Source organism: Bradyrhizobium sp. MOS001 (assembly GCF_004634465.1).
Classification (GTDB): domain Bacteria; phylum Pseudomonadota; class Alphaproteobacteria; order Rhizobiales; family Xanthobacteraceae; genus Bradyrhizobium; species Bradyrhizobium barranii.
This window is the reverse complement of record NZ_SPVJ01000013.1, coordinates 113,370-159,527: the sequence shown is the minus strand read 5'-3', so window position 1 is coordinate 159,527 and position 46,158 is coordinate 113,370. Positions and strand designations below refer to the sequence as shown.

General features: G+C 63.9%; 48 protein-coding genes (1 of these 48 cut by a window edge). 24 read left to right on the top strand and 24 right to left on the bottom strand.

Annotated features, from left to right (window positions below; all coding sequences use genetic code 11):
- Positions 1-171: 171 nt before the first annotated feature.
- The 6 genes from CT676_RS19095 to CT676_RS19070 form a co-directional block, all read right to left on the bottom strand.
- On the bottom strand, positions 172-471 hold the full coding sequence (locus tag CT676_RS19095) for a copper-binding protein (RefSeq protein ID WP_063981995.1): 300 nt from the start codon (positions 469-471) through the stop codon (positions 172-174).
- 136 nt (positions 472-607) lie between these two features.
- Positions 608-1,216 (bottom strand): hypothetical protein, encoded by a 609-nt coding sequence (locus CT676_RS19090; protein ID WP_063981996.1) that lies wholly within the window; start codon positions 1,214-1,216, stop codon positions 608-610.
- Entirely contained in the window at positions 1,213-2,061 is an 849-nt protein-coding gene (locus CT676_RS19085; protein ID WP_085405679.1) for an ABC transporter permease, read from the bottom strand. Before CT676_RS19085 ends, CT676_RS19090 begins: the two co-directional genes overlap by 4 nt.
- Positions 2,058-2,864, bottom strand: coding sequence for an ABC transporter ATP-binding protein (locus CT676_RS19080; RefSeq protein ID WP_135215176.1), 807 nt, complete (start codon positions 2,862-2,864; stop codon positions 2,058-2,060). The genes CT676_RS19085 and CT676_RS19080 overlap by 4 nt, the downstream gene beginning before the upstream one ends.
- Entirely contained in the window at positions 2,861-3,829 is a 969-nt protein-coding gene (locus CT676_RS19075) for a YVTN family beta-propeller repeat protein (RefSeq protein ID WP_167768091.1), read from the bottom strand. Before CT676_RS19075 ends, CT676_RS19080 begins: the two co-directional genes overlap by 4 nt.
- 8 nt (positions 3,830-3,837) lie before the next feature.
- Positions 3,838-5,019: an ABC transporter substrate-binding protein gene (locus tag CT676_RS19070; protein ID WP_135215174.1), complete on the bottom strand. Its 1,182-nt coding sequence runs from the start codon at positions 5,017-5,019 to the stop codon at positions 3,838-3,840.
- A gap of 59 nt (positions 5,020-5,078) precedes the next feature.
- On the opposite strand from CT676_RS19070, the gene CT676_RS19065 reads away from it, so the two are divergent.
- Positions 5,079-5,651: a DUF3280 domain-containing protein gene (locus tag CT676_RS19065; protein WP_135215173.1), complete on the top strand. Its 573-nt coding sequence runs from the start codon at positions 5,079-5,081 to the stop codon at positions 5,649-5,651.
- A 172-nt stretch (positions 5,652-5,823) separates the two neighbouring features.
- On the opposite strand, the gene fghA is transcribed toward CT676_RS19065, so the two are convergent.
- Positions 5,824-6,669, bottom strand: coding sequence for an S-formylglutathione hydrolase (gene fghA, locus CT676_RS19060; RefSeq protein ID WP_135215172.1), 846 nt, complete (start codon positions 6,667-6,669; stop codon positions 5,824-5,826).
- A 74-nt stretch (positions 6,670-6,743) separates the two neighbouring features.
- Positions 6,744-7,364: a response regulator transcription factor gene (locus CT676_RS19055; protein WP_014493646.1), complete on the bottom strand. Its 621-nt coding sequence runs from the start codon at positions 7,362-7,364 to the stop codon at positions 6,744-6,746.
- 192 nt (positions 7,365-7,556) lie between these two features.
- Here CT676_RS19055 and CT676_RS19050 point away from each other — a divergent pair, with 192 nt between their 5' ends.
- Positions 7,557-8,906 (top strand): histidine kinase, encoded by a 1,350-nt coding sequence (locus CT676_RS19050; protein ID WP_063982002.1) that lies wholly within the window; start codon positions 7,557-7,559, stop codon positions 8,904-8,906.
- Positions 8,907-9,059: 153 nt separating this feature from the next.
- Positions 9,060-11,522: a TonB-dependent receptor gene (locus CT676_RS19045; protein ID WP_193560896.1), complete on the top strand. Its 2,463-nt coding sequence runs from the start codon at positions 9,060-9,062 to the stop codon at positions 11,520-11,522.
- 51 nt (positions 11,523-11,573) lie between these two features.
- Here the strand turns inward: CT676_RS19045 and CT676_RS19040 are convergent, their stop codons facing one another.
- Complete coding sequence (locus CT676_RS19040; protein WP_244623200.1) at positions 11,574-12,161, bottom strand: nuclear transport factor 2 family protein; 588 nt, start codon at positions 12,159-12,161, stop codon at positions 11,574-11,576.
- Positions 12,162-12,240: 79 nt separating this feature from the next.
- Here CT676_RS19040 and CT676_RS19035 point away from each other — a divergent pair, with 79 nt between their 5' ends.
- Positions 12,241-13,203, top strand: a complete 963-nt coding sequence (locus CT676_RS19035) for a LysR family transcriptional regulator (protein ID WP_135215170.1) — start codon at positions 12,241-12,243, stop codon at positions 13,201-13,203.
- 9 nt (positions 13,204-13,212) lie between these two features.
- Here CT676_RS19035 and CT676_RS19030 read toward each other — a convergent pair whose 3' ends face one another.
- The gene (locus CT676_RS19030) at positions 13,213-13,776 is read right to left on the bottom strand and encodes a DinB family protein (RefSeq protein ID WP_135215169.1); all 564 of its coding nucleotides are present in this window, start codon (positions 13,774-13,776) and stop codon (positions 13,213-13,215) included.
- A gap of 124 nt (positions 13,777-13,900) precedes the next feature.
- On the opposite strand from CT676_RS19030, the gene CT676_RS44095 reads away from it, so the two are divergent.
- From CT676_RS44095 to CT676_RS19005, 6 genes are all read left to right on the top strand, one after another.
- Positions 13,901-14,068 carry a hypothetical protein gene (locus tag CT676_RS44095; protein WP_166343176.1) on the top strand — a complete coding sequence of 56 codons (168 nt, stop codon included), beginning with the start codon at positions 13,901-13,903 and terminating at the stop codon, positions 14,066-14,068.
- 61 nt (positions 14,069-14,129) lie between these two features.
- Entirely contained in the window at positions 14,130-14,537 is a 408-nt protein-coding gene (locus CT676_RS19025) for a hypothetical protein (protein ID WP_014493654.1), read from the top strand.
- Between the two features lie 149 nt (positions 14,538-14,686).
- Positions 14,687-14,899 carry a hypothetical protein gene (locus tag CT676_RS19020; protein WP_135215167.1) on the top strand — a complete coding sequence of 71 codons (213 nt, stop codon included), beginning with the start codon at positions 14,687-14,689 and terminating at the stop codon, positions 14,897-14,899.
- A gap of 113 nt (positions 14,900-15,012) precedes the next feature.
- Positions 15,013-16,476, top strand: a complete 1,464-nt coding sequence (locus tag CT676_RS19015; protein ID WP_135215166.1) for a GH1 family beta-glucosidase — start codon at positions 15,013-15,015, stop codon at positions 16,474-16,476.
- Between the two features lie 276 nt (positions 16,477-16,752).
- On the top strand, positions 16,753-17,985 hold the full coding sequence (locus CT676_RS19010; RefSeq protein WP_135215165.1) for an acetyl-CoA C-acetyltransferase: 1,233 nt from the start codon (positions 16,753-16,755) through the stop codon (positions 17,983-17,985).
- Positions 17,986-18,266: 281 nt separating this feature from the next.
- Positions 18,267-18,569: an HU family DNA-binding protein gene (locus tag CT676_RS19005; RefSeq protein WP_014493658.1), complete on the top strand. Its 303-nt coding sequence runs from the start codon at positions 18,267-18,269 to the stop codon at positions 18,567-18,569.
- Positions 18,570-18,641: 72 nt separating this feature from the next.
- On the opposite strand, the gene CT676_RS44090 is transcribed toward CT676_RS19005, so the two are convergent.
- The 4 genes from CT676_RS44090 to CT676_RS18990 form a co-directional block, all read right to left on the bottom strand.
- Positions 18,642-18,797, bottom strand: coding sequence for a hypothetical protein (locus CT676_RS44090; RefSeq protein WP_167768089.1), 156 nt, complete (start codon positions 18,795-18,797; stop codon positions 18,642-18,644).
- A 5-nt stretch (positions 18,798-18,802) separates the two neighbouring features.
- Positions 18,803-21,196: an endopeptidase La gene (lon, locus tag CT676_RS19000; protein WP_135215164.1), complete on the bottom strand. Its 2,394-nt coding sequence runs from the start codon at positions 21,194-21,196 to the stop codon at positions 18,803-18,805.
- Positions 21,197-21,204: 8 nt separating this feature from the next.
- Entirely contained in the window at positions 21,205-21,588 is a 384-nt protein-coding gene (locus CT676_RS18995; protein WP_014493661.1) for an Hsp20/alpha crystallin family protein, read from the bottom strand.
- Between the two features lie 187 nt (positions 21,589-21,775).
- Positions 21,776-22,345: a ferritin-like domain-containing protein gene (locus CT676_RS18990; protein ID WP_063982009.1), complete on the bottom strand. Its 570-nt coding sequence runs from the start codon at positions 22,343-22,345 to the stop codon at positions 21,776-21,778.
- A gap of 145 nt (positions 22,346-22,490) precedes the next feature.
- Here CT676_RS18990 and CT676_RS18985 point away from each other — a divergent pair, with 145 nt between their 5' ends.
- From CT676_RS18985 to CT676_RS18975, 3 genes are all read left to right on the top strand, one after another.
- On the top strand, positions 22,491-23,114 hold the full coding sequence (locus tag CT676_RS18985; RefSeq protein ID WP_135215163.1) for a MarC family protein: 624 nt from the start codon (positions 22,491-22,493) through the stop codon (positions 23,112-23,114).
- Positions 23,115-23,284: 170 nt separating this feature from the next.
- A complete protein-coding gene (locus CT676_RS18980) occupies positions 23,285-23,938 on the top strand; it encodes an L-fuculose-phosphate aldolase (RefSeq protein WP_193560895.1) in 654 nt (217 codons plus the stop codon).
- Positions 23,939-23,951: 13 nt separating this feature from the next.
- Positions 23,952-25,739: a chloride channel protein gene (locus tag CT676_RS18975; RefSeq protein ID WP_135215162.1), complete on the top strand. Its 1,788-nt coding sequence runs from the start codon at positions 23,952-23,954 to the stop codon at positions 25,737-25,739.
- A 66-nt stretch (positions 25,740-25,805) separates the two neighbouring features.
- Here CT676_RS18975 and CT676_RS18970 read toward each other — a convergent pair whose 3' ends face one another.
- The gene (locus CT676_RS18970) at positions 25,806-26,063 is read right to left on the bottom strand and encodes a DUF2798 domain-containing protein (protein ID WP_014493668.1); all 258 of its coding nucleotides are present in this window, start codon (positions 26,061-26,063) and stop codon (positions 25,806-25,808) included.
- Between the two features lie 289 nt (positions 26,064-26,352).
- Between CT676_RS18970 and CT676_RS18965 the strand changes: the two genes are divergently transcribed.
- From CT676_RS18965 to CT676_RS18955, 4 genes are all read left to right on the top strand, one after another.
- Positions 26,353-26,748, top strand: a complete 396-nt coding sequence (locus tag CT676_RS18965) for a hypothetical protein (RefSeq protein WP_135215161.1) — start codon at positions 26,353-26,355, stop codon at positions 26,746-26,748.
- Positions 26,749-27,020: 272 nt separating this feature from the next.
- Positions 27,021-28,178 (top strand): AI-2E family transporter, encoded by a 1,158-nt coding sequence (locus CT676_RS45280; RefSeq protein WP_244623199.1) that lies wholly within the window; start codon positions 27,021-27,023, stop codon positions 28,176-28,178.
- A 26-nt stretch (positions 28,179-28,204) separates the two neighbouring features.
- Positions 28,205-28,942, top strand: a complete 738-nt coding sequence (locus tag CT676_RS45275) for a hypothetical protein (RefSeq protein ID WP_244623198.1) — start codon at positions 28,205-28,207, stop codon at positions 28,940-28,942.
- Positions 28,943-29,379: 437 nt separating this feature from the next.
- Positions 29,380-29,880, top strand: coding sequence for a hypothetical protein (locus tag CT676_RS18955; RefSeq protein WP_071911727.1), 501 nt, complete (start codon positions 29,380-29,382; stop codon positions 29,878-29,880).
- A gap of 532 nt (positions 29,881-30,412) precedes the next feature.
- Here CT676_RS18955 and CT676_RS18950 read toward each other — a convergent pair.
- On the bottom strand, positions 30,413-30,628 hold the full coding sequence (locus CT676_RS18950) for a hypothetical protein (protein WP_085405705.1): 216 nt from the start codon (positions 30,626-30,628) through the stop codon (positions 30,413-30,415).
- Between CT676_RS18950 and CT676_RS18945 the strand changes: the two genes are divergently transcribed.
- The 5 genes from CT676_RS18945 (at position 30,609) to uraD (ending at position 33,501) form a co-directional block, all read left to right on the top strand.
- Positions 30,609-30,854 carry a hypothetical protein gene (locus tag CT676_RS18945; protein ID WP_135215160.1) on the top strand — a complete coding sequence of 82 codons (246 nt, stop codon included), beginning with the start codon at positions 30,609-30,611 and terminating at the stop codon, positions 30,852-30,854. The genes CT676_RS18950 and CT676_RS18945 overlap by 20 nt on opposite strands.
- A 27-nt stretch (positions 30,855-30,881) precedes the next feature.
- Positions 30,882-31,169: a hypothetical protein gene (locus CT676_RS18940; protein ID WP_085405707.1), complete on the top strand. Its 288-nt coding sequence runs from the start codon at positions 30,882-30,884 to the stop codon at positions 31,167-31,169.
- Positions 31,170-31,258: 89 nt separating this feature from the next.
- The gene (locus CT676_RS18935) at positions 31,259-31,672 is read left to right on the top strand and encodes a DUF3830 family protein (protein ID WP_014493672.1); all 414 of its coding nucleotides are present in this window, start codon (positions 31,259-31,261) and stop codon (positions 31,670-31,672) included.
- On the top strand, positions 31,673-32,608 hold the full coding sequence (gene puuE, locus CT676_RS18930) for an allantoinase PuuE (RefSeq protein WP_085405709.1): 936 nt from the start codon (positions 31,673-31,675) through the stop codon (positions 32,606-32,608).
- A gap of 5 nt (positions 32,609-32,613) precedes the next feature.
- On the top strand, positions 32,614-33,501 hold the full coding sequence (gene uraD / locus CT676_RS18925) for a 2-oxo-4-hydroxy-4-carboxy-5-ureidoimidazoline decarboxylase (protein WP_135215159.1): 888 nt from the start codon (positions 32,614-32,616) through the stop codon (positions 33,499-33,501).
- Here uraD and CT676_RS18920 read toward each other — a convergent pair.
- Together CT676_RS18920 and CT676_RS18915 are read right to left on the bottom strand one after the other, a co-directional pair.
- Positions 33,498-36,224: a molybdopterin cofactor-binding domain-containing protein gene (locus tag CT676_RS18920; RefSeq protein ID WP_135215158.1), complete on the bottom strand. Its 2,727-nt coding sequence runs from the start codon at positions 36,222-36,224 to the stop codon at positions 33,498-33,500. The genes uraD and CT676_RS18920 overlap by 4 nt on opposite strands.
- Positions 36,221-37,048, bottom strand: a complete 828-nt coding sequence (locus CT676_RS18915) for an FAD binding domain-containing protein (RefSeq protein WP_135215157.1) — start codon at positions 37,046-37,048, stop codon at positions 36,221-36,223. The genes CT676_RS18920 and CT676_RS18915 overlap by 4 nt, the downstream gene beginning before the upstream one ends.
- Positions 37,049-37,199: 151 nt before the next feature.
- Between CT676_RS18915 and CT676_RS18910 the strand changes: the two genes are divergently transcribed.
- Positions 37,200-38,549, top strand: coding sequence for an 8-oxoguanine deaminase (locus tag CT676_RS18910; protein WP_135215156.1), 1,350 nt, complete (start codon positions 37,200-37,202; stop codon positions 38,547-38,549).
- A 108-nt stretch (positions 38,550-38,657) separates the two neighbouring features.
- Here CT676_RS18910 and CT676_RS18905 read toward each other — a convergent pair whose 3' ends face one another.
- From CT676_RS18905 to CT676_RS18890, 4 genes are all read right to left on the bottom strand, one after another.
- Positions 38,658-39,734 carry a BMP family ABC transporter substrate-binding protein gene (locus CT676_RS18905; RefSeq protein ID WP_038957603.1) on the bottom strand — a complete coding sequence of 359 codons (1,077 nt, stop codon included), beginning with the start codon at positions 39,732-39,734 and terminating at the stop codon, positions 38,658-38,660.
- A gap of 78 nt (positions 39,735-39,812) precedes the next feature.
- A complete protein-coding gene (locus CT676_RS18900; protein ID WP_135215155.1) occupies positions 39,813-40,730 on the bottom strand; it encodes an ABC transporter permease in 918 nt (305 codons plus the stop codon).
- Positions 40,717-41,808: an ABC transporter permease gene (locus CT676_RS18895; protein ID WP_135215154.1), complete on the bottom strand. Its 1,092-nt coding sequence runs from the start codon at positions 41,806-41,808 to the stop codon at positions 40,717-40,719. Before CT676_RS18895 ends, CT676_RS18900 begins: the two co-directional genes overlap by 14 nt.
- The gene (locus tag CT676_RS18890) at positions 41,792-43,363 is read right to left on the bottom strand and encodes an ABC transporter ATP-binding protein (protein ID WP_135215153.1); all 1,572 of its coding nucleotides are present in this window, start codon (positions 43,361-43,363) and stop codon (positions 41,792-41,794) included. The genes CT676_RS18895 and CT676_RS18890 overlap by 17 nt, the downstream gene beginning before the upstream one ends.
- Before the next feature lie 575 nt (positions 43,364-43,938).
- Here CT676_RS18890 and CT676_RS18885 point away from each other — a divergent pair.
- Positions 43,939-45,048 carry a hypothetical protein gene (locus tag CT676_RS18885; protein WP_135215152.1) on the top strand — a complete coding sequence of 370 codons (1,110 nt, stop codon included), beginning with the start codon at positions 43,939-43,941 and terminating at the stop codon, positions 45,046-45,048.
- 180 nt (positions 45,049-45,228) lie between these two features.
- Here the strand turns inward: CT676_RS18885 and CT676_RS18880 are convergent, their stop codons facing one another.
- A complete protein-coding gene (locus tag CT676_RS18880) occupies positions 45,229-45,714 on the bottom strand; it encodes a nucleoside deaminase (RefSeq protein ID WP_135215151.1) in 486 nt (161 codons plus the stop codon).
- Positions 45,715-45,727: 13 nt separating this feature from the next.
- Positions 45,728-46,158, bottom strand: partial view of an ABC transporter ATP-binding protein gene (locus CT676_RS18875; RefSeq protein ID WP_135215150.1) — the 3' end only. It continues 1,102 nt past the right edge of the window; only the last 431 of its 1,533 coding nucleotides appear in the window; the start codon falls outside the window, past its right edge; its stop codon occupies positions 45,728-45,730.

Below are 46,158 nucleotides of genomic sequence, written 5' to 3'. Positions count from 1 at the left end.
ATGGCTCGCAGAGCTCTTGCGTGTCATCATCCGAGCCTTCTTCGAGACCGTCCCGGCTCGAAACACCGCTTGAGCCGGGCGCCGCCGCCAGTTCTTCACTAACGACTGGATGGCCTGGACAAGCCCGGCCATGACGCCGTGCCGCGCGCGGGGACAGGTGAAGATGCAGGGTTACTGCTTCTGCAGCTTGGTCAGCGTGCCCGTACCGTTATTGTCGGTCGCCGAGTACGTCACCCTGTCGCCGGCATGGACGGCATCCAGCATTGCGGCGTCCTTGGCCTTGTACTCCTGAAGCGTGCCGGCGCCGCCTGCGCTGCCGCCGACCGTGCCCTTCTGTGTCTGCTGGATCGAGATCGTGCTGTTGAGCCGGTCGATTCTGGTGACCATCCCGGTCATGTCGTCAGCAAAAGCAGGGGACGCAAGCGTGCTGATGGCTGCAGCGCATGCGAAGATGAATTTTGTTGTTCCCATCGAGGCCTCCCGACGTCTTGGAGTTCACGTCGACAAGCCATCCTAGAGCGATTTGGTTCCGGCTGATAGCGCGGCAAAGGGTAACGATGGCGCTGATATCGCGGGAACTTTCCGAAAGTCGTCAGCGAGGCTGACGCTATTCCATCTCCTGCTGGATCACGCGTCCGAGAGCGAACAGGCGCTGGTCAATCGCGGTCGGAACCTCACAGACGAACCGCACCACCTTGTGGCGATCTTCGAAAATGCGGGTTTCCCAGATCAACTGGTTGCTGAGCGCATCGACCTTTGCGTCGTCGCGTGGTGTCGCGCTCTGGAGCGCCTGGAGCTGGATCGACTCCTCGCGGATCTTGTCGGCCGCCTCGCGCTGTTTGCGGCTGACGCGTTCGAGCCCGTTCATGACCTGCGAGCGCTGGGCGTTGAGCGTGTCGAACAAGCCGGCGAACAACAGCTTGGCGTTCGCCGTCTTGTCAGCGGCGGAGCCGGCCAAAAACTCCTTCACCGACTTCTCGGCCTCGTCCATCGGCGTCTTCCGCGCCGACAGTTTTGAGACCAGCGCGGTGACCTTTGCGTCGTCCTTCCATTTGGTCTCGGCGTCGTCGAGTGCGGGACCGGCCCAGACGGCGGCGAGCGAGATGTCCGGCACCTTGGCCTGCGTGCAAGGCCAGTTGGGATAGCGTGGATCGGCGGCGCACGCAGCCGTACTCGCAACGGCGAGCGCAAAAGCGGCCATGGCCAGAACCTTCATCCTTCGCCTCCCGCAGGGCCCCGTCGCGCCAGCCCGCGCGAGGGATCATAGGCCAGAATCGCGCCGATCATGAAGACGATTGTGCAGGCCGCCACCACCGCCAGCGAGATCCAGTTGATTTGCCCATAGAATGCAAAGCGTATCAGCTCGACCGCATGGGTGAACGGGTTGGCCTGGCAGAGATAGTAGAGATAGGGGCTGCCCTCCTGCACCCGCCAGAGCGGGTAGAGCGCGGAGGAGGCGAAGAACATCGGAAAGATCACGAAGTTCATTACGCCGGCGAAGCTTTCAAGCTGCTTGATGCCCGAGGAGATCAGCATGCCGAGCGAGCCCAGCATCAGCCCCGACAGGATCAGCGCCGGCAGCACCGTGAGATAACCGATGGGGGGAGGCGTGATGTCCCAGAACCAGGCGATCAGCAGGAACGCATAGACCTGGAGCAGCGACACCGCGGTGCCCGCCAGCAGCTTGCAGAACAAGAGGAACCCACGCGGCAGCGGGCTCACCAGCAGCGTCCGCATATTGCCCATCTCGCGGTCATAGACCATCGAGAGCGAGGACTGCATGCCGTTGAAGAGCTGGATCATCGCCATCAGCCCGGGCGCGATATAGACCTCGTAGAGGATGTAGGTCTCGTAAGGCGGGATGATCGAGATGCCGAGCACCTGGCGGAAGCCGGCGGCGAAGATGAACAGCCATACCAGCGGCCGCACCAGCGCCGAGACGAAGCGCTCGCGCTGATGCAGGAAACGCAGGCCCTCGCGCCAGACGATGCCGGTGAGGCAGGTCATGTATTCCGCGGTCGAGAAACCGCGCGGTGTATCCCGCGTCGTGATGCTGCTCATGCGCCGCCTCCCGGCATCGTCTGCGCACCGGTCAGGCGCATGAAGGCGGTGTTGACGTCCTGTGCGCCGGCATCCGTGATGACGCGGCTCATCGGCCCCTGCGCCAGCACCTTGCCCTGGTGCAGCACCACGAGGTCGTCACCGGCCATGATCTCGTCGAACAGATGCGTGGCCCAGAGCACGCCGATGCCTTGCTCGGTGACGAGCTGGCGGACATGGCTGATGATGTCGGCGCGCGCCTTGACGTCGAGGCCGACGGTCGGCTCGTCCAGCAACAGCAGCCGCGGCCGGTGCAGCAGGGCGCGGGCAATCTCCAGCCGCCGCATCTGGCCGCCCGAGAGATCGCGCACCTTGCTGCCGGCACGCTCTTCGAGCCCGATGCGGCCGAGCAGCTCGCCGCTGCGCGCGGCCGCTTCGCGCCGGCTGATGCCGTGGAGTGCGGCGTGATAGAGCAGGTTCTGCGTCAGCGACAGGTCGAGATCGAGCGTGCGCGGCTGGAACACGACGCCGAGCAGCCGCAGCGCCTCGCCGGGGCTCTTGCTGATGTCGTGGCCGAAGATGCCGACGCGGCCGCTCTGGATGCCGAACAGGCGTGTGATCAGCGAGAACAGTGTGCTCTTGCCCGCGCCGTTGAGCCCGAGCAGCGCAGTGAAGCTCGCCGGCTGCACATTAAATGACACGTCCATCAGTGCCCGGCGCGGCCCGTAGGAATGGCTGACGCCGTCGATCGACAGCGCCGGCACCGCGGCCGATTCCAGCCTCGGCATCTCCTGTGGCTCGGCGATGGGAGCAGGGCTGGTCATGGCGAGATCGTAATGCCCCAGGGCAGTTCGCCCACCTGAATGGTCTTGATCACCTTTTGCGCGGCGACGTCGATGACCGAGACGTCGTTCGACACGCCGTTGGTGGTGAGCAGGTATTTCTCGTCCGGCGTGAACGCCATGTGCCAGACGCGCTGCCCCACCAGCAAATATTTCGTCACCTTGCGCGAGGCGACGTCGACCACGGCGATGCGGTTGGCCGGGCCGAGCGCGACGAAGGCGGTCTTGTCGTCTTTGGTCATGCCGATGCCGACCGGCTGGATCGCCTCCTTCCGCAACCCTGGAATCTCGAATGTGACCTTGCCGGTCACCTCGTGCTTTTTGGGATCGATGATCGAGACCGTGCCGCCGATCTCCGAGGACACCCACAGCTCCGAACTGTCGTGCTTGAATTCGGCAAAGCGCGGCCGCGCGTCGACCAGCACGTTGGCGACGATCTGGCGCGACGAGGTGTCGATGAAATGCGCCATGTTGGTCGTCTCGGACGTGTTGATCAATGTCTTGCCGTCGGGGCTGATGGTCATGCCCTCGGGCTCGACGCCGACCTGGATGTCGCCGAGCCGCGCACGCTTCTCCAGATCGATCACGGTCACCGTGTTGTCGTTCTCGTTGGCGACATAGAGGATTTTTCCGGCCGCATCCTGCGCGAACAATTCCGGGTCGGGCCCGGAGGGCAGGCTGTCCACGGTCGCTTGCGTCTTCGCATCGATCACCTGGATGGTGTCGTCGTCGCCGACCGCGACCATCACGAACTTGCCGTCGCGCGTGAAGTCGATGCCGCGCGGGCGCTGGCCGACCTTGATGGTCTTGGTCACGGTCCAGCTGTCGGTGTCGATCACCGAGACCGTGTTGCTCTTCTCGTTCGAGACATAGGCGATGAACGCATGCGCGGGCGCGGCCGCAAGCGCCAGTCCGGACAGCAATCCCACACGCCACATGCGCAACATTCGCGTCCTCATTTCAGCTTGCATTTGCTCTCCGGGCGGTCGTAGCCGAGCGTGTCGAGCTCGGAGACCTGGTGCAGAAATCCCTCCTGCGGCGATACCGACACCACCATGCGGCCGTCGACCAGCAGGATCGGCTGGCGCAGCTGCAGGTTCCAGTCGCGCAGGGTCAGTTTTGTGCCCTTGAAGGCAGCGACTGAAAAATCCGGCCCCTTGATGAAGTCGGTGACCTTCTTGACGTCGCCGGAATTTGTGCGTGAGGTGGCCTCGCCGATTATGCGCACGGCCGTCCAGGCCTGCATGTCGAGCGGGGTCATGCGCCGCGAGTTCAGCTTGATGAAGCGGTTCTGCATCTGGATCGCGCCCCACTGGTCCTGCGATGCGTCCCAGCTGCGCGGCACGAGGCCGGCCGAGCCCGCGACGGGGCGCGGATCCCAGGTGCGATAGGGCAGATAGGCGCCGAACACTTCGCTCTCGTCGGCGGCGACCAGCACGTCATAGGCCGGCAACTGTTGCGTGAACACCGGCATCTGGCGCTGGATCAGCGTCACGCCGCTATCGGTGCGGCGCGCGCCGCCCTTGTCCTCGAAGGTCTTCTCTTGCACGATCTTGGCGCCGAAGCGTGTGGCGGTACGCCGGAGCGCGTCTGCAAACAGCTTGTCCTCGTCATGCGAGCCGACCACGAGCACCCAGCGCTTCCACTGCTTCCACACCAAATATTGGCCGAGCGCATCGGCCAGCATCGCGCGCGTCGGGGCGGTGTGGATGACATTGGCGCGGCAATCGGCCTCGCGCAGGCGCTCGTCGATCGCGCCGGCGTTGAACAGCAGCGTGCCGCGCTCACGCAGGGCGTCCGAGACCTTCAACAGCGCGTCGGCCGGCAGGTCGGCGATGATGAAGCCGTTTTTCTCGGCGAGCGCAGCCGCAGCCTCAACCGGATCTTCGCCTTCCTTGATGCGGCGCTCCTCCAGCGTGAAACGCTGGTTGAGGAATTTTCCCGTGGTGTTGTTGTCCTCGATGGCGAGGCGCGCGCCAGCGACGCCGTCATTCTCCGCGGGCTGCTCGACCAGCGACAGCGTCGATCTGGTGCCGGCGACGCCGAGATAGCCGACGCCGATCTGGACCGGGTCGGCCGCGAGCGCGCTCGTCGCGGCAAGACCCAGGCCGATCAGGCCGACCAACCATCGGATCATGTTTCCTCCAGATGTTCTCCCTGGCTTGACCGCCGGTGGAGAATTGTCTCTGCTAAAGCATGACCGATTTGGCCCGGCTTGCAACCCCGCATTTCGTCCCCGCGCGCGCGAGGCCGGGAATCACGATCATGCGAGCGCTGATATGTTTCGCAGCTTTGCTGTTGACGGGTTCGGTCGCGTTGGCCGATCCGCCAAGGCTCGCGGTGTTCGATTTCGAGCTGATCGACACCAGCCTGCCCGGCGAGTTCTACGGCTCCAAGCCGGAAGAGGCGCGGCTCGAGCGCATCGGCGAGCAGCTGCGCAAGGAATTGACGGAGTCAGGAAGGTTCCAGCTGCTCGATATCGCGCCGGTCAGGGATGCCGCCCGTCACGCCAATCTTCAGGCCTGCGGCGGCTGCGACCTCAAGCTTGCCGGCCAGCTTGGCGCCGACCTCGAGATCACCGGCATGGTGCAGAAGGTCTCGAACCTGATCATCAATCTGAACATCTATTTGCGCGACGTGAAGACCGGCAACATGATCACCGTCGCCAGCGCCGACATGCGCGGCAACACGGACGAATCGTGGTCGCGTACGATGAGCTATCTGATCCGCAATCGATTGCTGGCGCCGAATTACGGGAAGCCGGAGTAGAGCGCTCTTCTTCGCCTCTCCCCGCGTGCGGGGAGAGGCCGGAATTTGCGGAAGCAAATTCCGGGTGAGGGGGAGTCTCCGCGAGTCCAATTCTCACCGTTGCTGCCGAAGCAGCCCCTCACCCCGACCCTCTCCCCGAAAGAACGGGGAGAGGGGGAGGAGAGAGCAAACCTCACCCCTTCAATCTTTCCGCATGCCAGTGCAGATGATCGCCCATGAAGGTCGAGATGAAATAATAGCTGTGGTCATATCCCGCCTGCCGCCGCAGCGTCAGCGGGATGCCCGCCTTGGTGCAGGCGGCCTCGAGCAGCTCGGGCCTGAGCTGTTCTTTCAGGAAATTGTCGGCCTCGCCGACGTCGACGAGGAAGCCGGAATATTTCGCGCCGTCCTCGATCAGCGCCACGGTGTCGTGGTTGCGCCAGGTCTCCTCGTTCGGTCCGAGATAGCCGGTCAGCGCCTTGATGCCCCAGGGGACAAGCGAGGGCGCCACGATCGGCGCGAATGCGCTGGCGGCGCGATAGCGGTGCGGATTGCGCAGCGCGACCGTCAGCGCGCCGTGGCCGCCCATCGAATGGCCCATCACCGATTGCCGCTTGGCGTCGACCGGAAAATTCTCCGCCACGAGCTTGGGCAGCTCGTCGGTGACATAGCTCCACATGCGATAGTTGCGCGCAAACGGCTGTTGCGTCGCGTCGACATAGAAGCCGGCGCCGAGGCCGAAATCATAGGCATTGTTGGCATCGCCCGGCACGTCGGGCCCGCGCGGGCTGGTGTCCGGCGCGACGAAGATCAGGCCCAGCTCGGCGCAGGCTTTGCGGAATTCGCCCTTCTCGGTGACGTTGGCATGGGTGCAGGTGAGGCCGGAGAGATACCAGACCACGGGAAGCTTTGCGCCGGCGGCATGTGGGGGAACATAGACCGAGAACACCATGTCGGTTCCGGTCGCCTGGCTGGCATGGCGGTACACGCCCTGCACGCCGCCATAGGAAGTGTTGGTCGAGACAGTCTGGATCGTCATGCCGTTATGCTCCGTGGCATCTAACCACATCAAGATTGCAACGCTTGTGTGACCGAATTCCTGGCGGTGTGTGGTCAGGCGACGCCGCTGTCGATCGCCAGCCGCACCAGCTCGACCGAGGTCTTCACGCCGAGCTTCTGTCGCATGATCGAGGAGGTGTTGGCGACAGTCTTGTAGGACGACTGCACCAGCCACGCGATCTCGGACAGGCTCTTTCCGGCGCTGAGCAGCCGCAGGATTTCCATCTCGCGCGCGTTCAGCTTCGACAGCGGGCTTTGCGCCAGCGTCGGTCCTGCAAACGCGATGCTGCGCGCGATCGCGGTCGGCAGATAGGTGCCGCCGCCCCCGACGGCGCGGATCGCCTCGACGAGGTCGTCGGGGTCGCCGGTCTTGGAGACGTAGCCCTTGGCCCCGCACTCGATCGCGCGCGCGGCGAATGCAGGGTCGTCGTTCATGCTGAACATGATGATGCGGGCCTCGGGCGCACGTTCGAGGATGCGGCGCGCGAGCTCGAAGCCGGAGACGGTCGGCAGGTTGATGTCGATGATGCAGAGGTCGGGGCGCTCGACAATGAAGACGCATTCGCCGTCCTCGGCATCGGCGGCCTCCAAAATCTCGATCTCGCCCTCGTCGGCCAGCACGGCACGGCAGCCGGAGGCGACAATGGGATGATCGTCGACGATCAGAATGCGCATAGGCGTTCCCCGTGACAGCCTCGGCCTGCTTTTCCGCCGCATGATCCGACAAGAACGCTGCGCGCGTCTCATGTCGCCTCATGCAACCCGGCCGGGATTGCTGTACGCTTTCGATTAGATATCGGGCGCTTCGCCTCTGTCAACGTCATCGGACAGGCGCGGGCCAACCTTCGCGAGGCACGGGCGGCACCAATGTGGCAAAATCTATCGTTGCGCGCGCGCATCAACCTTCTGCTGGCGCTGCTGCTGGCGCTGGGGCTTGCCGTCAATATCGGCCGCCAGGTCGCGGAAGCCGGGCCGCGCGTGCAGGCCGAGGACCAGAGCGTGATCCGGCTTGCGCGCGAATTCATCGAGATGATCGTTGCGGATCTGAACGAGGCGCCCGATCCGGATGCCAGGCTGAACCAGATCGCGCGCGATCTGAGCCGCCTGCGCCATGTCAGCATCGCGCTTCAGGACGCCGGCGGTAACCCGCTGACGCCGCCCCGGCCTGCCGACGACGACGCGCGCGGACCGCCGGCCTGGTTCGTCGGCCTGGTTCATCCCGAGCAGACCACGGTGAGCGTGCCGGTCTCGGTCCATGGCAAGCCGGGCTCGCTGGTGATCACCGCGCATCCCGATGACGAGATCGCCGAGATCTGGGACGCCATCGTGACCCAGCTCGAGGTCGGCTCGGTGATCGCGCTCGCGCTGTTCCTGGTGATGATGACGGTGGTCGGCCGCGCGCTCGCGCCGCTGCAGTCGTTGGCGCAGACGATGACCGCGATCGAGGGCGGGCATTATGACGCGCGCGCCACGCCGGGCGGTGCGCCCGAGCTGGCCGCGATCTGCGGCAAGCTCAATCATCTCGCGGCGGCGCTCGGCGAGGCGGTGGAGGAAAAGCGGCTCCTGGCCGAGCGTGCGGTGTCGCTCCAGGACGTCGAGCGCAAGGAGATCGCGCGCGAGCTGCACGACGAATTCGGGCCGTATCTGTTCTCGCTGCGCGCGCATGCGAGCGCGCTGGCGAAGCTCGCGGACGGGCGCGCGCCGAATGCCGACTCGGTCCGAAAGCACGGCAGCGCCTTGCTGGAACAGATCAACCAGCTCCAGCAGTTCACCCGCCGGGTGCTGGAGCGGCTCCGGCCCGTTGGCCTTGCCGAGCTCGGCCTGCGCCAGGCGCTGGAATCGCTCTCGCGGCTGTGGCGGGAGTCGCATCCCGACGTCGCGATCGAAACCGTGATCTCCGCCACGCTCGGGGTCACCGGCGAGACGGCCGACCTCACCATCTACCGCATCGTGCAGGAGGCGCTCACCAACGTGTTCCGCCACGCCGGCGCGACGTCGGTCAATGTCGTGATCGAGCCCGTCGAGCAGGCCGGCGGCCGCGGCTATGCGCGCGTGCGGGTCAGCGACAACGGCCGCGGCATGGAGCCGGGCCAGAAGCTCGGCTTCGGCCTCGTCGGCATGCGCGAGCGCATTCTGGCGCTGGGTGGCACGCTCAACGTCGTCTCCGGCGACGGCGGCTTGACCGTGGAGGCGCTGGTTCCGACGGCGGCGTCCTGATTGCATCGGGAAAAATTCCCGATTTGGTCGGGAAGGCGGGTGCGGATAGTGCCAGACCTTTTGTGGCTGGCGGACTCACTGCCGCCGAATACACTCATCTCAACCAAACGGCGAAAATCAAAACAGCCGGTGGTCACGGATGGGAAGGCAGGGATGGGCAAGCCTCTTTGGTTCAAGCGTCGTTTGTTGATGGCCTCGGTGTCGACGGGGCTGGTGTCGGGCTTGGTCCTTGCAGGCCCCGCCGCAGCCGCGCAGGACGAGGAAACCAACGTCCAGAATCTGCCGGCGGTCGAGATCACGGCACCACCGCCGTCGGCCGTGAGGCGTAGTGCGCCGACGCGGCCGGTCGCACGGGTAGGGGCGCCGGCGTCCGCCAGCCCCAGGACGCGCCTTTACGTCTACCCGACTTCGCCAGGCACCGGCCGAGGTCTCGACGTCGACAAGGTGCCGTCCGCGATCAATGCGGTTGATGCCAGCCAGATCAGGCGTACCGCCTCCCCGGATATCGCCGTTGCCCTGCAGCAGTACGTGCCTGGTCTCAGCATCAATGAAGTGACCGGCAATCCATTCCAGCCCGATGTGCAGTTTCGCGGCTTCGTCGCTTCACCTCTGGCCGGCACGCCGCAGGGCCTCGCCGTCTACCAGAACGGCGTACGCATCAACGAGGCGTTTTCCGACACTGTTAATTGGGATCTGATCCCGACGGCTGCGATCCGATCGGCAGTGGTCGTAACTAACAATCCGGCATACGGCCTTAACGCGCTCGGCGGCGCCATCGATCTGCAGATGAAGAACGGCTTCAACTATCAAGGGGCCGAGATCGATATCATGGGCGGCTCATTCGGCCGCATCCAGGGCTCTGCACAATGGGGCAAGAAGGTCGACAATAACTGGGCAGTCTACGGAGCGCTCGAAGGCATTCACGACAATGGTTTCCGCAATTTCTCGCAATCGGATGTCCGGCGCTTCTATGGCGATGTCGGGTATCGCTTCGAAGGCAACGAGTTTCACCTCAATGGCGGCGTCGCCAACAATTCCCTGGCAGGACCCAGCACTGTTCCGGCCGAATTGCTCCAGCAATATTGGGGGGCGACCTACACAACGCCGCAAACCATCTCCAACAAGGTCGGCTATCTCAACCTGACCGGCAAGGTGGAGGCGACGCCGACCTGGACCTTTGAGGGCACGGCGCATGTGCGGAGCTTCAAACAGAGCACCGTGGACGGAAACCCGACCGACGCCCAGGCATGTGCCGATCCAACGCTCCTGTGCTTTGGCAATGATACGGTCCCGGCTTTTGGCCTGAATGGCGTTCAGCTCGCCAATACCTTTGCGCCAGACGCCATCCTCAGCGAGATCGATCGCACCAGCACGAAATCGACCACATTTGGCGTGTCCGGTCAGGCAACCAACAGCGACCAGTTGTTCGGTCATGAGAACCGCTTCGTAGTTGGCGCGAGCTATGATGTCAGCAGCACGCGCTTCACCGGCAGCGCTGAATTAGGAACCATAGGCACGAACTATGTCGTCACGGGCAGCGGCATATTCCTGGGCGCCTCCGGTGACCCGACATCGGTTGGTCCCGTGTTGCTTCGCACCGTCAACCAATATCACGGGCTCTATACGCTCGACACGTTCAACGTGGACGATCGCTTTGCGGTGACGGCAGGCGGGCGATTCAATGCGGCCCGTGTCACGCTGATGGACCAGCTCGGCACCGCCCTCAATGGCGATCATACCTATGATCGGTTCAATCCGATCATCGGCGGCACCTACAAGATCACCTCTGAAGTGACTGCCTATGCGGGCTATTCCGAGGCCAACCGGGTGCCCACGCCACTCGAGCTCGGCTGCGCCGATCCGGCGAGGCCATGCATCATCGGGCAGTTCCTGATCGCTGACCCCTCACTGCAGCAAGTCGTATCCAAGACCTTCGAAGCGGGCTTCCGCGGCACCAAGGAATTGAACATCGGCTCGCTCGGCTGGAAAATCGGTGCCTACCGTGCCACCAACTATGACGACATCCTCGCGACCCCAATTCCGGGCCTGACTGGCTTCGGCTTTTTCCAGAACGTCGGCCGGACGCGCAGGCAGGGTATCGAAGCCGAGGTGAGCCTGAAGTCGAATGTGCTTCAGTTCCAGGCGAGCTATGCGTTCCTGGACGCGCGCTTCCTCGACGCGCTGACGCTTGGATCAGAGAGCCCGTTCGCCGACGCCGGCAACATCCAGGTCTTGCCGGGCAATCACATTCCGCGCCTCCCTAGCCACCTTATTAAGGCAAGCATCGAATATGCGGTTACCGATGTCTGGAAGGTCGGGGGTGACGCGCTCTTTGTCTCGAGCCAGTATTTCGTCGGCGATGAGTCCAACCAGTTTCCGAAGCTGCCGTCCTACGCGGTGTTCAATCTCCACACCTCCTACCAGATCACCAAGAACCTGCAGATTTACGGTCGCGTCGCCAACATCTTCGACAACCGCTACTCGACCCTTGGCACCTTCTTCGATAGGGAAGCCTTGCCCAACTTCACCAATGGTGGTGCGGAATTTAATGACCCGCGATCGCTGAGCCCGGCAAGGCCCCGTGCGTTCTATGCGGGCATGCGGATGACGTTCTGAGTTCGACACGCAAGCCCGGCCGCCTCTGGAGGGCGAAAGACATCATCATCTTTACTCCACCCAGCCTCGGGCGAGGATCGCGGCTTGCTGCAAGGAAATGCGCCGGACCAGCGGATCTGCATGGCGGTGCACCAGCTGCCAATCCGTGCTGTCCTCGCGATAGATTTCCGTGACGCGCAGCGACCAGTCCTGGGCAGGCAAGCCGCCGACCTCCGCGCTCTGGCGTTCGATCATGACGAGAGCGATGAGCCCGTTCGACACATAGATCTGCAAGATCTCCAGCTCGGTCTCACCGTTCCTGAAATATTGCGCCAGGTCGGCCAGCCGCTTTGGACTGCTGTCGAATCCGAAACTCGCAGGGCCTCCGAAAGGTTGCATCAGTGTGAAATCCGGCGCAATGCGGACAAGCTGGGACCAACGGTCCATGTCTCCACGCATGAAGGCCGCATTCTTCTCCCCGGCGCGCTGGATGATGCTGGCTAGCGCGGCGTCCCCGGCGGTTGCATTGCATGGAAGCTGACCGGAAGCAGGAATTGCCGCCGCCGCCATCATCATCGAGCGCCTCGACATTCTGTGCGGCGAGTCCTGGTTGTCCGGCGAGCCATGGCCTTTGCTCACCCCTTTCGACCTTCTGATCATTTCGAGGCTCCTGATTGCACGATCTACGCATTCCATGGGGCCTTGATCTCGATGAATCCAGCGATATGATTTCAGCAACATGCTGAACCAAATTGATCTATCCAGGGTCGAACTGAATCTCCTTGTGGTCTTCCGCGTGGTCCTGGAAGAACGCCATGTCGCGCGCGCGGCCGCGCGACTGAACCTGACTCCGTCCGCTGTCAGCCACGCGCTTGGCCGGCTGCGCCTTGTTTTGAACGACCCGCTGTTCCTGCGAACTCCGAAGGGCGTCGTTCCAACGGAGCGGGCCCTGGAGCTCGACCACCCGATCGCTGAAATCATCGCGCGCGTCGAACAACTGGTTGGCTCGGCTAGACCATTCGACCCTGCAAAAAGCCATCGCCGGTTTACGATCGGCGCACCCGATGCTGTTCTCGCCTCGACAACGGGGCAGCTACTCGGTTCGATCGCGAGTAGGGCGCCCCACATCGACATCGGATTGATCCATGTGATGCCCGCGCCCCGCGGCGGCGCGATCGGCGAACCCTGGCACGAGTGCCTCGAGATGCTCGAAAGACGAGAGCTGGACGTCGCGATGCTGCCGCTGCCGGCGGTATCGCCGCGTTTCGAGGCGCGCAGGCTCTACGACGATGAATTCGTGCTGGCCATGCGCAAGGGACACGCCTTCGCCAGAGCTCCGACACCCGCGGCATTCTCGCAAGCGCAGCATCTGCTGGTGTCTCTCAGCGGCGAGCCGCGCGGCTTCGTCGATGAGATGTTGGCAAAGCGCGGTCTCAAGCGCCGCATTGCCTTGACTGTCCCGAACTTTATGATGGCGCTCGTCCAGCTTGCAGGGTCCGAACTGATCGCCGCATTGCCGCGGCGTCTGATGCAGCAGCACGCCGGGCATTTCGGATTGATGTTCGTCGAGCTGCCTTTCGCCCGTAAGCCGGATACGATCTGCGCCATCGCGACCAAGGCTGCGATGAAGGACGCCGGCGTTGCATGGCTGATGGAAGTTGTCTTCGCCTCGGTCGGAGCAGGTCGGAACCGCAATCGGTAGCGCGCGCGCTCAGTTGGGCGGCCCCCAAACGGTTTCCTCCGTCCAGCCCAGATCGGCAAACTCGGATGCCCTCAACGGCGCTTCGGCAGTTGAAAAGAACTCGTCGAGCTGCGGCGGCTTGATGCGCGTTCCCGACAACATCGCATGCGCCTGCCCACGGTGGTGAATTTGATGCTGAATGAGATGCATCAGCAGCCGGTCGCGTCGCTCTATCTGGACACTGGGATCTCGATTGATCCGCACGTCTTCGTTCAAGGAGGCGGGCGTCAGAGCATCGCAGACGCGGATGAAGCGCCGGTCCATCGATGCTTGAGCTTCCAAGAGCCCTGCAAGAGCTGGAAATGGGATCGGATCCTCCCAGGCCTTCGGCCCAAGCCATCCGCCCTCGAGTGCATCGACGTAAAAGAGGTCGACGACATAAATATGGTTCAACGTCCGCTGCAAGCTCGGGAAGAAGCCCGTCCGCTCGACCTCAAATTCGCCTTGGCTCAGCTCGGCGCACGCGCGGAGCAACCGGTGGTTCGCCCAGGCATTATTGTAGGCGAAGGCGCGATAGCTTTGAACGATCGACATTGCAAACTCCTCGACCTGCTCGGCGCCGCGTTCCTTTACCGATCAGAAACCATAGCAAATGATCTGAAAATTGTAACGAAACGACTTGGCTGTTTCCGGGTAGGTTTGCCGGAGGGCCCGTCCGATGACAGAGCACCAGTTGCGAGAGCGGGAATTCCAGATCGCGCGTTACAGGCTTCTGGAGCGCGAAGTCACCGATCCGCTTGCCGCGTGCCTGCTTCACAGCATCATCGAGGAACTGGAAGCCGAGTTGCGAAGGGACAGACCGGATTCGCACGGGCCGCGCGATTAACCGTTTCTTAGCGCTAATCATGCGGATTATTCGCGAGGGAATGTCAAGGGAGACTGCTCCCATGCTGAAGGACGGCACGTACGCGGCGTGGTACAAGACGCCACTCGACCAGGGTACCGGGATCGTCCATGTCGCAGACGGACAAATCTGGGGCTGCGACAGCCTGATGACCTATCACGGCTCCTGCAAGGTCGATGGAGATCGCTTCACCGCCACCGTGTCGACGAAGCGTCATACCGACGGACGTGCAACGGTCTTCGGCATCGACGACGAGCTCACGCTGGACATCGAGGGAAACTGCCCCGGCAAGGTCGCGACTTACACGGCGAAGGCAGCGCAGATGCCGGGAATGATCCTCCAGGGTACGCTCATTCTCACGGAACAGCAGCCGCCCGCGCGTGAGCGAACCGAGCAGGTACCCGCGTTCAATCCCGACAAGCTTCCGAAATTGCCCAAGCGCTCGCGCTGATCGAGCGAGCCGGGTCGCTCGGCGTGCTCGGTTCAATACAGCATCATGTCGGACAAGGCTTCGCGTTGCCAGCTTGCCAGGCTGGCGCGACGGCCGCAGCAGGACTCGCAATCACTCGGGACCGCGTTTGTGAACGGACGTATGCGTTCTTGCCATCGATGGTGGAGCGTCGGATCGTTCTATCGATGGTTTCGGACGATCGCTCCTGCATTCGCAGCGCGAAGCTGAAGATCATACCGCCCAACGGCAAGGACCGCGACTTCGTGGTGGATGGTCTGGGCTCGCGAGCCGTGATCAATTCGCTGTTGGCGTGCTTCGACGCGGCTCAGGGCGTGAAGGGCAAAAAGCAGGGCAGGGGGTAAATCCGGGCGTTCTTCTGCATTTTTGCATCCGAAAGTCCCGGAACTCCCGCTTTTCAAGCTGCTTCCGACACGCCATTGTGCCGCCGCAACAATCGTCTCAAGGGGCAGTATCAATGTCGGACAAGGTTTCGCGTCGCCAGTTTGCCAAGCTGGCGGGATTGTCCGCAGCCGGAATCGCAAATCCGCTGGAGGCCGCCGAGACCAAGCCGGCACCGGCGCCGCGGGGCGTGGACGGCTTTCCGGCGGGCTTTGTCTGGGGCACGGCGACCTCGTCCTATCAGGTCGAGGGTGCGGTCGACGTCGACGGGCGGGGGGCTTCGATCTGGGACAAGTTCGTGCGCATCCCCGGCAAGATCGAGGACGGCACCACCGGCGATCGCGCCGTCGAGCATTATCAGCGCTACAAGGAGGACATCGCGCTCATCAAGGAACTCGGCTGCAAGGCCTACCGCTTCTCGGTGGCATGGCCGCGGGTGTTTCCGGACGGCGACGGCAAGCCGAACCCGAAGGGGCTCGACTTCTACAATCGTCTCGTCGACGAGCTCCTCAAGAACGGCATAGAGCCGTGGCTGACGCTTTATCACTGGGACCTGCCGCAATCGCTCCAGGATCGCTTCGGCGGCTGGCGCTCGACCGAGACCTGCAAGATCTTTGGCGACTATGCGGGCTATGTCGCCGAGCGCCTGACCGATCGCGTCAAGAACGTGTTCACGCTGAACGAGAGCGGACGTTTCGTCCAGTTCGGCTATGGCCTCGGGATCGACGCGCCCGGCGTGACGCTGCCGCAAGCCGAGGTCAACCAGGTCAGGCATAACAGCGCGCTCGCGCACGGGCTCGCGGTGCAGGCGGTGCGGGCGCACGGCCGCCGCGGCACCAGGGTCGGGCCGGCCGAGAATATCGACGTCTGCGTTCCCGCAATCGACACGCCCGAGCATGTCCGTGCGGCCGAGATCGCGCTGCGCGAGATGAACGCCGGCTATCTCAACGTCATCATGACGGGCCGGTATACCGACGCCTTCCTGAAATACGCGGGCGCCGATGCGCCGAAATACACCGACGCCGAGCTGAAGATCATCTCCTCGCCGGTCGACTTCCTCGGCCTCAACATCTACGCGCCGCAGAACTATGTGGTGCCGTCCGACCAGGGCGCGGGCTTCATGCCGCTGCCGATCCCGAAATCGTTCCCGCACATGAACTCGAACTGGCTCCGCGTCGCGCCCGAGACGATCTACTGGGTGCCGAAGCTGGCCGCAAAGATCTGGAAGACGGATGCGATCTACATCAGCGAGAACGGCACCTCCGGCGACGACGTGGTGACGCCCGACGGCAAGATCTACGATACCGACCGCATCATGTACCTGCGCAACTATCTCGCGCAGCTCCAGCGCGCCACCGCCGAGGGCGTGCCGGTGCGCGGCTACTTCCTCTGGAGCCTGCTGGACAATTTTGAATGGGTGTTCGGGCTCAACAAGCGTTTCGGGCTCTATCACGTCAATTTCGACACGCAGGTGCGTACGCCGAAGCTCAGCGCGACCTTCTACCGCAACGTGATCACGAAGAACGCGGCGGGGGCGTAGCTTTCTCTCCCTCTCCCGGATTTTCCGCCGCGCGTAAAATCCGACCTCTTCCCGCAGGCGGGGCGAGGTGACGCAAGATCGCGCGGCCACGGCCGTTTAGCCTGACAGGCCAATCGCTTCGCCGGTATCGCCGCGCCTCATGCGGAACCCGCGTTTCTACTGTGCATGGGGTTGTTTTTCAGTTTTTGCGCGGAGGCTGCGCAGCACCGCACGTTGACTCACCTCTCCCCCTGATTCAAAACGCCCATCAACACGCATAACAAGAGGACAACGCCAATGGCTGACGCGCTGATCATCGATGCCTGCCGGACCCCGCGGGGCGTCGGCAAGGCCGGCAAGGGAGCACTCTCGGGCATTCATCCGCAGCAGCTCGGCGCGACCGTGCTGCGCGCGCTCGCCGACCGCACCGGCATCGACACCGCCGACGTCGACGACATCGTCTGGGGCTGCAGCGCGCAGGTCGCGACCCAAAGCGGCGACCTCGGCCGCATGTCGGCGCTCGATGCCGGCTACGACGTGCGCGCCAGCGCGGTGACGCTGGACCGCTTCTGCGGAAGCGGCATCACCAGCGTCAACATGGCGGCGGCCTCGATCATGTCGGGCACCGAAGACCTCGTCATCGCCGGCGGCTGCGAGATGATGTCGATGGAAGGACGCCGCGGCGGCGGTCCGATGATGATGGACTCCGGCAATCTGCGCCTGCGTGCGCGGCATCCGCAGTCGCATCAGGGCGTCTGCGCCGACGCGATCGCGACGCTGGAAGGCATCACGCGAAGCGACGTCGACGCACTCGGTCTCGAAAGCCAGAAGCGCGCAGCGCAGGCGATTGCCGGCGGTCACTTCAAGAAGAGCCTCGTGCCCGTGCATCGCGAGGACGGCAGCCTCGCGCTCGATCATGAAGAGTATCCGCGGCCGCAGACCACGATGGAAGGGCTGAGCGCATTGAAGCCCGCATTCCCCGCGATCGCCGACTATGCGCTCGACGACAAGGGCACGACCTATCGCGGGCTGATCCTGCAGAAATATCCGGACCTGAACATCGACTTCATGCATCACGCCGGCAATTCCTCCGGCGTCGTCGACGGTGCCGCCGCGATCCTGCTCGCATCGCCCGCTTATGCCAGCGCGCACGGCCTGAAGCCGCGCGCTCGCGTCGTCGCGATGGCCAACATGGGGGACTCGCCGACCCTGATGCTGAACGCGCCGGTGCCGGCCACACGCAAGGTGCTGGCGAAGGCGGGGCTCTCCATCGACGACATCGACCTGTTCGAGATCAACGAGGCCTTTGCGGTGGTGGCGGAAAAGTACATCCGTGATCTCAAGCTCGACCGCGCCAAGGTCAACGTCAATGGCGGCTCGATCGCACTCGGCCATCCCATCGGCGCCACCGGCTCGATCCTGATCGGCACCGTGCTCGACGAGCTCGAACGGCGCGACCTGAAGCGCGGTCTCGTCACCATGTGCGCCGCCGGCGGCATGGCTCCCGCCGTCATCATCGAGCGCGTCTAGCCTTATTTTTCAGCGTGAATCGCGACCGGCCTTTCACAAAGAGGCCGGTCGTCGCTTGTCGAAAGCAGCGAATCAGCTTTAGCAAGGCGGCGTGCGGGCCTTTGAAACAAGGCAAAAACCGCTGCCGGAGGCTCCTTCCGCTCTGGAAGCCGCTGAAAAGCAGGGTTTTTTGCCTCAGAGGGCCAAAAAAGCCCGTAAAATCGCGACAAAACTGTGCAGAAGGCTCTGGGCCTTCAACGGTTGGTCTAATATGCAACCGGCAACGAATCAGAGGAGACACGATGCCAACCCAAATGTCCAAATCGCAGCTGATCGAAAAGATTGCGACCGCCACCGAGCTTTCCAAGCGCGACGTCAAGAGCGTCATGGAGACGCTGACCGACGTCGGTCACAAGGAGCTCAAGAAGAACGGCCTGTTCCTGGTGCCGGGCTTCGCCAAGTTCGTGGTCATCAAGAAGCCCGCGACCAAGGCGCGCAAGGGTACCAACCCGTTCACGGGTGAAGAGATGATGTTCAAGGCCAAGCCGGCCCGGAAGATCGTCCGCGCCCGCCCGGTCAAGGCCGCCAAGGACGCGGTGGGCTAACAACGCAAAGGCCCCCTCGGCTAGGAGGGGGCCTTTTGTTTGGGGCTGCCGCGAGGGCTTGAGACGGAGGGCTCAACCCTTGCGGCGCTTCACCCGGACCGGAACGGGCTGAAGCCGCGGCCCTGGTGCCGCCAGCGCATCGCGAACCCGGTCGATAGCACGGTCGAGCAGCTGACGCAGCCGCTGCGTCTTCCGCGATCGCTTCGCCTTTTCCAGCAGTCTCTTCATCGCCTTCACTCCGCCGCTTCGACCTTGGCATCAGCCGGCTCGAGCGCTGCGGCGATGGCCTCGTCGACGCGCTCCAGCCAGATGAATTCGAGGTTGTCCCGCGCGCTCTTCGGGATGTCGTCGTAGTCCCGCTTGTTGCGTGCCGGCAGCATCACCCGCTTCAATCCGGCGGCGGCCGCAGCCACCACCTTCTCCTTGATGCCGCCGACCGGCAGCACCAGGCCGCGCAGCGAGATCTCGCCGGTCATCGCGGTGTCGCTGCGCACCGTGCGATTGGTGAGCAGGGACGTCAACGCCGTGAACATCGCAACGCCCGCGCTCGGTCCGTCCTTCGGGGTTGCGCCCGCCGGCACGTGAACGTGGATGTCGCTCTTCTCGAACACCGACGGATCGATGCCGAGCTGCGTGGCCTTGCTCTTCACCAGCGTCATCGCAGCCTGCACGCTCTCGCGCATGACGTCGCCGAGCTGGCCGGTCAGGATCATGCCGCCCCGGCCGGGCACGCGCGAGGCCTCGATGAACAGGATGTCACCGCCGACCGGCGTCCAGGCGAGCCCGGTGGCGACGCCCGGAATGCTGGTCCGCTGCGCGATCTCGCCCTCGAAGCGCGGCTGGCCGAGCACGGTGGCGATGTCCTTCGGGCTCACCACGACCTTGGCAGCCGTGCCCTCGGCGATTTGCACCGCGGCATGGCGGAACACCTTGCCGATCTCGCGCTCGAGGTTGCGCACGCCGGCTTCGCGGGTATAGCCCTTGACGACCAGCTTCAACGCCTCCGGCTCGATCTCGGCCTGCTCGGCCGTCAGGCCGTTGGCCTCGAGCTGACGACGCACCAGGTAGCGGCGCGCGATCTCCAGCTTCTCCTCCTCGGTGTAGCCGGCGAGGCTGATCAGCTCCATGCGATCCAGCAGCGGACCCGGAATCTGGTCCAGCATGTTGGCGGTCGCGATGAACACCACGCGTGACAGGTCGAACGGCACGGCCAGATAGTTGTCCCGGAACGTCCCGTTCTGCTCGGGGTCGAGCACCTCCAGCATGGCGGCCGAGGGATCGCCCTGCACACCACGGCCCATCTTGTCGATCTCGTCCAGCATCATGACGCAGTTCCGCGTGCCGGCCTTCTTGATGCCCTGGATGATGTTGCCGGGCAGCGCGCCGATATAGGTGCGCCGGTGACCGCGGATCTCGGCCTCGTCATGCACGCCGCCGAGGCTGACGCGCACGAAGGGGCGATCCATCGCGCGCGCGATGGACTGGCCGAGCGAGGTCTTGCCGACGCCGGGCGGGCCGACGAAGCACAGGATCGGCGCCTTGCCATGCGGAGCGAGCTTGCGCACCGCCAGATATTCGATGATCCGGCCCTTGATCTTCTCCAGGCCGAAATGGTCGGCATCGAGGATGCGGCGTGCCTCCTTGATGTCGATCGGCTTCTCCGCGGGCAGCGCCCAGGGCAGCTCGATCAGCCAGTCGAGATAAGTGCGGACCATGCCGGACTCACCGGCAGCCTCGGGCATGCGTTCGTAGCGGCGCAGCTCCTTCTTGGCATGCGCCTCCGCTTCCGGCGGCATGTTGGCCTTGGCGATGGCAGCCGTCAGCTCAGCGACCTCGGCGGCCTTGCCGTCACCTTCGCCCAACTGGCGCTGAATGGTGGCCATCTGCTCGCGCAGGATCGCCTCGCGCTGACGCTCGTCGAAAGAAGCCTTGGTCTTCTGGCCGATCTCGTTGGAGATGCGCAGCACCTCCAGCCGCTCGGCCAGATGCTTCGACACCTTCTCGACGCGCAAAGCGAGGTCGATGGTCTCCAGCACCTCCTGTTTGTCCTGCGGCTTGATGTCCATGAACGAGGTCGCCAGGTCGGCCAGCGCGCCGGGCGCGGTGGTGCTCTGGAACATCGCGACCAGCTCGGGCGGCGCCTGCGGCAGCAGCTCGACCGCCTCGATGGCCTGGCGCTGCAGATTCAGCGCGCGCGCCTCGATCTCGGGCGAGCTCGTGGTCGGCTCGGGGATCTGCTGGAAACGCGCGGCCAAGAACGGTGTTCCCGGCAGGAAGTCGAGGATGCGGGCGCGCTGCACGCCCTGGCAGACGATGTGATGCGTGCCGTCGGGCGCGGTGATGTAGCGCACGATGTTGGCGATGGTCGCGACCCGGTAGAGATCGTCAGGTCCGGGCTCCTCGATCTCGGGGCTGCGCTGCAGGACGATGCCGACCGGCCGCTGCTCGCGCAGCGCCTGCTGCGCGGCGGCGATGGACTTCGCCCGGCCGATCGCGATCGGCGCGATGGCGCCGGGAAACAGCACCATCTCGCGCACCGGGATGACGATCAGCGCGTCTTCGGGAATCTTCACGTCGGGATTATTTTGGGAATTGGCTTGTGCGGTATTCATCTGCTCGGTGGCCATGATCGACCTCAGGATTTGGCGAGGCGCAGCGCGACGCAGCCGTCCATCACGAAGCGGCTGATGGCGTAGCGGCCGACGGGAAGCGCGATGCGCCGCTCGAAGCGGCCCTGCGGCAGCTCGAGCCGGTGGATGCGGGCGTTGCGAAGCTCCGGCGGCAGCGTGCGCTGGCCGGAGATGACGAGCACGCCGTCGAGGATCACCGTCTCGACATTGTCAGGGTTGACGCCGGGAAGCGCGACCAGGATCAAAAGCTCATGCTCGGTCTCGAGCACGTCGATCGGCGGCTCCCAGCAGGCTTCCTGGCGGCCGAACTGCTGCCGCAGCCGTTCGGCGCGGGTCAGCGAGTCCAGGGCTTCGGACAGCATCCAGTCGAGGGGATTTTTGGGTTGCATGGCAAAACTCGGGGAAGGCGCTGCGGTTGGAAAACGAGCATATGGGGACGGTTCCCCAAAATTCCAGCATCGCGCGTTTGGAGCATGCCTGGCCTCTCCAACCGGAAGAGGCCCTTGTCGTCGCACGCTTCGACGCCGCGGGGATATTCCGCGGCATCGAAGGCAACAGTAGGGCGCGTCGCGCCGATCAGGCCGCGGCGCGGTACTCCTCTTCCGCTTCGAGGTTGATGACCGAGGTCGCGAGCTCGGTCAGCGTGTGATCGGTCGCCTCTTCCTCGTCCAGCGTCTCCTGGAGCAGCCTTGCCGCGTCCGGCATGCCGAGCTCCTCGGCCCAGGTGCGCAGCGTGCCGTAGCGGGAGATCTCGTAGTGCTCGACGGCCTGAGCGGCCGCGAGCAGGCCGGCGTCGAGGGCAGGGGCGTTCTTGAAATCCTTCATGATCTCGGCGCCCTCGTCGGTGATGCCGTTGATCGCTTCGCAGGGCTTTCCGCGGGCCGGCTTGCCCAGCATCTTGAAGATCTGGTCGAGCCGTTTGACCTGGCCTTGCGTCTCGCGCAGATGCTTGTTGAAGGCGGCGGCAAGGTCCTTGGAATGCGCCGCCTTGGCCATCTTCGGCAGCGTCTTGATGATCTTGTTCTCGGCGTAATAGATGTCCTTCAGCGTCTCCAGGAACAGGTCGCTCAACATCTTCGGTGCCTGACGCGGACGGCGCGCCGCGGTCTTTTTCGCGTTCGCACGTTTCTTCGCTCGTTTAGCCATAAATCCTCCTCTTGAGGCGACACGGGAAGGGCGATGCCTTCCTCAATCCTCGCGCGACCAAGACTCTGCGAGGGCAAATGTTCCTCGCGAAGGCCTCCTCCAGCGGTTATGGATTGCGGCTGCACCTCGCGTGAGACCTACCCGCATGCTCGACTTCGCCCTGTCCGCCTTCGTGACGCTGCTGCTGGTGGTCGATCCCGTCGGCCTTGCGCCGGCCTTCCTGGCCGCGACCGGAGGCATGCCCGACAAGGTCAAGCGCACGATCGCGCTGCGCGCGCCGCTGATCGCGGCCTCGATCCTGGTGGTGATCTCGCTGGCCGGAAACTGGCTGTTGCGCCAACCCGGGATCGGCATCCCCGCCTTCCAGATCGCCGGTGGACTGCTGCTGTTCGGCGTGTCCTACCAGATGATCTTCGGCGACCGTCCGCATCGCGAGGCGCGCGAGGCCGACAAGGCGACCTCGGAGCACGCCTCCGACGTCGCGGTGTTTCCCTTGGCCATCCCGATGATGGCCGGTCCCGGCGCGATCGCGACCACGCTGCTGCTGACGGGCAATGCCGGCTACGGGGCCAAGCTCGCGATCATCATCGCGGTCGTCTCCGTCTGCCTGCTCTGCATGCTGTGCTTCGTCTCCGCGAGCCTGATCGCGCGCACCCTCGGGCGCACCGGAAATGCCGTGCTCTCACGCGTGCTTGGCATGCTGCTCGCGGCCTATTCGGTGCAGTTCGTGATCAACGGAATTGCGGCCGTCCGGGCGAGCTTTTCGTAAACCTGCGACAATCTGCTAATATACTGATTTTACAACTGGTTTCTTGATGTAACGGTACAGCCGACAAGGCAGCGGCCAATCCCGGCCGCTTTCTCTTGCGCTGCCACATTGCTTTGACGTACTCCCGGTCTAACAAACGCTCATCGCCAAAAAGTCGAGATGAAATCGGGATGTCGATGACAGCGGACGAGCTCGCAAAGCGACAGGCCATAATCGACGCGTGCCGCCGCATGAACGCGCTCGGCATCAACCAGGGCACCTCGGGCAATATCAGCGTCCGGCATGTGGACGGGCTCCTGGTCACGCCGACCAGCGTGCCCTATGACGCCATGACGCCCGACCAGATCGTGTTCATGGCGATGGACGGCTCGCATGCCCCCAGTCAGAAGCCCTCCAGCGAGTGGCGCTTCCACCGCGACATCCTGAAATCGCGGCCCGACGTCAACGCCGTCGTCCACGCTCATCCGACCTATTGCACCATCCTGGCGATCATGGGCATGGAGATTCCGCCCGTGCACTACATGATCGCGGCCGCCGGCGGTGACAGTATCCGTTGCGCACCCTATGCCACCTTCGGAACGGCGGAGCTGTCCGAGCACGCGCTGCGGGCGCTGGAGGGCCGGCTCGCCTGTCTGCTCGACCATCACGGCATGATCGCGGTCGGCAAGACGCTGGACAAGGCGATGTGGCTCGCCGTCGAGGTCGAGACGCTGGCGCGGCAGTATCACGGCTGCCTCCAGATCGGAAAACCGCCACTGCTGTCGAGTGCCGAGATCGAGCGTGTCAGCCAGCGCATGGCCGGCTACGGCATGTCGGAAGGTTAGGGCGGGCAAAAAGGTGTTCGCGCGGATCAGACACATCGCCGATCGCAAGGGATCGAACCGCGTCATGGTTCGCCTGCGCGCGCTCTTGCGCAGCAACGAGTTCTACCTGATCCCGCTGGCGCTCGTGATCGGCACGCTTACGGGTGCCATCGTGACGCTGATGGCAGAGATCGCGCAGATTGCCCACATGGTGATCTACGGCATTCCCGTCGACGTTCGCCTATCCGCCCACGCCCGGGTCAGCCCCTGGGCGGCCCTCATCGCGCCCGCGCTCGGCGGACTGGCGCTCGGTATCATGGAGTGGTGGCGGCGGCGGCTGAAGATCTCCAACGCGGTCGACCCGATCGAGGCGAACGCGCTGCGCGGCGGCAATCTGTCGATGCGCGACAGCATGGTGGTGTCGAGCCAGACGCTGATCTCGAACGGCTGCGGCGCCTCGGTCGGCCTTGAGGCCGGCTACACCCAGATCGGCTCGGGTATCGCCTCACTACTCGGCAAGTTCTTCAATCTACGCCGCAACGATTTGCGCCTGATCGTCGGTTGCGGCGCTGCCGCTGCGATCGCAGCGGCGTTTGGCGCGCCGATCACCGGCGCGTTCTATGCCTGCGAGCTGATCGTCGGCGTCTATTCGGTCGGCAGCGCCGCGCCGATCCTGGCGGCCTCGCTTGCTGGCGCGCTGACCGCGCAATGGCTCGGCGGCGCGCCGTACTCTATCGAAATACCGAAGGTCAGCGCGGTCGGCGTCGAGCAATATCTGGCATTGATCGGGCTTGCGCTCATTACCAGCGGCGTCGGCATCGCCGTGATGCGGTCGTCTTCGATGTTCGAGCGCCTGTTTGTCTGGCTGCCGGTCTGGCTGCGCCCGGTGATCGGCGGCCTTATCGTCGGCAGCTTTGCCATCGTCACGCCGCAGGTGCTCGCGGCCGGCCACGGCGCCATGGTGCTCGATCTCTTTCACGACATGACGATCGGCCTGATCGCGATCATCATCGCCTTGAAGGTGACGGCCTGCCTGATCTCGCTCGCCTCGGGTTTCCGCGGCGGTCTGTTCTTTGCCTCGTTGTTCGTCGGCAGCCTGATCGGAAAGTTCTTCGCTGCGGTTCTTTTGCTCATCAGCCCGGAATTCGTGATCGACCCGCTGGTCGCGATGCTGACGGGTATGGCGACGCTCGGCGTCGCCATCGTTGGCGGCCCCTTGACCATGTCGTTCCTCGTGCTGGAAATGACTCGCAATGTCGACGTCACCGCCGTGGTGCTGGCAGGCTGCATCGTCACCTCGATCTGCGTCCGCTTCATGTTCGGTCATTCCTTCTCGACATGGCGCCTGCATCTGCGCGGCGAGACCATCCGCAGCGCCAACGACGTCGGCTGGCTGCGCAACCTCACGGTCGAGCGGCTGATGCGCTCCGACGTCGGCAAGGTGCCATCGACCACGACGATCGCCGCCGTGCGCGGTGAATTCGCGCTGGGCTCGCGGCCCGGCATCGTCATCGTCAACAATGCCGACGAATATGTCGGCCTCGTCCTGCTGCCCGACCTGTTCTCCAGCGATCTCGACAGCATCGCCGACGACATCCAGGTGATCGAGCTCGCCCGCCTGACCGAGATCGTGCTGATCCCGGAAATGAACGTGAAGTCGGCGATGGCCGTGTTCGACGAGGCGGAAGCCGAGATGCTGGCGGTGGTCGATTCCACCGACAGCCGCAAGGTGGTCGGCTTCCTCACCGAGACGTTTGCCCGCCGCCGCTATGTCGAGGAGATCGACAAGGCAACGCGCGGCGTGCTCGGGGCGCTGTCGTAGGATCACTCCCGCAGGCGCAATCATGGAAGCGGGACGGCGTGCTTCGTGTGCCGCCGTCCGCGCCGGCTATCGGCCTGGTTGAGATGGGGAAGCGACGACGCACGCCACGATCCGTCGGACCAGTGGCAGCACCATCAGCAGCGTGGGAAAGGCGACGAGCCATGACAGCGCCCAGGCGCCCGGCCAGGTCGCGAGGAACGCCGGCGTCGCGCCGAGGCTCCGGAGCGTCGAAATGACCGACACCACGGCCGTCATGAGGATGGACAGCACAAATGGCATCACGATCGGCGCATAGCGCGCCGGCAGTTTGCGAACCGCAATCATCTGATTTCTCTTGAGGAAAAGGACGCGTCAGTCACGTTGAACCTGCGAAAATGCATCGATCCCGACGGCGTCGGTTGATGCGTTGGTTCACGTGAAACGCTTACGGCGACCGAAAAACGGCGCGGCTGTTCATTATCCGCTCAGGTTGAGTGGTTCAAGCTGCATCTGGTCGTTCGGTTTACAATCGTTCGAAGCGTGGCAGATTGCCGCGATCACGAAACTTTTCAATGGTTTGCACGTTGTGGATCGTTTCATATTTTGACTTTGAGCGAGAGCAAAGGACGGTGAGATGAGCGATAGGCCCGTAAATTCCAGGTTTGGCCGCAACACCGCATTGGCTGCGTTTGCGAGTCTGGCTCTGGCGACAGCTTCCGTCTCGCCCTCGTCTGCGGCAGCGGCCGGTTCGCCGACCGTCAGCGCGAACTCTGCGACGTCTAGCAGATCCGTTGCGACCGATTTCAGCGCCGCCCGCCGCCACCGCTACTATCGCCGGGGTCCAAATGCGGCAGGGCTTGCCTTCATGGGCGTGGCGGCAGGTCTGATCGGAGGTGCGATCGCAGAGAGCCGGCGCCAGGAGTACTACGAGAATCGCTATTATGACGGCCCGGGTCCTTACTATGGTGGTCAGGGATATTATGGCGGCGGTCCCTATTACGGTCCGCGTGGCTACTATCAGCCTTATTAGGCGCCTGTTCTCGCCGTAGCCCGGATTGCACGGAGCGTGTCATCGTGCGGCGGCTTCGCGCCGACCCGTTGGCTCCGTCCGGGCTACGCGTCTCTGTGTTGCCCGACGGCAAAATACCCGAGAGGGCGTCAACCCGCGCGCTATGAGACGAGCTAGCGACATTGAACGGCATGCTCGGGCTGTCGGAACAAGTTCGTTCGGTGTAGGATGGTGTCGCGAAGGAGAATTCACCCACGTATGGGATGAATGAGCCGCGCCATGGAAGACGCGCCATGGAAGAGAAATCTCCTCAAATGAGATTGGCACAGCCGCGGGGGACTGTGCTGACGAATATGGCCGTCGCAGCGTTGATAATTGCTGCGCTCTATTTCGGTCGTGAAATTTTTGTTCCCTTCGCGTTAGCAGTTCTCCTGAGTTTCGTTATGGCGCCCTTCGTGATGCGCTTACGTTCCTGGCGAATTCCGCGCACGATTTCTGTGCTGGTGGTCGTCTTCATCGGATTCTCGATCATATTTAGTCTAGGCGGTCTTATGGTTTCGCAGGCGACCCGGCTCGCCACCAAGCTGCCAGGCTATCAACAAACATTGAGTGACAAGATCGAAAGCCTGCGCGGCTTAATGGGCGGCGGCTCTGGAACATTGGAGCAGGCGTCGACAGTTCTGAAAGAATTGAAGACAGAGTTGCAGAATCGAGATGGGGCCGGTCGACCTACTGACGGCGAACTCACCAGACAGCCCTCAGACAAGCCGATACCCATACCCGTTGAGGTAAGGCAACCCGATCCTGGTGCTCTGACGACGTTTGGCGCAATCATCCAGCCACTGATTTCACCTTTAACGACGACAGGGATCGTCGTGATCTTTGTTGTCTTTGTCCTGCTGCAACGGGAAGATCTGAGGAATCGGCTTGTCCGACTGGCCGGATCCGCGGATATTCAACGCACGACTGCGGCCCTGGACGACGCCGGTAAGCGTCTGAGCAAGCTCTTTCTTACCCAGATCGCGTTCAATGGCGTGTTCGGTCTTGCAATAGGCTTAGGTCTTGAATTCATCGGTGTCCCCTCGGCTCCGCTATGGGGTCTGATCGCGATGATTATGCGATTTGTACCGTATATCGGTGCATTGATATCTGCGGTATTCCCTCTCATTCTCGCGGCGGCGGTGGGCACGGGCTGGCAGATGCTGATACTTACGGCGGCATTGTTCGTCGTGCTTGAGTTGCTCGCAGGACAGGTCCTCGAACCCTTGATTTTTGGGCATAGCTCGGGTCTTTCCCCGATTGCAATTATCCTGTCAGCGTCATTCTGGACGTGGCTTTGGGGGCCGGTCGGACTGGTGTTGGCCACGCCCTTAACAATTTGTCTCGTCGTCCTTGGGCGGCATGTCGATCGCCTCAAATTTCTTGACGTTTTGGCGACCGACCACCGCTGACGCCGCCGCAACTGGCTTATCAACGAATGCTGGCGGGAGATCCCATTGAAGCGGTGGAACAGGCACATGAATACCTGAATGACTCGTCGCTTGAGAATTATTATGACGACATCCTCTTGAAAGGCCTGAGACTCGCGGAGGCCGACCGTCAATTGGGTCACCTCGATCAGGACCGATTAAATCGGGTAGTCTCAACGGTGGAAGAATTGGTCGCTGAGCTGGGGGCACACCATGACGTGGAAGCAACAGGACCCAGTTCCCCGGATCTAAGCTCAAGCCCCGGAGCTGCCATTACATTCGAGCGAGCAGGCTCCGAGCATGCTTTGATTCCGGAGCCGCCGACCTCGTCTATTTCGGTCGTTTGCATCCCTGGTGCCGGGCGACTCGATGAGGCGACGGCGCTTGTGCTGGCGCAGCTTCTGCGGTACCGCGGGATTCAGGCAATTGCGGAAAAGGCTGATGCTTCATCAATGTCGAAATTGCTTTCGCTCGAATTGGCGAACACCGCGCTTGTATGTGTCTGCTATCTGAGTCAGCCGTCCACCGCCAAGATTCAGCACGTCGTTCGAGGGCTCAGTAAAAGGATTGGCGCAACCCGTATCCTGTTCGCTTTGCTGGGAACGGGAGCCGCAGAAACGGTGGGAAACGCTTCCAACGCGTTGGTAGCAAGCGGGTCGTTCGGTGCAGCCTTGGAAGCAGTCGTTCACGTGACCTCCGCGCAACCTGATGCGTCGGATCAGGCGAAGGCAGCTGCTCCGGCGTAAAAACGAATCTTTTGCTCCTCTGGATTGCCGGGCGTCGCTGAGCGACCATCCGCATCGGTCACCGGGTCCTGCGGAGAGCAAAAGGATGGGCGGGGACCGCGCGACGGTGACACTTGCGAATATTTGCCATCGCGCACCGCACATTTGGCCGGACCCAAAAGCTTCAGCAGGGACAATAGCGATCATTGCGACACGCGCGTGGAATGTCCACTCACGCCTCACAAGCAAAACATTCAGTTTGCACGGCCGCCATGACCCTTTGACCTAGGTCAATACTCTCAACGTGGGTTTACCTTGGAAGTAGCAACTATCGGAGCGACTGCACTCTTCGCCTGTATCTTGTGCGTAACGCCGATATCGCTCTTATGTCGCGCAAGCGAAACGTGTCGTGGTCTGTGGCAAGCAGCCTGAGCTAATCACGCAAGGAGGAGCTGTACATGGGTATCCTTGACGAGTTAATGGGCGGTGGGCAACGCCAGAAAGAGTATCGGGATTTCGTTGATCGATACGAACAAGGAAATCCGTCGGAGGGTTATTCCGATCAAGAGGTTCTCAAACGGTATGGTGATGTGTCACACGCCGTGCCGTCTGACCAGTACGCGCAGGCAGCGATAGAAGCGTTGGGCAAGCTTTCGCCGGAAGAACGGGCGGCGTTCGTGAAGATGCTGCAGGAGCGAGCCGCCGCGCGCGGCGTGGCGCTACCGGGACAAGTGGCCCCCGAACCGAAGGAACTGGGCGAGGTGCTCACCGATCTGCATGGGAGGCCCGGTCAGCTCCGGGATATCCTCGCCAGTGGCGATGCCCAGCCTCACGAGCAAGCCCAACCGTCGAACCCGATCATCGACATACTTGCGTCCCCGCAGGCAAAGGCCGTGCTCGCGGGGATCGCGGCCATGGTGGTCAAGCGTGTCATGCAGGGTTCATCCCGAACCGCGTAGCGCATGCGAGGCCCGCAGCCAAAGTCCGGTTGGGGTCATTCGGTTGACCTACCGGCAAGTCCGGGCAAGGTTCGCTATGCCGCCAAAAAAGCGGAAGCGAGTTATCCTGTCGCGACGCAACAGGAATGAACACGATGACCGAGAGCGACGGCCCGCCCATCGCCAAAGGGTCTGCGACTGTCAGCGCGTCGGCCATTGGTGCGTCTGCAGCACTCGCTGTCATCGCCCGGCTTGACCGGGCGATCTAGCATTCCAGAGAGGGCTGTGATCGAGCCGAGAGGCCGCGGCGTACTGGATTCCCCGCCTGCGCGGGGAATGACAATGGCACTTGGAGGACGCCGCCGCTGCCTCATACTCCGTCTCGTGCCCCGGACGCAGCGCAGCGCTCTTGCGGTGTGCTGCAGAGCCGCAGCCCATGTCTCCGCATTCTACCGTGTCGCTTTCTCGGTCCCGGCTCTGCGCAGCAACGCTTGCGCGTTGCAGCGCGTCCGGGACACGAGAGACGTCGCAGCAACCGCGTTCTACGCCCGTATCACCGTCCCGCCGGTGCCGACAGCGCGCCGTTGGCGTAGCGCTGCCAGTCGGGTGTGGTCGGCTGCGACGGCCAGAACGCGTTGGAGTCGCGGACCGACTGGGTGATCGGGGCGGGGTGTGCCTTGCTTCTGTGGTGGCGGTCGCTCGCGGCGGCGGTCTGGATGGTGGCGGCGGCAATCAGGGTGGCGCCGAGAATGGCAAAGGTCTTTCGCATGGTTGTTTCTCCCGTGACGGCGATTCAGGCTGCGAGAAAAATGTCGCCTGTGTTCGCGGTCGTGGCTGACATGGCGATGTGTCCTGCCGAATATCAGCCGGGCCGGTTTCACGATCCGAAGCGCGGCCATCACGTTGGGGCGAGCAAATTTTCTAGCGCCGGCCAAATATTCGGCAATCGCGCCCGCAGCGCCGGTGGACTTGCCCCCGGCAATCCGGTTCAATGAGGCGAATTGAGTTCTCAGGCGACAACGATGTCGAAATATCTGCTGGTCCTTGTCCTGATCGCCTCGCCGGCGGCCGCGCAGGTTAAGCTCACGCCAAAGACCTCGGCAGCGCATCCAGACCCGTGCGCCCCGATCGGGCGGACCGCGGACGGCAAGCTGGTCTACTCCATGAAATGCGAGAACCTGCCGGCGCCGCCTCCACCTCCGCCACAGGCGGAACTGAAGGAGGCGCCCCCTTCGGCCGCGCCTGCCGCCGAGCCCGAGCCGGAGGTGCGGCGGAGTGGTATTTTCGGCTGGTCCTACGACCGCAGATGACGGGCCGCGCCACTTGCGCGAAGCCCGATGGAATGCTCTTTGCTTGAAAATTCCCCGTGGGCCTTTGGCCCCCGATCCAGAGAGATGAGATGAGCAAACTCGTTATCCGCGCCGGCGACTTCACCTTCGATGCCCGCTTCGAGGAGCAACTGGCGCCCAAGACCGTCGCTGCGTTCCGCAAGGCGCTGCCGTTCGAAAGCCACATCATCCATGTGCGCTGGAGCGGCGAGGGCGTGTGGATGCCGCTCGGCGATCTCGATTTCGGCGTCGGCTACGAGAACCACACCAGCTATCCCGCGCCGGGTCAGATCATCCTCTATCCCGGCGGCATCAGCGAGACCGAGATCCTGCTCGCCTATGGCGGCGTGCACTTCGCCAGCAAAATGGGCCAGCTCGCCGGCAACCATTTCATCACGCTGACCTCGGGCCTCGAGAATCTCGCGACCCTCGGCAAGAGCGTGCTGTGGAAGGGCGCCCTGCCGATCCGCTTCGAGGAAGTCTGAGTGACGGATACTCGCTACCCGCGCGATCTCCGCGGTTACGGCCGCAACCCGCCGCATCCGCAATGGCCCGACAATGCGCGGGTCGCGGTGCAGTTCGTCGTCAATTTCGAGGAGGGCGGCGAGAACAACATCTTGCACGGCGATCGCACCTCGGAAGCGTTTTTGTCCGACGTCCTCGGCGCGCAGCCCTGGCCAGGCAAGCGTCACGCCAATATCGAGTCGATGTTCGAATATGGCTCGCGCGCCGGCTTCTGGCGGCTGTGGCGGGTGTTCAACGAGCGGAAGTGGCCGACCACCGTGTTCGGCGTTGCCACCGCGCTGAAGCGGAATCCCGAGATTGTCGCGGCGATGAAGGAGTCAGGCTGGGACATCGCAAGCCACAGCCTGAAATGGATCGAGCACAAGGACATGACCGAGGCGCAGGAGCGTGCCGAGATCGCCGAGTCCATTCGCGTCCACACCGAGGCGACGGGCTCGCGGCCGCTCGGCTGGTACACCGGGCGCTCCTCGATCAACACCAACCGCCTCCTGATGGAGGAGGGCGGCTTCCTCTATCTCTGCGACTCCTATGCCGACGATCTGCCCTACTGGGTCAAGGGCGCGAACGGCAAGCAGCTCATCATTCCCTATACGCTTGACGCCAACGACATGCGCTTCATCAACCCGCAGGGGTTTGCCGAAGGCGAGCAGTTCTTCACCTATCTGAAGGACGCCTTCGACGTGCTCTATGCCGAGGGCGAGACCGCGCCGAAGATGATGTCGGTGGGGCTGCACTGCCGCCTTGCCGGCCGGCCCGGCCGTGCCGCGGGACTGATCCGCTTCCTCGACTATATCGGCAAGCACGATCGCGTCTGGGTGCCGACGCGGCTCCAGATCGCGCAGCACTGGCACGACAAGCATGCCCATCTTGCCGCCGACGCATTCGAGATCGGGTGAGGACGATGGCGCAAATCTCGCTCGCCGATCTCAATGCTGCTGATAAGGCCAGCTTTGTCGCGGCCCTCGCCAACGTCGTCGAATATTCACCGTGGATTGCGGAGAAACTCGCCGGGCAGCGCCCGTTCGCCGGTATCAACCAGTTGCACTCAGCGCTGATGGCAGCGATCCAGAGCGCCGAGCCCGACGTGCAGCTCGCGCTGATCCGGGCGCATCCCGATCTCGCCAACAAGACCCAGCGTGCAGCGGGGCTCACTGCAGAATCGACCGACGAGCAGAACAGCGCCGGCCTCGACCGGCTGTCGGAGGCCGAATACGCGGCGTTCGAGCGCGTCAACAATGCGTACCGCGACAAGTTCGGCTTCCCCTATATCGTCTGCGTGCGCCGTCACACCAGGGATTCCGTGCTGCGCGACTTCGAGACGCGGCTGCGCAATATCGCCAAGACCGAGACGCGGCGTGCGATCGAGGAGATCGGCCGCATCTCCGCGCTGCGGCTCGATCAGCTCGTCGTCGCCGACGACAAGCTGAAAGTGCATGGCCGGCTTTCCACGCATGTGCTCGACAATCACGCCGGAAAGCCTGCAGCCGGCATCCCGGTGGAGCTCGTCGAGCTCGCGAGCCTCGGTGAGAGCCGCGTGATCGCGCGCGCAATCACCAATGCCGATGGCCGCACCGACCAGCCGCTGATCGGCGGCCGTCCGCTGCCGATCGGCCGCTACGAGCTCAAATTCAGCGTTGCCAAATATTACGCCGAGCGCAACGTGCCGCTGTCAGACCCGCCGTTCCTCGACGAGATCCCGCTGCGCTTTGCGATCAGCGAGCCGGAAAGCCACTACCATGTGCCGCTGCTGGTCACGCCGTGGAGCTACTCGACCTATCGCGGAAGTTAATTCCCAAACTTCTCGTGCAGCGCCGGAAACAGCCGGTCCGGCTTGAACGGCGGCGCGGTGAAGCGGATGCCGGTGGCATCCGCGATCGCATTGCCGAGCGCGGCGGTGACCGGATTGTACGGGCTCTCGCTCATCGACTTGGCGCCGAGCGGCCCGATCGTGTCGGAGGTCTCGGCAAAGAAGACCTCCGTGCGCGGAACGTCTGCGAAGGAGGGCAGGTGGTAGTCGCGGAATTTCGGGTTGGTGACGCGACCGGTCGCGTCGATCACCATCTCCTCGTAGAGCGCCGCCCCGATTGCCTGCGCGACGCCGCCCTCGACCTGGCCGCGGCACTGCATGGGATTGGCGACGACGCCGGCGTCCGCCGCCTGCACGCTCCGGAGAATCTTGATCTCGCCGGTGCCCTTGTTCACGGCGACGCGAAAGCCCTGGACGTTGAAGCCGACCGAGCGCGGCGTCCCCTCGGAATTGCCGCGGGCCGCGAACGGCTGCCCGCGTTCGCGCGCAAGCTTCGCGAGTTCTGCAAACGACATCCGCCGGACGCCGCTGACGACGGCTTCGTCGTCGAGCGTGCAGCTCGCGGCGTCGCACAGCCAGGCGCTGGCGGCCACCGCTCTCAGCTCGGTCGCAAGCTGCATAGCGGCTGCATGCGTTGCCTTGCCGGCAACGAAGGTGCCTGCACTGCCATAGGCGCCGGTGTCGTGACCGCCATGGGCGGTATCGGACTGGCGCAGGCAGATGCGGTCGACGGTGGTTGCGAGCGTCGTCGCCGCGATCTGCCGGTGCACGGTGCTGGTGCCGTTGCCGAACTCGGCGGTGCCGACGGTGAGGTCGAAGCCGCCGTCGTCGTTGAGCGCGATCATCGCATCCGCGAGATGGCCGGCCGGCGGCACCGTGTCGATCATGGTCAGTGCCACGCCGTCGCCGATCAGCCACTCCGGCGTCAGGTCCGGCTGCGGGCCATCGGCCTGCATGGCGCGTTCGACGAGGTCGAGGCACTGGTCGAGCCCGTAGGAGCCATAGAGCACGTCGTGAAATTCGGACGGCGGCGGTGACAGCATGGGATCGCCTGGTTTGACGACGTTGCGCCGGCGCATGTCGTAGGGGCTGATGCCGAGCTGCCGTGCCAATTCGTCGATCGCGGCTTCGATCGCGATCTGCGTTTGAGGCAGGCCGTAGCCGCGAAACGCGCCCGACGGCACCGTGTTGGTGTAGACGGCGAAGCCGTCGACCTTCTTGTTCGGACAGTTGTAGACGGCGATGGACTCGGACAGCGAGTGGAACATCACGGGGCCGGCATGATTGCCGTAGGCGCCGGTGTTGGAGAGCACCTCCAGCTGGAGCGCGGTGAGCCGGCCGTCGGCATCGGCACCGGCCTTGATGTGGACCCGCATCGGATGCCGCGTCGAGGTCGCGATGAACTGCTCCTCGCGGGTCAGCTCCAGCTTGACCGGTCGTCCGGTCTTGAGCGTCGCGAGCGCCAGAATGTCCTCGACGAACATCTCCTGCTTGCCGCCAAAGCCGCCGCCGACGCGTTCGCAGAACACGCGGACCTTGTCCATGGGGAGCCCAAAGATGTCCGACAGCGCGCGGCGGGTCAGGAACGGCACCTGCGTCGAGGTGCGGACATTGAGCACGCCGGAAGCGTCGAGCCAGGCGAGGCCGCCATGGGTCTCCAGTGCCGCATGCTGCACGCGGTGGCTGTGGAAGGTGGCCTCATAGGTGACGGCGGACGTGGCGAGTGCCGCCGCCACGTCGCCGTATTCGCCGTGCGTCTCCGCCGCGAGGTTACGCTGGGGATCGGCGATGCGGTTCGCGGTGGTGCGGTCAGGATGAATGACAGGTGCACCCGGTACCATCGCCTGCTCCGGGTCGATCAGCGCAGGCAGGATTTCGTAATCGACCTTCAGCCGCCGGCACGCCTCCTCGGCGGCGGCCTCGCTCTCGGCGACGACGGCGGCGACCTTCTGGCCGATGAAGCGGACGACGTCATCGAGGATGCGGGTATCCTCCGGATCCATCCAGTCCTTCTCATGCCGCGCGGTCGAGATCAGCACCGACGGCGCATCCTCATGCGTCAAGACCGCGTGCACGCCGGGCACGCGTAGCGCGTCCGACTTGTCGATCGCGACGATTTTCGCGTGGGCGTGCGGCGAACGCTGCAGCTTGATGTGCAGCAGGCCGTCGATCTGGGTGTCGAAGGTGTAGCGCGCCTTGCCGCGCACGACGTCGGGGCCTGCCGGGGCCGGAAGGCTGCGGCCGAAGGCAGCGCCGGCCTCGACGCTCTCCTCGACATTGGTCTTGCCGAGCAGTGCGTCCTCGATCGAGCGATAACCGGTGCAGCGGCAGATATTGCCCTTCAGCGCCGATCCGAGGTCGGTGCGCTGCGCCTGGTTCAGCGAGGCGCAGGTCAGGATCATGCCGGCGGTGCAGAAGCCGCATTGGAAGCCCTGCGCATCGAGGAAGGCCTGCTGCATCGGATGCGCGCCGTGGTCGCCAGCGAGGCCTTCGATCGTGGTGACGGCGCGCCCTTCGGCGCGGAACGCCGGGATCAGGCAGCTATGCACCGGCTCGCCGTCGAGCAGCACGGTGCAGGCGCCGCAATCGCCGGCATCGCAGCCCTTCTTCACGCCGAAATGGCCGAGCTCGCGCAGGAACGTGCGCAGGCACTGGCCGGCGCGCGGCTCTTGCGGGAACGTCTTGCCGTTGACCTCGAAACTCATGACGACGTCGTCCCCACGAGTTCGCCGCGAATCTCCTCGGCGAGCCGTAGCGTCATATGCTTGCGCCAGATCAGCTTGCCGTGGATGTCAGTGTGGTACAGATCATCCGGGATCTGCTGCGCGATCGCGTCGCGAAGCGCGCCCGCGTCCGGAGCCTTCTGAAAGGACAGCTGGATCGGTCGCACGGTCGATGCGGTCACCGACAGCGTCAGCGTGCCATCGCTATCCAGGCTGCCGATCAGAAGCGCCGCAGAGCGGCCGACCGGCGCCAGCGAGATCTGGCGAAAGGCCGTGCGGCGCTTCAGCGCGGCAACCGGGATATCGATCTGCCGGATCAGGTCGCCTGGCGTCAGGCGGTTGCGCTGGTTGCCGGTGACGAAGTCGACGACGGGTATCTTCTCTTCACCGCCGTTGGCCTTCCAGATGATGCAGACGCCGTCCAGCGCTGATGTGAGCGAGATCATCGGTCCCGCCGGCAGCGACATGCAGAGATTGCCGCCGACGGTCGCGGTCTTCCAGATCTTGAATGACGCAAGGAACGCCCGGCAGCACTGGCCGATCAGCGGGGCTGCGAGCCAGTCGGGCGGGCAGGCGAAACCGTCGAGCTGCGTGATAGTGCAGGTGGCGGAGATGGTGAGATGGGTGTCGGTGATCGTGAGCGCCGGCCATTTCAGGTCAGTGAGATCGATCAGCCGCTTCAGGTGGACCTGGGGCTCCGAGAACAGCCAGGTGCCGCCAGCGAGCCAAGCATCACCTTCCCCCCAGGCGGGCAGCTGCGCGCGCGTTTGCGGATGGGCCACCGTCGTGATGGTATTCAGATCCATGGCTGCGCCAAAGCTTCCGCCCGGTGAATCGTACAGATGAGTCTTGCAAGACCGGAGCCAAGTCGCAACAAGCAAGTCGTAGCATGAAGGTGATCGGGCCCACGGCCGCCTTGCCGGCCTTGTCATCAGCGGATGTGAGGAGACCACGATCATGAGCGATGCAAAGCCGATCTGGATCAGGGATCCCCTTGCCATCCTCGCTGATGGTGCCGAGCGCGGGATCGTGGTGAGTGATGGCCGGATTGTCGAGCTCGTGCCGGCCGGTGGCAGGCCTGCGACGGCGGATGTCGCGGTGTTCGACGCGGGCGAGCATGTCGTCCTGCCGGGCCTGATCAACACACATCATCATTTCTACCAGACGCTGACGCGGGCGCTGCCGGCGGCGATGGACCGCGAGCTGTTTCCCTGGCTCCAGGCGCTCTATCCGGTGTGGGCGAGGATGACGCCTGAAGCACTCGAGCTCGGCGTCACCGTGGCGATGTCCGAGCTCCTGCTCTCGGGCTGCACCACCACAACGGATCACCACTATGTGTTCCCGGCGGGGCTCGAGGAGTCCGTCGACATCGAGGTCGCAGTCGCAAATCGGCTCGGTGTCCGGGTGCTACTCACGCGCGGCTCGATGAACCTGTCGCAGCGCGACGGCGGCCTGCCGCCTGACGGCGTCGTACAGGACGAGGACACGATCCTCGCCGACAGCGCGCGGGTGGTTGCAAAGCATCACCAGCGCGGCGCGGATGCGATGGTGCAGATCGCGCTGGCGCCATGTTCACCTTTCTCGGTGACGACGTCCCTGATGCGCGCCACCGCCGATCTCGCCAACAAGCTCGACGTCCGCCTGCACACCCATCTCGCCGAGACCGAGGACGAGACCAAATTCTGCCAGCAGATGTATGGCTGCCGTCCGCTCGACTATCTCGAGCAATGCGGATGGCTCAATGCGCGGACCTGGCTCGCCCACGGCATCTTCTTCAATGCGGAGGAGATGAAGCGGCTCGGCAAGGCGAAGACGACCATCAGCCATTGCGCGTGCAGCAATCAGATTTTGGCGTCGGGCTGCTGCCCGGTGTGCGAGATGGAGGAGGCCGGTGTCGGCATCGGCATCGGCGTCGACGGTTCGGCGTCGAATGACGGATCGAACCTGATGCAGGAGGTGCGGGCGGCGTTCCTGCTGCAGCGGGCGCGCTACGGAGTGGCCAAGGTCAGCCACAAGGATGCGCTGCGCTGGGCGACCAAGGGCTCGGCGGCCTGCGTCGGCCGGCCGGAACTGGGTGAGATCGCCGTCGGCAAGGCTGCCGATCTCGCCCTGTTCAAGCTCGACGAGCTGCGCTTCTCCGGTCACGGCGATCCGCTGGCCGCGCTGGTGCTGTGCGGGGCGCATCGGGCCGACCGGGTGATGGTGGCGGGACAATGGGCCGTGATCGACGGCGCGATCCCGGGACTGGATGTTCCCGATCTCATTCGCCGCCACAGTTCCGCGGCGCGGGCGATGCAGGCGGGATAATCCGGGCAAAAAGAAAGAGGGGGCGACCACAAGTGCCGGGTGCTTCTGGCCACCCCCTCCGAACCTCCTCCGGGAGGAGCAGGTGATCTAGGCAATGCAAGAAGCGTGCTACTTGCCCGGAAGCTTGTCGTCGATGCCCTTGACGTAGAAATTCATGCCGAGGATCTGGCCGTCATCGAGGTGATCGCCACCTTTGCACTCGACCGGCTTGCCGTCCTGCCCAATGACCGGGCACTTGAACGGATGCAGCTTGCCCGCTGTGATTGCGGCCTGGGCATCCTCGGCGAGCTTCTTCACGTCGTCAGGCATGTTGGTGTAGGGCGCCATCGCAAACATATGGCTGTCGAGGCCACCCCAGCTGTCCTCGGACTTCCAGGTGCCGGCGAGCTCGGCCTTGACGCGCTCGATGTAATAAGGGCCCCAGGTGTCCAGGATCGAGGTGAGCTGGGTCTTCGGCCCGAACTTGATCATCTCGGAATCCTGGCCGAAGGCGAGCTTGCCGCGTTCGCTGGCAATCTGCATCGCCGCCGGCGAATCCGTGTGCTGCATGATCACGTCGGCGCCCTGGTCGATCAGCGCCTTGGCGGCGTCGGCCTCCTTGCCCGGGTCGAACCAGGTATTGGCCCAGATGATCTTGACCTTGATATTCGGGTTGATGGTCTGCGCCGCCAGGATCGTCGCGTTGATGCCGGAGACGACCTCCGGAATCGGGAACGAGCCGATATAGCCGAGCACGCCGGACTTCGACATCTTGGCCGCGATCAGGCCCTGGATGTAGCGGCCCTGCCACCATTTGGCCGAGTAGGTCGACATGTTCGGGTTGCGCTTGTAGCCAGTGGCGTGCTCGAAATGCACGTTCGGATATTTCTTGGCGACTTTCAGCGTCGGGTCCATGTAGCCGAACGAGGTCGTGAAGATCAGCTTGTTGCCGGCGCGGACGAGCTGCTCGATGGAGCGCTCGGCGTCGGGACCTTCGGGCACGTTCTCGAGATAGGTGGTCTCGATCTTGTCCCCCAGCTCCTTCACCAGGGCCTGGCGCGCGAGGTCGTGCTGGTAGGTCCAGCCCAAGTCTCCGATCGGACCCAGATAGATGAAGCCGACTTTCAGCTTGTCGGCGGCGGAGGCTGCGCTGACGCTTCCGGCAAGCAAAAGCCCGGCAGCCAGCGCAAGAAGTGATTTCCTCATCATCAATCTCCAAACATCAGGGGACAGCCACGATCCGCAACGTGCGCGCCCCATCGCGCCCGCCGCGGAAATGAAACGCTAGCGGTCCGGCACGAACACGGTGCCGAGCGCGGCCGGCGCGGTCGAGCCGCCGGTGCGCGCGCGTGAGAGCAGGACCAGGACGATGACGGTTGCGAGGTAAGGCAGCGCCGACATGAATTGCGAGGGAATGCCGACGCCCCAGCCCTGAGCGTGGAGTTGCAGGATCGTCACCGCGCCGAACAGATAAGCGCCGACCACGAGCCGGCCCGGCCGCCAGGACGAAAACACGACCAGCGCCAGCGCGATCCAGCCGCGCCCCGCGGTCATGCCGGGAATGAAGAACGGCGTGTAGGCGAGCGGCAGATAGGCGCCGGCAAGGCCTGCGCAGGCGCCGCCGAACATCACGGCGAAGGTGCGGATGCGCAGCACGGGGTAGCCGAGCGCATGCGCGGAGACATGGTTGTCGCCGCAGGCGCGCAAGATCAACCCCGCCCGCGTGCGGTACAGGAACCACCAGACGCCGACGACGAGCGCGATGGAGAAATAGACGAAGGCGTCCTCGCCGAACAGCACCCGGCCAATCAGCGGCATGTCCGTGAGGCCGGGAATATAGAGGTGCATCGCGGGCGTGATGCGCTCGCCGACGAAGCCGGCGCCGATCAGGCCGGACAGGCCGACGCCGAGGATGGTCAGCGCGAGACCCGTTGCAACCTGGTTGACGGCGAGCCCGAGCGTCATCAGCGCGAACACCAGCGACATCAGTGTGCCCGCGACGATGCCGAACAGCGCGCCGATGAAGATCGATCCGGTCAGCCACGCGCCGGCAAAGCCGCAAGCCGCGCCGACGATCATCATGCCCTCGACGCCGAGATTGAGGACACCGGAGCGCTCGGTGACGAGCTCGCCGGTCGCCGCGATCAGCAGCGGCGTCGAGGCGGCGAGCACAGCGAGGATGATGGCTTCAACCAGTTCCACGGGCCACCTGTCGGTTCGGGAAAACCAGCTTGAAGCGATAGAGAATGAGCGAATCGCAGGCGAGCACGTAGAACAGCAGAATGCCCTGGAATACCTTGGTGACGTCCAACGGGATCTTCATCGCGATCTGCGCCTGCTCGCCGCCGATAAAGGTCAATGCGAGGAAAAGGCCTGCAATTAATATTCCAAGCGGGTTCAGCCGGCCGAGGAAGGCGACGATGATCGCGGTAAAGCCGTAGCCGGGCGAGATGCCGGGCTGAAGATGCCCGACCGGACCCGCGACCTCGATGATGCCGGCGAGCCCGGCGAGCGCGCCTGACACAGCGAAAGTCAGGATGACCAACTGGTTGGCGTTGAAGCCGCCGAACCGTGCGGCGCGCGGCGCCGCGCCGACCACGCGAATCTCGAAGCCCTTGATGGTTCGGCCGAGCAGGATCGCGGCGGCCGCGACGACGAGCAGGGCGATGATCGAGCCGAGATGCAGCCGGCCGCCTTCGATCAGCAGCGGCACCGTTGCGACCGGATCGAACTCCGCGGTGGTAGGGAAGTTGAATCCATGCGGATCGCGCCAGGGTCCACGTACGAGATAGTCGAGAAAGAGGTCGGCGACATAGACCAGCATCAGGCTGGTCAGGATTTCGCTGGCGCCGAACTTCACCTTGCAAATCGCCGGGATCAGCGCATAGAGCGCGCCCGCTGCGGCGGCGAGCACGAGCATCGCCGGCAGCACCCAGGCCCCGGCATCGGTGCCCTGCGTCTTCACTGCGATCCAGCTTCCGGCCACCGCGCCGATCAGGAATTGGCCCTCGGCGCCGATGTTCCACGTGTTGGCGAGATAGCAGAGCGACAACCCGATCGCGATCATCACCAGCGGCGTGGCCTTCACTGCGATCTCCTGGAGCGAATAGCCGTCGGTCAGAGGGGCGATGAAATAGGCATGCAGCGCGAGTAGCGGATTCTTGCCGAGGATCGCGAACAGGATGATCATGGTCACGATCGTGAGCCCGATCGCGATCAGCGGCGAGACCAGCGCGATCGTGTTGGAGCGCTCGACGCGCTTCTCAAGCACCAACTGCATGCGCGGCCTCCTTCGGCTCCAGGCTGCTGCCCCCCATCAACAGGCCGAGTTTTTCGCGCGTGGCTTCGCTCGTTGCAAGCGGCGTCGACAGCCGGCCATGGAACATCACGGCGATGCGGTCGGCGATTTCGGCGAGCTCGTCGAGATCCTGGCTGGTGACGAGCACGGCGGCGCCTGCGGTAGCGAGATCAAGCAGCGCCTGACGGATCACGGCGGCGGCGCCGGCATCGACGCCCCATGTCGGTTGGCTCACCACCAGCACCGCGGGGTTGCGCAGGATCTCGCGGCCGACGATGAACTTTTGCAAATTGCCGCCGGACAGGCTCGCAGCTTCCGGATCCCGCTTGGCCTTGCGAACGTCGAACGTTTCCGTCGCGCGATCCACGGTCTTCAGTGTCGCCGCGGTGTCGATGAAGCCGTGATGGACCATGCCGCTGGCGGCGTGGCCGGTGAGCAGCGCGTTCTCCGACAGCTTCATGCGCGGCGCGGTGCCGTGGCCGAGCCGTTCCTCCGGGACGAAGGCCGCGCCCAGTTTGCGGCGCTGGGTGATCGAGAGGTGGCCGGCGGCGATGCCTTCGATCACGACGGTGCCGGGGTCCTTCGACAGGCGTTCGCCGGAGAGCGCGGCGAACAACTCGTCCTGGCCATTGCCGGCGACGCCGGCGATGCCGAGGATCTCGCCGCCCTTCTGCTCGAATGAGATGTGCTCGAGCCGCACGCCATGCGCCTCGCTCGGCGCGAGTGAAAGGTCGTTGACGACGAGCCGCGGCACGGTGGTCTTGCGGCCTGCCGGTGCCTTCACTTCCCTGATCTCGCCGCCGACCATCATCCGCGCGAGCGAGGCCGCGGTCTCGAGCCGGGGATTGCAGGTCTCGACCTTCTTGCCGCCGCGCAGGATCGTGGCGGTGTCGCAGAGCCGCTTCACTTCGTCGAGCTTGTGGCTGATGTAGAGGATGGCGCGGCCTTCGGCCTTGAGGCGTTCCAGCACGATGAAGAGCTGGTCGGCTTCCTGCGGCGTCAGCACGGCGGTGGGTTCGTCCAGGATCAGGAATTTCGGATCCTGCATCAGCGCGCGGACGATCTCGATGCGCTGGCGCTCGCCGACCGACAATTGCCAGACCTCGCGCCTGGGATCGAGCGGCAGTCCATAGGTCTTCGACACCTGCTCCAGCCGCGCCGACATGTCCTTGAAGGATTCTCGTCCATCGAGGCCGAGCGCGACGTTCTCGGCAACGGTGAGATTGTCGAACAGCGAGAAATGCTGGAACACCATGCCGATGCCGCGGCTGCGCGCGTCCGACGGACCCGACAGCACGATGGGCTGGCCCTGCCAGCGGATCTCGCCGGCGCTGGGCTGGATCAGCCCGTAGATCGCCTTGACCAGCGTCGACTTGCCGGCGCCGTTCTCGCCGAGCAGAGCGTGGATTTCCTTGGGCCAGATACCAATGTCGATGGAATCGTTGGCGAGGAAATCACCATAGCGCTTGGTGAGCCCGATCGTCTGAAGCAGAGGGGGCTCGTCAGAATGCAGGTCGTTGGACGTCTGGTCTAACATTCGCTGATGCGCTGGCACGGGGGTGAAGTGCCTCAATTGTGGGCTAGTTTAAACCGTCGCGTAAGATGTGAAAAAGCGTCATCCCTTGCTCAACGCTTCGGCAGGCGGTCTGTGTCGCGAGTCGCGGCCCTTGTCAGTCGATGATCGTCGCCATCCGACATCAGGGAGAGCCATTGCGGCGGCCTCCTGCGAGAGACGCCTGTTGCAAATTTGTGACGGCTCAAACCAATTCGGAACCCGCTGTGCAGGCCTGACGTGAACTTGAGCAAAGTCGCGCCGGCGCGCGTATGCAAATCCCGACCGGGCCAACGGTCGCTGTCGTCAATTGTGTCTGCATTCTTGCGCCGCCACAAAAGACAAATGAAATCAAACGGGAATGTTCGGCATCGCGTCACCGCGCGCACGCAACAGTGAAACGGAAAAAATCCTCGAATTCCTGGGTTGAAAGGCCACTTCCTGCCGAAACAAGCGGCATGCCTTGAAAGAAGTTGAGGCTTCTCACTCCGGGAGATCGGCGCAAGTGTCGCACCCAAGGGGCGTTCATTTTTACGTGTCGAAACTTGGGGGTATTCAGGATGTCGTTTCGTTTCAGGGCAATCGCAACCGCGGCGCTGTCGATTGCTATACTCGCTACCAGTGGCCTGGCTCAGGCAGCGGACCTGCCGGTCAAGGCTGCCAAGAAAGCGTCGGACGTCCCGTTCTTCCTGGTGATCGACAATCGCGTCACGTTCTCCTGGATGCCCAAGGGCACTGACCCCGGCATGTGGAGCGTCAATCCGAACGGCAGCATCAACGGTACGACCGCCAAGCAGGTTTATTCGTTCACGCACTTCGACCTCTGGGCCTACGGCACCAACTTCTTTACCATCTCCATGTTCAAGTCGGGTCATAACGACCCTGCTTCGCCCTGTATCGCACCTGGTCTGTCCTCCTCCTTCGGTGCAGCCGACTGCGCCGGCGCGACCGAGATCTACGGCCTATTCCGCTCGACCTTCGGCTGGAACCAGCTCTTCAACACCAAGGCCTTCACCACGGGGCCGCTGCAGAACATCTCGTTTGAAGTCGGTATGGATGGCAATTCCGAGAACACCTTCTTGGCGCCCGCGAAGCGGGACGTCGTTGCCGGTCTCCAGTTCGCCTTCGATCTTCCTTACAAGGGCTACATCAACATCGCGCCCTTGATGTACTGGGAGTTCTCCAACCACAACGCCTTCACTCAGTGCGGCAGCGGTTTTGCTGGCCCCCTCCCGGGTGTGAGCTGCAATTCCGATGGCAATGTCAGCTACAACCCGACCTGGGCCGTCGAAATCAACTACTACATGGACCTCGGTTTCCTGCCGCCGAACATGCAGTTCTGGTCCATCAGCGGCCGCGCCGGCTGGTATGGAGCGAAGGGCGACTCGAACGGCCTTCCCGCGCTCTCCGGCCCTGGCCGGTTCTCTACTGCTTCCAAGGTCGAGTTGAACAGCGAACCGATCCGTCTGACCTTCGACGCTTCGAAGGCCGCCTGGGGTGACAAGTACTCGCACTTCGTCGACCTCTGGGTCGCCTACCGCTACTGGCAGAACAAGTTCGGCCTCGACCACAACGCCATGCCCGGCGTCTGCACGGTCGCCCCGACCGGCCAGAGCACCAACAGCTGCACCGAGTCGACGGTTTACGGGGGTATCACTGTGAAGTTCTGATCGGCTGAAGGTCTTCAGGTTAGGATGGCGCCGCGCAGAGATGCGTAGCGCCATCGGCGTTTGTAAGAGCGTAGGGTGGGCAAAGGCGCGGCGCGCCGGGCCCACCATCTCTCCGAGCGGTTGGGATTGGTGGGCACGCTTCGCTTTGCCCACCCTACGAAGTCGAGTTCTTGGAGTTCGCTACTTCGTCCACGCGCCGTCGTGGAGCGCCTCGGCCTCGTCCTCCAGCAGCGGCCCAACGACTTCCGTCGGCCGCTGGCCGCTGGCAAAGACCTCGCGGCACGGCAAATCGAGCGTGGGGTTCTCCGGATGGTTGCCGGTGATGCCGCGCAGGCGGTGCTCGCTGAGGCCGTAGACCACACGGCCGATGCCGGCCCAGTAGATCGCGCCGGCACACATCGCGCAGGGCTCTGCGGAGGAATAGAGCGTGGCTTTCGCCAGCACCTCGCGGTCGAGCATACGGCAGGCCTGCGTGGCCGCGAGGCGCTCGGCATGCGCAGTGCCGTCGTGGTCGGGCATGTAGCCGTTCTCGGTCTCGATCAGCACCTTGCCATCGGCATCGACGACGACGCAGCCGAACGGATGGTTGCCATGGGTGAGCGAGCGGCGGGCGACCGTAAAGGACAGGCGGAGGAAGTGCTCGTCGCGCTCGGATCCGCCGCTCATCGCTCGTCCCTGGTCAATGCCCCGCCATATGCCGGCCGACCACGGTAAGATCGACTTCGCTGGTTCGTGCTTCATACACGAATTCGCCGTGGAACATCACTACCAGCCGATCGGAGAGTTCGAGCAATTCGTCGAGGTCCTCGCTGACGAGCAGCACGGCGGCGCCACGGTTGCGGGCGGCCATGATCTCGGCGTGGATCTGCGCCACCGCCGCGAAGTCGAGGCCGAAGCAGGGATTGGCCGAGATCAGCACCTCGACGTTGCCGCCAAGCTCGCGCGCCAGCACGGCGCGCTGGACGTTGCCGCCCGACAGCGCCGCGATCGGCGTATCGGGCGTGCGGGTCTTGATCTTGTACTGCGCGATTTTCTTCTTTGCATCGTCCCGGAAGGCGCCGCGATTGAGCCACCAGCCGCCGCTGGCGAAGGGCGCGCGGTCGAATTCGC

Coding starts and splice junctions, on each gene's coding strand:
- CT676_RS18910 (WP_135215156.1), top strand. CDS start 37,200: ATGAGCGATGCAAAGCCGATCTGGATCAGGGATCCCCTTGCCATCCTC.
- CT676_RS19050 (WP_063982002.1), top strand. CDS start 7,557: ATGTGGCAAAATCTATCGTTGCGCGCGCGCATCAACCTTCTGCTGGCG.
- CT676_RS19040 (WP_244623200.1), bottom strand. CDS start 12,161: ATGATCAGAAGGTCGAAAGGGGTGAGCAAAGGCCATGGCTCGCCGGAC.
- lon (WP_135215164.1), bottom strand. CDS start 21,196: ATGGCCACCGAGCAGATGAATACCGCACAAGCCAATTCCCAAAATAAT.
- CT676_RS19090 (WP_063981996.1), bottom strand. CDS start 1,216: ATGAAGGTTCTGGCCATGGCCGCTTTTGCGCTCGCCGTTGCGAGTACG.
- CT676_RS19025 (WP_014493654.1), top strand. CDS start 14,130: ATGCTGAAGGACGGCACGTACGCGGCGTGGTACAAGACGCCACTCGAC.
- CT676_RS18980 (WP_193560895.1), top strand. CDS start 23,285: ATGTCGATGACAGCGGACGAGCTCGCAAAGCGACAGGCCATAATCGAC.
- fghA (WP_135215172.1), bottom strand. CDS start 6,669: ATGACGATCCAGACTGTCTCGACCAACACTTCCTATGGCGGCGTGCAG.
- CT676_RS18995 (WP_014493661.1), bottom strand. CDS start 21,588: ATGCAACCCAAAAATCCCCTCGACTGGATGCTGTCCGAAGCCCTGGAC.
- CT676_RS18940 (WP_085405707.1), top strand. CDS start 30,882: ATGTCGAAATATCTGCTGGTCCTTGTCCTGATCGCCTCGCCGGCGGCC.
- CT676_RS18915 (WP_135215157.1), bottom strand. CDS start 37,048: ATGGATCTGAATACCATCACGACGGTGGCCCATCCGCAAACGCGCGCG.
- CT676_RS18990 (WP_063982009.1), bottom strand. CDS start 22,345: ATGGCTAAACGAGCGAAGAAACGTGCGAACGCGAAAAAGACCGCGGCG.
- CT676_RS18945 (WP_135215160.1), top strand. CDS start 30,609: ATGGCAAAGGTCTTTCGCATGGTTGTTTCTCCCGTGACGGCGATTCAG.
- CT676_RS19065 (WP_135215173.1), top strand. CDS start 5,079: ATGACCGATTTGGCCCGGCTTGCAACCCCGCATTTCGTCCCCGCGCGC.
- CT676_RS45275 (WP_244623198.1), top strand. CDS start 28,205: ATGCTGGCGGGAGATCCCATTGAAGCGGTGGAACAGGCACATGAATAC.
- uraD (WP_135215159.1), top strand. CDS start 32,614: ATGGCGCAAATCTCGCTCGCCGATCTCAATGCTGCTGATAAGGCCAGC.
- CT676_RS18965 (WP_135215161.1), top strand. CDS start 26,353: ATGAGCGATAGGCCCGTAAATTCCAGGTTTGGCCGCAACACCGCATTG.
- CT676_RS18985 (WP_135215163.1), top strand. CDS start 22,491: ATGCTCGACTTCGCCCTGTCCGCCTTCGTGACGCTGCTGCTGGTGGTC.
- CT676_RS19075 (WP_167768091.1), bottom strand. CDS start 3,829: ATGTTGCGCATGTGGCGTGTGGGATTGCTGTCCGGACTGGCGCTTGCG.
- CT676_RS19085 (WP_085405679.1), bottom strand. CDS start 2,061: ATGAGCAGCATCACGACGCGGGATACACCGCGCGGTTTCTCGACCGCG.
- CT676_RS18880 (WP_135215151.1), bottom strand. CDS start 45,714: ATGAGCGGCGGATCCGAGCGCGACGAGCACTTCCTCCGCCTGTCCTTT.
- CT676_RS44095 (WP_166343176.1), top strand. CDS start 13,901: ATGACAGAGCACCAGTTGCGAGAGCGGGAATTCCAGATCGCGCGTTAC.
- CT676_RS19080 (WP_135215176.1), bottom strand. CDS start 2,864: ATGACCAGCCCTGCTCCCATCGCCGAGCCACAGGAGATGCCGAGGCTG.
- CT676_RS18920 (WP_135215158.1), bottom strand. CDS start 36,224: ATGAGTTTCGAGGTCAACGGCAAGACGTTCCCGCAAGAGCCGCGCGCC.
- CT676_RS18895 (WP_135215154.1), bottom strand. CDS start 41,808: ATGCAGTTGGTGCTTGAGAAGCGCGTCGAGCGCTCCAACACGATCGCG.
- CT676_RS18950 (WP_085405705.1), bottom strand. CDS start 30,628: ATGCGAAAGACCTTTGCCATTCTCGGCGCCACCCTGATTGCCGCCGCC.
- CT676_RS19055 (WP_014493646.1), bottom strand. CDS start 7,364: ATGCGCATTCTGATCGTCGACGATCATCCCATTGTCGCCTCCGGCTGC.
- CT676_RS18935 (WP_014493672.1), top strand. CDS start 31,259: ATGAGCAAACTCGTTATCCGCGCCGGCGACTTCACCTTCGATGCCCGC.
- CT676_RS19070 (WP_135215174.1), bottom strand. CDS start 5,019: ATGATCCGATGGTTGGTCGGCCTGATCGGCCTGGGTCTTGCCGCGACG.
- CT676_RS44090 (WP_167768089.1), bottom strand. CDS start 18,797: ATGAAGAGACTGCTGGAAAAGGCGAAGCGATCGCGGAAGACGCAGCGG.
- CT676_RS45280 (WP_244623199.1), top strand. CDS start 27,021: ATGGAAGAGAAATCTCCTCAAATGAGATTGGCACAGCCGCGGGGGACT.
- CT676_RS19005 (WP_014493658.1), top strand. CDS start 18,267: ATGCCAACCCAAATGTCCAAATCGCAGCTGATCGAAAAGATTGCGACC.
- CT676_RS18955 (WP_071911727.1), top strand. CDS start 29,380: ATGGGTATCCTTGACGAGTTAATGGGCGGTGGGCAACGCCAGAAAGAG.
- CT676_RS19095 (WP_063981995.1), bottom strand. CDS start 471: ATGGGAACAACAAAATTCATCTTCGCATGCGCTGCAGCCATCAGCACG.
- CT676_RS18890 (WP_135215153.1), bottom strand. CDS start 43,363: ATGTTAGACCAGACGTCCAACGACCTGCATTCTGACGAGCCCCCTCTG.
- CT676_RS19015 (WP_135215166.1), top strand. CDS start 15,013: ATGTCGGACAAGGTTTCGCGTCGCCAGTTTGCCAAGCTGGCGGGATTG.
- CT676_RS19010 (WP_135215165.1), top strand. CDS start 16,753: ATGGCTGACGCGCTGATCATCGATGCCTGCCGGACCCCGCGGGGCGTC.
- CT676_RS19045 (WP_193560896.1), top strand. CDS start 9,060: ATGGGCAAGCCTCTTTGGTTCAAGCGTCGTTTGTTGATGGCCTCGGTG.
- CT676_RS19030 (WP_135215169.1), bottom strand. CDS start 13,776: ATGTCGATCGTTCAAAGCTATCGCGCCTTCGCCTACAATAATGCCTGG.
- CT676_RS18970 (WP_014493668.1), bottom strand. CDS start 26,063: ATGATTGCGGTTCGCAAACTGCCGGCGCGCTATGCGCCGATCGTGATG.
- CT676_RS18885 (WP_135215152.1), top strand. CDS start 43,939: ATGTCGTTTCGTTTCAGGGCAATCGCAACCGCGGCGCTGTCGATTGCT.
- CT676_RS19035 (WP_135215170.1), top strand. CDS start 12,241: ATGCTGAACCAAATTGATCTATCCAGGGTCGAACTGAATCTCCTTGTG.
- CT676_RS18905 (WP_038957603.1), bottom strand. CDS start 39,734: ATGAGGAAATCACTTCTTGCGCTGGCTGCCGGGCTTTTGCTTGCCGGA.